The 57671-nt window shown below is 51.4% G+C and carries 55 protein-coding genes; 21 read left to right on the top strand and 34 right to left on the bottom strand.

Going from position 1 to position 57671, the window contains the following annotated elements:
• Positions 1-178: 178 nt before the first annotated feature.
• The 9 genes from FCL42_RS14305 to rluE all read right to left on the bottom strand — a co-directional run bounded on the left by FCL42_RS14305 (position 179) and on the right by rluE (position 15412).
• The gene (locus FCL42_RS14305; RefSeq protein WP_136864110.1) at positions 179-2869 is read right to left on the bottom strand and encodes a collagenase; all 2691 of its coding nucleotides are present in this window, start codon (positions 2867-2869) and stop codon (positions 179-181) included.
• A gap of 105 nt (positions 2870-2974) precedes the next feature.
• Complete coding sequence (locus tag FCL42_RS14310) at positions 2975-4105, bottom strand: JmjC domain-containing protein (protein ID WP_136864111.1); 1131 nt, start codon at positions 4103-4105, stop codon at positions 2975-2977.
• A 41-nt stretch (positions 4106-4146) separates the two neighbouring features.
• Positions 4147-7194, bottom strand: a complete 3048-nt coding sequence (locus FCL42_RS14315) for an efflux RND transporter permease subunit (protein WP_136864112.1) — start codon at positions 7192-7194, stop codon at positions 4147-4149.
• A complete protein-coding gene (locus FCL42_RS14320; protein WP_136864113.1) occupies positions 7182-8219 on the bottom strand; it encodes an efflux RND transporter periplasmic adaptor subunit in 1038 nt (345 codons plus the stop codon). Before FCL42_RS14320 ends, FCL42_RS14315 begins: the two co-directional genes overlap by 13 nt.
• A gap of 150 nt (positions 8220-8369) precedes the next feature.
• The gene (locus FCL42_RS14325) at positions 8370-11102 is read right to left on the bottom strand and encodes a collagenase (protein ID WP_136864114.1); all 2733 of its coding nucleotides are present in this window, start codon (positions 11100-11102) and stop codon (positions 8370-8372) included.
• A gap of 247 nt (positions 11103-11349) precedes the next feature.
• Entirely contained in the window at positions 11350-12717 is a 1368-nt protein-coding gene (gene purB / locus FCL42_RS14330; protein ID WP_136864115.1) for an adenylosuccinate lyase, read from the bottom strand.
• Positions 12718-12821: 104 nt separating this feature from the next.
• Complete coding sequence (gene hflD, locus FCL42_RS14335; RefSeq protein ID WP_136864116.1) at positions 12822-13433, bottom strand: high frequency lysogenization protein HflD; 612 nt, start codon at positions 13431-13433, stop codon at positions 12822-12824.
• A gap of 11 nt (positions 13434-13444) precedes the next feature.
• Positions 13445-14548, bottom strand: a complete 1104-nt coding sequence (gene mnmA, locus FCL42_RS14340; protein WP_136864117.1) for a tRNA 2-thiouridine(34) synthase MnmA — start codon at positions 14546-14548, stop codon at positions 13445-13447.
• Between the two features lie 210 nt (positions 14549-14758).
• On the bottom strand, positions 14759-15412 hold the full coding sequence (rluE, locus tag FCL42_RS14345) for a 23S rRNA pseudouridine(2457) synthase RluE (RefSeq protein WP_136864118.1): 654 nt from the start codon (positions 15410-15412) through the stop codon (positions 14759-14761).
• 194 nt (positions 15413-15606) lie between these two features.
• Between rluE and icd the strand changes: the two genes are divergently transcribed.
• Positions 15607-16860, top strand: a complete 1254-nt coding sequence (gene icd / locus FCL42_RS14350; protein ID WP_136864119.1) for an NADP-dependent isocitrate dehydrogenase — start codon at positions 15607-15609, stop codon at positions 16858-16860.
• Between the two features lie 62 nt (positions 16861-16922).
• Here icd and cspD read toward each other — a convergent pair whose 3' ends face one another.
• Entirely contained in the window at positions 16923-17132 is a 210-nt protein-coding gene (gene cspD / locus FCL42_RS14355; protein WP_136864120.1) for a cold shock domain-containing protein CspD, read from the bottom strand.
• 196 nt (positions 17133-17328) lie between these two features.
• Between cspD and clpS the strand changes: the two genes are divergently transcribed.
• Both clpS and clpA read left to right on the top strand, forming a co-directional pair.
• Positions 17329-17643: an ATP-dependent Clp protease adapter ClpS gene (gene clpS, locus FCL42_RS14360; protein WP_136864121.1), complete on the top strand. Its 315-nt coding sequence runs from the start codon at positions 17329-17331 to the stop codon at positions 17641-17643.
• 33 nt (positions 17644-17676) lie between these two features.
• Positions 17677-19953 (top strand): ATP-dependent Clp protease ATP-binding subunit ClpA, encoded by a 2277-nt coding sequence (gene clpA, locus FCL42_RS14365; RefSeq protein WP_136864122.1) that lies wholly within the window; start codon positions 17677-17679, stop codon positions 19951-19953.
• Positions 19954-20056: 103 nt separating this feature from the next.
• Here the strand turns inward: clpA and infA are convergent, their stop codons facing one another.
• From infA to aat, 3 genes are all read right to left on the bottom strand, one after another.
• On the bottom strand, positions 20057-20275 hold the full coding sequence (gene infA / locus FCL42_RS14370) for a translation initiation factor IF-1 (protein ID WP_028108260.1): 219 nt from the start codon (positions 20273-20275) through the stop codon (positions 20057-20059).
• 123 nt (positions 20276-20398) lie between these two features.
• Positions 20399-21103, bottom strand: a complete 705-nt coding sequence (locus FCL42_RS14375) for an arginyltransferase (protein WP_136864123.1) — start codon at positions 21101-21103, stop codon at positions 20399-20401.
• On the bottom strand, positions 21096-21809 hold the full coding sequence (aat, locus tag FCL42_RS14380) for a leucyl/phenylalanyl-tRNA--protein transferase (protein WP_136864124.1): 714 nt from the start codon (positions 21807-21809) through the stop codon (positions 21096-21098). Before aat ends, FCL42_RS14375 begins: the two co-directional genes overlap by 8 nt.
• A gap of 43 nt (positions 21810-21852) precedes the next feature.
• Between aat and FCL42_RS14385 the strand changes: the two genes are divergently transcribed.
• A complete protein-coding gene (locus FCL42_RS14385) occupies positions 21853-22323 on the top strand; it encodes an outer membrane lipoprotein (protein WP_136864125.1) in 471 nt (156 codons plus the stop codon).
• A 29-nt stretch (positions 22324-22352) separates the two neighbouring features.
• On the opposite strand, the gene cydC is transcribed toward FCL42_RS14385, so the two are convergent.
• The 4 genes from cydC to ald form a co-directional block, all read right to left on the bottom strand.
• Entirely contained in the window at positions 22353-23999 is a 1647-nt protein-coding gene (cydC, locus tag FCL42_RS14390; RefSeq protein WP_136864126.1) for a heme ABC transporter ATP-binding protein/permease CydC, read from the bottom strand.
• Positions 23992-25683, bottom strand: coding sequence for a heme ABC transporter permease/ATP-binding protein CydD (gene cydD / locus FCL42_RS14395; protein ID WP_136864127.1), 1692 nt, complete (start codon positions 25681-25683; stop codon positions 23992-23994). The genes cydC and cydD overlap by 8 nt, the downstream gene beginning before the upstream one ends.
• Before the next feature lie 113 nt (positions 25684-25796).
• Positions 25797-26747: a thioredoxin-disulfide reductase gene (gene trxB / locus FCL42_RS14400; RefSeq protein ID WP_136864128.1), complete on the bottom strand. Its 951-nt coding sequence runs from the start codon at positions 26745-26747 to the stop codon at positions 25797-25799.
• A gap of 119 nt (positions 26748-26866) precedes the next feature.
• Positions 26867-27982, bottom strand: coding sequence for an alanine dehydrogenase (gene ald / locus FCL42_RS14405; RefSeq protein WP_136864129.1), 1116 nt, complete (start codon positions 27980-27982; stop codon positions 26867-26869).
• 184 nt (positions 27983-28166) lie between these two features.
• Between ald and lrp the strand changes: the two genes are divergently transcribed.
• From lrp to gltS, 7 genes are all read left to right on the top strand, one after another.
• Complete coding sequence (gene lrp / locus FCL42_RS14410) at positions 28167-28673, top strand: leucine-responsive transcriptional regulator Lrp (RefSeq protein WP_136864130.1); 507 nt, start codon at positions 28167-28169, stop codon at positions 28671-28673.
• Between the two features lie 215 nt (positions 28674-28888).
• Positions 28889-31486, top strand: coding sequence for a DNA translocase FtsK (locus tag FCL42_RS14415; RefSeq protein ID WP_229359872.1), 2598 nt, complete (start codon positions 28889-28891; stop codon positions 31484-31486).
• Positions 31487-31505: 19 nt separating this feature from the next.
• A complete protein-coding gene (lolA, locus tag FCL42_RS14420) occupies positions 31506-32105 on the top strand; it encodes an outer membrane lipoprotein chaperone LolA (protein ID WP_169308401.1) in 600 nt (199 codons plus the stop codon).
• A complete protein-coding gene (locus FCL42_RS14425; RefSeq protein ID WP_136864132.1) occupies positions 32102-33430 on the top strand; it encodes a replication-associated recombination protein A in 1329 nt (442 codons plus the stop codon). The genes lolA and FCL42_RS14425 overlap by 4 nt, the downstream gene beginning before the upstream one ends.
• On the top strand, positions 33423-33797 hold the full coding sequence (gene crcB, locus FCL42_RS14430) for a fluoride efflux transporter CrcB (protein WP_136864133.1): 375 nt from the start codon (positions 33423-33425) through the stop codon (positions 33795-33797). Before FCL42_RS14425 ends, crcB begins: the two co-directional genes overlap by 8 nt.
• 12 nt (positions 33798-33809) lie before the next feature.
• Positions 33810-35099: a serine--tRNA ligase gene (gene serS / locus FCL42_RS14435; protein ID WP_136864134.1), complete on the top strand. Its 1290-nt coding sequence runs from the start codon at positions 33810-33812 to the stop codon at positions 35097-35099.
• A gap of 345 nt (positions 35100-35444) precedes the next feature.
• Positions 35445-36668: a sodium/glutamate symporter gene (gene gltS, locus FCL42_RS14440; RefSeq protein WP_136864135.1), complete on the top strand. Its 1224-nt coding sequence runs from the start codon at positions 35445-35447 to the stop codon at positions 36666-36668.
• A gap of 50 nt (positions 36669-36718) precedes the next feature.
• Here the strand turns inward: gltS and FCL42_RS14445 are convergent, their stop codons facing one another.
• The 15 genes from FCL42_RS14445 to FCL42_RS14515 all read right to left on the bottom strand — a co-directional run bounded on the left by FCL42_RS14445 (position 36719) and on the right by FCL42_RS14515 (position 50880).
• A complete protein-coding gene (locus tag FCL42_RS14445; RefSeq protein ID WP_136864136.1) occupies positions 36719-37210 on the bottom strand; it encodes a DUF6702 family protein in 492 nt (163 codons plus the stop codon).
• Entirely contained in the window at positions 37207-39528 is a 2322-nt protein-coding gene (locus tag FCL42_RS14450) for a M1 family metallopeptidase (RefSeq protein WP_136864236.1), read from the bottom strand. Before FCL42_RS14450 ends, FCL42_RS14445 begins: the two co-directional genes overlap by 4 nt.
• A 599-nt stretch (positions 39529-40127) precedes the next feature.
• Positions 40128-43619 carry a zinc-dependent metalloprotease gene (locus FCL42_RS14455; protein ID WP_136864137.1) on the bottom strand — a complete coding sequence of 1164 codons (3492 nt, stop codon included), beginning with the start codon at positions 43617-43619 and terminating at the stop codon, positions 40128-40130.
• Between the two features lie 23 nt (positions 43620-43642).
• Positions 43643-44491 (bottom strand): hypothetical protein, encoded by an 849-nt coding sequence (locus FCL42_RS14460; RefSeq protein WP_136864138.1) that lies wholly within the window; start codon positions 44489-44491, stop codon positions 43643-43645.
• A gap of 1030 nt (positions 44492-45521) precedes the next feature.
• Positions 45522-46664, bottom strand: a complete 1143-nt coding sequence (locus tag FCL42_RS14465; RefSeq protein WP_136864139.1) for a phage integrase Arm DNA-binding domain-containing protein — start codon at positions 46662-46664, stop codon at positions 45522-45524.
• On the bottom strand, positions 46648-46890 hold the full coding sequence (locus tag FCL42_RS14470; RefSeq protein ID WP_136864140.1) for an excisionase: 243 nt from the start codon (positions 46888-46890) through the stop codon (positions 46648-46650). Before FCL42_RS14470 ends, FCL42_RS14465 begins: the two co-directional genes overlap by 17 nt.
• Positions 46874-47308 (bottom strand): hypothetical protein, encoded by a 435-nt coding sequence (locus FCL42_RS14475; RefSeq protein ID WP_136864141.1) that lies wholly within the window; start codon positions 47306-47308, stop codon positions 46874-46876. The genes FCL42_RS14470 and FCL42_RS14475 overlap by 17 nt, the downstream gene beginning before the upstream one ends.
• A gap of 9 nt (positions 47309-47317) precedes the next feature.
• Positions 47318-47881, bottom strand: coding sequence for a single-stranded DNA-binding protein (gene ssb, locus FCL42_RS14480; RefSeq protein ID WP_136864142.1), 564 nt, complete (start codon positions 47879-47881; stop codon positions 47318-47320).
• Positions 47882-47891: 10 nt separating this feature from the next.
• Positions 47892-48113: a hypothetical protein gene (locus FCL42_RS14485; protein WP_136864143.1), complete on the bottom strand. Its 222-nt coding sequence runs from the start codon at positions 48111-48113 to the stop codon at positions 47892-47894.
• 92 nt (positions 48114-48205) lie between these two features.
• Positions 48206-48556: a hypothetical protein gene (locus FCL42_RS14490; RefSeq protein ID WP_136864144.1), complete on the bottom strand. Its 351-nt coding sequence runs from the start codon at positions 48554-48556 to the stop codon at positions 48206-48208.
• 27 nt (positions 48557-48583) lie between these two features.
• On the bottom strand, positions 48584-49030 hold the full coding sequence (locus tag FCL42_RS14495; protein WP_136864145.1) for a hypothetical protein: 447 nt from the start codon (positions 49028-49030) through the stop codon (positions 48584-48586).
• Positions 49027-49287 (bottom strand): hypothetical protein, encoded by a 261-nt coding sequence (locus FCL42_RS14500; RefSeq protein WP_136864146.1) that lies wholly within the window; start codon positions 49285-49287, stop codon positions 49027-49029. Before FCL42_RS14500 ends, FCL42_RS14495 begins: the two co-directional genes overlap by 4 nt.
• Entirely contained in the window at positions 49284-49589 is a 306-nt protein-coding gene (locus tag FCL42_RS14505) for a hypothetical protein (RefSeq protein ID WP_136864147.1), read from the bottom strand. The genes FCL42_RS14500 and FCL42_RS14505 overlap by 4 nt, the downstream gene beginning before the upstream one ends.
• Complete coding sequence (locus tag FCL42_RS14510) at positions 49586-50293, bottom strand: MT-A70 family methyltransferase (protein WP_136864148.1); 708 nt, start codon at positions 50291-50293, stop codon at positions 49586-49588. Before FCL42_RS14510 ends, FCL42_RS14505 begins: the two co-directional genes overlap by 4 nt.
• Positions 50290-50880, bottom strand: coding sequence for a hypothetical protein (locus tag FCL42_RS14515; protein ID WP_136864149.1), 591 nt, complete (start codon positions 50878-50880; stop codon positions 50290-50292). The genes FCL42_RS14510 and FCL42_RS14515 overlap by 4 nt, the downstream gene beginning before the upstream one ends.
• 633 nt (positions 50881-51513) lie before the next feature.
• On the opposite strand from FCL42_RS14515, the gene FCL42_RS22000 reads away from it, so the two are divergent.
• Positions 51514-51636, top strand: a complete 123-nt coding sequence (locus FCL42_RS22000) for a hypothetical protein (protein WP_267873237.1) — start codon at positions 51514-51516, stop codon at positions 51634-51636.
• On the opposite strand, the gene FCL42_RS14520 is transcribed toward FCL42_RS22000, so the two are convergent.
• Positions 51633-52292: a S24 family peptidase gene (locus FCL42_RS14520; protein ID WP_136864150.1), complete on the bottom strand. Its 660-nt coding sequence runs from the start codon at positions 52290-52292 to the stop codon at positions 51633-51635. The genes FCL42_RS22000 and FCL42_RS14520 overlap by 4 nt on opposite strands.
• A gap of 377 nt (positions 52293-52669) precedes the next feature.
• Here FCL42_RS14520 and FCL42_RS14525 point away from each other — a divergent pair, with 377 nt between their 5' ends.
• A complete protein-coding gene (locus tag FCL42_RS14525) occupies positions 52670-53119 on the top strand; it encodes a phage regulatory CII family protein (protein ID WP_136864151.1) in 450 nt (149 codons plus the stop codon).
• A gap of 118 nt (positions 53120-53237) precedes the next feature.
• Here FCL42_RS14525 and FCL42_RS14530 read toward each other — a convergent pair whose 3' ends face one another.
• Complete coding sequence (locus FCL42_RS14530) at positions 53238-53465, bottom strand: hypothetical protein (protein ID WP_136864152.1); 228 nt, start codon at positions 53463-53465, stop codon at positions 53238-53240.
• A gap of 352 nt (positions 53466-53817) precedes the next feature.
• Here FCL42_RS14530 and FCL42_RS14535 point away from each other — a divergent pair, with 352 nt between their 5' ends.
• From FCL42_RS14535 to FCL42_RS14570, 8 genes are all read left to right on the top strand, one after another.
• The gene (locus FCL42_RS14535) at positions 53818-54819 is read left to right on the top strand and encodes a replication protein (protein ID WP_136864153.1); all 1002 of its coding nucleotides are present in this window, start codon (positions 53818-53820) and stop codon (positions 54817-54819) included.
• Positions 54812-55087, top strand: coding sequence for a hypothetical protein (locus FCL42_RS14540; RefSeq protein ID WP_136864154.1), 276 nt, complete (start codon positions 54812-54814; stop codon positions 55085-55087). The genes FCL42_RS14535 and FCL42_RS14540 overlap by 8 nt, the downstream gene beginning before the upstream one ends.
• A gap of 272 nt (positions 55088-55359) precedes the next feature.
• On the top strand, positions 55360-55665 hold the full coding sequence (locus FCL42_RS14545) for a hypothetical protein (RefSeq protein WP_136864155.1): 306 nt from the start codon (positions 55360-55362) through the stop codon (positions 55663-55665).
• Positions 55656-56456, top strand: coding sequence for a DUF968 domain-containing protein (locus FCL42_RS14550; RefSeq protein ID WP_136864156.1), 801 nt, complete (start codon positions 55656-55658; stop codon positions 56454-56456). The genes FCL42_RS14545 and FCL42_RS14550 overlap by 10 nt, the downstream gene beginning before the upstream one ends.
• Positions 56453-56770 carry a DUF1064 domain-containing protein gene (locus FCL42_RS14555; protein ID WP_136864157.1) on the top strand — a complete coding sequence of 106 codons (318 nt, stop codon included), beginning with the start codon at positions 56453-56455 and terminating at the stop codon, positions 56768-56770. Before FCL42_RS14550 ends, FCL42_RS14555 begins: the two co-directional genes overlap by 4 nt.
• The gene (locus FCL42_RS14560) at positions 56770-57063 is read left to right on the top strand and encodes a hypothetical protein (protein ID WP_136864158.1); all 294 of its coding nucleotides are present in this window, start codon (positions 56770-56772) and stop codon (positions 57061-57063) included. Before FCL42_RS14555 ends, FCL42_RS14560 begins: the two co-directional genes overlap by 1 nt.
• Positions 57045-57278: a helix-turn-helix domain-containing protein gene (locus FCL42_RS22095; RefSeq protein ID WP_136864159.1), complete on the top strand. Its 234-nt coding sequence runs from the start codon at positions 57045-57047 to the stop codon at positions 57276-57278. The genes FCL42_RS14560 and FCL42_RS22095 overlap by 19 nt, the downstream gene beginning before the upstream one ends.
• The gene (locus FCL42_RS14570) at positions 57244-57636 is read left to right on the top strand and encodes a hypothetical protein (protein ID WP_136864160.1); all 393 of its coding nucleotides are present in this window, start codon (positions 57244-57246) and stop codon (positions 57634-57636) included. The genes FCL42_RS22095 and FCL42_RS14570 overlap by 35 nt, the downstream gene beginning before the upstream one ends.
• The last annotated feature ends 35 nt before the right edge of the window (positions 57637-57671 follow it).

Below are 57671 nucleotides of genomic sequence, written 5' to 3' on the forward strand. Positions count from 1 at the left end.
TTCTACCTGTTCAACCACAGATAATTTAAAGGCCATTGGGTAATCACGCTGCGAGCGTCTGCGTCGCTTGGGCTCTACCTTTTCCATAATAGGTCTCCAATGTGTAAACCTATTTCAGGACGGGTCAGCTCAATAAAAAAAGCCCCCATCTGATTCAGTGGGGGCTTTTTGTTTCTTTCTACTGAATGGCTGGCCGTTTGCCCCGCTGTGGTTTGGATGGTGCGCTCACAGTGGAGTGAACTTTGCCATTGATCGCTGCTGGGGCAAGGTTGGATAACCACTGCTGCCATTTTTGCTCATGGCTATCGGCAAGCGCCGCAAGCTGCACTTGATAGGCAGCCCAGTCACCAACACGAAGATCCGCGGCAAGGGAGAGCAGTGCCGGCTTGTCCTGCTCATACAGGAAGCGTATGCCCAGATAGCCCCAACGATACACCTGGGTTGAGCCTGAATCATAGGTGGTGGCAAACAGTTGACTCAATGTCAGAGTGTCACCGGAGGCCAGCGCCACGGCGTCAGGGTTGTTGTTGAGCAGTGAGATGTACTCAGCTAACCCTTCTGCCCAGAACACAAACCCTTCACCGCTGCGAAAACCACCATATTTGATGAAGCGACCGTCGAGGTAGTGCACGTACTCGTGGCTGAGATTCCAGATCAGGATGTCGTCGGTCCAAGTGGCTTCGTGCGCATAGAAACTGGCCTGATTGTCCATGTCACTTGGGTCGCCTTCAATATAGATGCCGCCGTTATCGGTATTGATGTTAAACAGCACGCCGCCCCATTGGTCGTAGTCATCGTAGCTGTCAAATACCACGACTCTGAGCGCATCGTTGTAATCGTCGGCAACCGGCTCCTCATCCGTTTCCATCATGGTGTGGAAGCGAGTCTCCTCTTCGGCCAACTCGCCGCAAGCCGAGGCCAATTCGTCATCGGTCAGTTGCTGGGCGCGAATGACAACGCTGTCTGAGCAGGCGTGTTGGATGGGCAATATGTCTTCCACCGTTGGCGGTAGGGCACACACCTCGGCAAATTCGCTGGTACATAGGGCATCGCCTCGGCCACCGCTATTTTGCAGATACTCGTAGAAGTAGCCTTTGACCACCTCGCTGTAGCTGTGGTCTAAGTGTGCTTGGACAATCTCAACCGCGCTTTGATCCAGAGACGCTTGGGCTTCGGTATCGGTGTCGTCGATGCCATCGGCACCGCCGTTGTAGAGCCAGTATTGCTTGCGCAGGACGTTCAGCCCATGCCAGACCGGCCATGGCTCGCCACCTTCAACCGCAGCGTTGCTGGCGGCAAAGCTCAGCATGGTTTGTTGCAATGCACTGTCTTGTAGAACGTCTTCACGGAGGGTGGCCGACCACCAGCCATCGTTACTGGACTCGGTATAGCTGCGCATGACGCTGTAGATGCTGTAGCCGTAGTTGGCATAGGCGTAGGGGTCTTGCAGTTGAGTAAAGTGATCAAATAGGGCGCTCAGTACCAGATTGTGAGGAGGAAGCATGCCGCGCTTTCCCAGCTCCCAAGTGTAGTGATAGAGGGCATTGGAGTAGCCTTCCTGAATGGTACCGGCGGGGGCGAATCGGCTTAGGAAATCGCTCATCTGAGCCACGGCCAGCAGCGCGTGGTGGGCCGACAGCAACTCAGCCTCGCTAAGCGCGTTGTAGCGCTCGGTAAAAGTGATGTAATACAGCAGCTTATCAAGGCGAGGATCGCCAATGTCATCCTGCTGCGCTAGGTAGTGGATGGCATCAAAAACGCCCTGCATGCGGCCGTTTTGATTCAAGCTGCCCCATTGACTGCTGTCAGACTCTAGGACTTCTAGGGTTCCGACAACAAAGTCGCTGTCGCTGCCATAGGCCGCCTCTGGCAGTAGCGGCATCTGCGGCACTTCTGCGTTGCTGGTTGGGTTGAAACAGACGTCGGTAAACGTGGTAAAACACAGCTGTCCTCGACCACCGGTATTGGCCAGATACTCGCGGACGATCTTGGCTGTCGCCTGTTCAAAATCGCTGCCTTGATGGGCTGTTACAACCGCACTCATGTCGGCGTCCAGCTGAGCTTGGGCGTCGGCGTTGGTCTCCTCAATGCCTGCTGAGCCCTGATAATGAAGCCAATACTGTTTGCGAAGGGTGTCGATAACCCACCAGGCCGGCCAGGTATCGCCCTCAATGATGGCGTTACTGTGACTTCCGAAGGTCAGCATGGCTTGATGGAGGTCTGCATCAGCCAGCAGCGCCTCTCGCAGCTGTGCGTCGAAGTACGCGTCGTGACCAACCTGGTTCAGGGTCTGCAGTAGTCGATACACGACGTAATCGTATCGCTCATTGGTATAGAGCTGATCCAGCTCGACAAATTGATTGAGCATCTTTTCCAAGACCGCTGCGTGCAGGCTAAAGTCTTGACTCATCGTCGTGGTGGTGAGATAGCTTTTAAGGGCATCTAAGTAGGCTTCTTGGACCGAACCGGCGGGCGCATCAGGGCCGTGGAAGTTGTCCATGGCCGTGATCGCCAACAGTGCTTGGCTGAGCGCCTTAGTTGATGGTTCGCTGCGTTCGGCCTGTGGGGCATAGGTGAGGTATTGCAGCAGCGGCAGCAGGCGCTCATCGTCAATATCGCTCAGCTCAGCGATCTGAGCCAGCCCGTCGCTTACGGCATCAATGCGGCCGCTATGCTCAAAGTCATCACTTTGCCACTGTTCGCTGTCGGTATCGACAACGCCTTGGGCCAACTCCGTTAAGGTAACACTTGGGGTAACCACCGCCGGAGGCGGCGTGCTGCCGCTGCTGTCATCGCTGCCACAGCCGCCAAGTAACAGCGCTAAGGCAACGGGCAGGGCTGCTCGCTGAAAACGATTGCATGTTGTCATGAAACTTCCTTGTTGATTGTGTTGTTGTTTTATTCGTCAAACAACTTCTCATAACAAAAATGCAACATCAATACTTTATACAATATTCATTTTGTGTTTTGAGCCTCATTCAAGATACCAGTACCCCAGGTTTACGTATTCCGTCAGCCACTCGCGCAGCTCTGGGTTGGCGAACACCAACAGGGCTTGCTCTGGGGTGATCTCGCGCTGTTTAGCAAGGAGCTCAGCCCCGTCTCGTGATGCTTTGGACAGTTTATGCATATCTCCATCCACAAACAGGGCGTCGGCGGCGGGACTCAGCAGGCATTTAAGCCCGCCGATTCGATGCAGATGATGACCTTCATCAAATAACCTCAGCAGGTCGTCAGTTTGATAGGGGAGCTCAGGTGGCTGCAGTGCCAGTTCGAAGCGATTCTGGCTAAGCTGTTGGCCCATCAGGCTGCTCATCATCTGCTCATTATCCATGGCCGCTTGCATCAGTTCACGCATCTGCGCGAGGTGATCCTTTGAGAGTTGATGTGCTTCGGTGCCCAGCTGATGACGAGTTTCTAGTCGCTGCTGCCCAAGATTATGCTCCAGTAGGTGATCGGCGAGATGGCTTAAGAGCTCTTGCTGGCTAGGGCTGCGAAAGCCCACCGAATAAGACTGAGACTCGGTAAGGGTTTGGCCGCAGTGAGGGTAGCCTTTGGGAATGTAGAGCAGATCTCCAGGGCTCATCTCCACATCGATGATCGGGGTGAAGTCATTAACCAGATCCAAACCGGATTCGGTGTTACGGCTTTGGTTACTGAGCTTATCGCCCACTTGCCAGCGACGCCTGCCACTGCCCTGAATAATGAATACGTCGTAATTGTCGATGTGAGGGCCGACGCCACCGCCGATGGTGGCGAAACTTGCCATCAGATCATCAAATCGCCACTGGGGCAGAAAGTCAAAGCAATCCGCCAGTGCTTGAGCGTCAGGGACGAAGTGGTTGCAGGCTTGAAGCAGCAGCTGCCAGTTTTGGTCACCGAAAGGCTCAAAGTCTGAGACCGGGCCGGGAACGACTCGCCAATCGCCGTTTTCACTGACAATCACTCGGCTGCTGGCTTCGGGTTCCAGCGCCAGGCCTGCCAGTTCATCTGGGGTAATGGGGTCGATAAAATCGCTGAATGCGTTTGCCACAAACAGCGGCTGTTGCTGCCAATGCTGTTTTAGGAATTGTTGGCTATCGAGATTGAGATGGTAGTGGGCCATGAAACACTCCGGAGTCCGTTCGGGCTCCGGAGTGTATCGGTTTACGCCTTAATTTTGAAGAACGCGGCGTACAGGACCGGCACCATCACCAGCGTCAGCAGGGTAGCGAAGCTCAAGCCTCCCACCAGCACCACCGCCATGGAGCGGAAGAAGGCATCAAAGTAGAGCGGAATCACCCCAAGAACGGTGGTCAGCGCTCCCATCATTACTGGGCGAACTCGGCTGGCGGAGGCGTCGACTACGGCATTGAACGGCGGTTTGCCGTCGGCTATCTCAAGATCAATCTGATCCACCAATACAATGGCGTTTTTGATCAGCAGGCCGGAGAGGGACAGCAGCCCCAAGATCCCCATGAACTCCATTGGCGTCCGTGTTAACAGCAAGCCTGCGACCACACCAATCAGTGCCAGTGGCACCACCAACCAGATGATCACCGGCTGACGAACCTGACCAAACAGGATAAATACCACCAAAACCATGGCTAAGATGCCAAGAGGAATGGTCGAGGCCAGATCGTCATTAGACTCTTTGGCGTTGCCGTACTCCCCGTCCCACTCAAGGGTGTAACCGTCAGGTAGTTCGATGGCTTCGACGCCAGGACGAATCCGCGCCAGTAGCTCAGAAGCAAGCTCCGTTGGCAGCGGATCGCTTTGGGCTTTGATGGTCCAAAGGCGATCTTCTCGACGTAGCTGGCCATCGCGCCAGATGGTTCGAAAACCATCGGTGATCTGGGTGATGGGGACGGTCTTGCCACTGGCAGAACTCAGCACCTGAATGTTGCGGATCTCATCGATACCAACTCGCTCGGCGGCGGGAGCTCGGGCGATGATTGGCAGCAGGTCGTCCCGCTCTCGATAGACACCAATTTGTCGGCCGGAGTAGTTGGTCTGCAGCGCGGCTGCCAGATCCTCTCGGTTGATGCCTGCTCGGCGAGCTTCCGATTCGGAATAGATAGGTTCGATTACGCTCACCGGTTGGCGCCAGTCATCTTGAATTGAGATGGCTCGGCCATCGGCAATCATCACCGCTTTGGCTTTGTCAGCCAGTACTCGGAGTACCTGTGGGTCTGGCCCTTTGAAGGTGGCTTCAATTTTGGAACCGCCTCCGGGGCCTAACATAAAGCGCCACACCTTAGCCTGCGCATTGGGGAAGGTCTGATCGATGTGGTTCTGAATCAGCGGGATTAAGGCATCCGATTGACGATAATCCTCTAGCCGGATAAGCAGCTGGCCATAGGCACTGTTGGCTGACTCCGGGGCGTACACCAACATGTAGCGTTGCCCCCCAGCGCCAATGGTGGCGTTAACGTGTTTTACCCCTTGCTGCTGCAGGACAAATTTCTCCAGCTGAACTAGGTCGCTGTAGGTACGTTCGATGTCTGTCCCTTGAGGCAGCCAGTAATCCACCACCATCTGCGGCGTGGTGGAAGCGGGGAAAAAGCCCGATTGCACAAAGCGAAACCCCCAAACCGACAGCGCAAACAGACCAACAACCCCGGCCAATACCAAGGTTCGCATCGAGAGCGCCTTGGTTAACATGCCGCGATAAGCGCGAATCAGGGGTGAGGGTTTGGTGTCATCCTCGGTAGAGGCTTGCTCTTTAAACAGCCAATGGCAAAACAGTGGCGTTAGGGTGAGGGCGAATAGCCAACTGTAAAGCAAGGAGATCAAAATTACCCAGAACAGGTGACCGGTGTACTCGGCGGTGTCCCCTGGGGCAAAGCCGATGGGAGCAAAGGCGATGATGCCTACCAAGGTGCCACCGAGCAGAGGCCATTGAGTTTGCGAAACCACTTGCTTCGCGATAGCCAGCTTGCCAAGGCCGCGTTTAACACCGACCAGAATGCCCTCGGTGACCACGATGGCGTTGTCCACCATCATCCCAAGGGCGATGATCAGCGCGCCTAAGGAGATGCGGTGCATGGGGATGTCACTGATCTGCATGGTGGCCAGCGTGGCCGCAATGGTCAGCAGTAAGATGGCACCGATGACGCTGGCGGATTGAATGCCCATGAACAGCAGCAGCGTCACGACAACAATGACCAGAGCGGCCACTACATTAGCGACAAAGTTCTGAACGGAGAGTTCCACCTCTTGGCCTTGATGGTAGTACTGGTTGACGCTAATGCCCCATGGGCGGCGGCTTTCTGACTCGGCCAGTTTGGCGTCTATGCCTTTGCCCACCTTGACGATGTTACTGCCTTGAACCCCGGAAACGCCCAAAGCGATGGCAGCTTGACCATCGAATCGGTAGCTGTGTTCTCGGGGCTCTTGGTAGCCACGCCATACATTGGCGATGTCTTTTAAGTAGATAACTCGGCCATCACCACTGCTGGATACCTGCAGGTTTTTGATGCTATCGACACTGCCTAAGCCGCCACTGGGATTGATGGTGACTCGTAAGTCGCCGATGAGCACGTCACCGGCACTGGCAACGGTATTTTGGCTCTTTAGAATGCTGTAGATGTTATTGATTGACACCCCTAACGCACTGGCGTGGGCGCGAGAGATCTCAACGTAGATCGCTTCAGTTTGTTCGCCATCGAGCTCGACCTTGCCAACGCCGTCTACTTGCAGCAACTCATTTTGCAGGGTTTTTGCGTAGCGCCGCAGCTCCGCGGGAGAAAAACCAGGCCCGGTGATCAGATAATAAAGGCCATAAACGTCGCCAAAGTCATCGACCACGATGGAGGTCTGAGTGCCCGGTGGCAGCTGATACTGAGCGTCGGAGACCTTGTTTCTCAACTTGGTCCATACCAGTTGCAGGTCGCCTTTGGTTTTGGAAAACTCGTATTTGATCTTAACGCTAATTTCCGATTTGCCATCGGAGGAGATCGACTCCAGTTCATCCACCTCCTGCATGCCCTGAATGGCTCGCTCTAGGGGCTCGGTTACCTCCTCGGCCACTTCCATCGGACTGGCACCAGGATAGTAAGTGATCACCGGCGCTTCGCGAATGGTAAAGTCCGGATCTTCGAGCCGCGGCATGCCCTGATAGGCGTTCCAGCCGCCAAATAGCATTAGGGCGATGGCGATGATGCTCAGCAGTTGGTTCTTAATGCTGAACTCCGCGAGATTTACTCCTGCCATGGGCGAACCTCCAGCCCTTCACTGAGGTAGGCACCGCCGGCAGCGACGATGACGTCACCACTGTTCAGCCCCGATTCCACTGAAAGCTGGTCGCCGATGCCATCCTTCACCACTACATCTCGACGGCTGACGGTATTGCTCTGGGGATCAAATAACCAGACAAACCGCTGGTCTCCCTGACTTTGAATGGCCGCTAGAGGCACCTGAAGCAGAGATTGCTCCCCTGGTAGCGGCGTCACCTCAATGGTGGCCAACATCCCCGGCAGAATGATCTTGTCCTCTGGCGGAGTAAACACCATGGTAATGGGATAGGTTTGGGAGCTGAGATCGGCAATCAACTCCAGCTCTTTGAAGGTGGTTGGCAGGCGAACGCCGGGGTCATTATTTAGGATAAGTTCCACCAGCGGCTCCTGATCGCTGCGAATTAGACGTGATGGCACATCAAAGGTCACTTCCAGCTCGTCGGTGGCGATGATGGTGGTGATCGCTTGTCCGGCGGTGATGCTTTGCAATCGGGTTACCGGCACCTGGGCCACCATGGCATCAAAGGGGGAGGTGAGAACGCTGTCTGAAAGGGCTTTTTCCGCGATGCCCAACTGGGCTTTGGCGATGTCGCGGGCTGATCGTTGTTTGGTAAGGTCGCTCTGGGAGATCAGCCCCTTATCGGCTACCTTTGCGAGGCGCTGGTATTCCCGTTCGGCGTTTTCATATTCGGCTTTGGCGGATGCCAACTGGTTGGAGAAATCGCGCTGATCCAGTTTCGCCAGCACGTCGCCCTGTTTGATCTCCTGCGCGGTTTTTATGTTGAGCTCCTGCAGCAATCCACTGACCTGAAAGCTCAGTTCGGCCTCTTTGGATGCGGCAATAACCGCGGGGTAGCGATGGGTTTGTTCGCTGGATTCATTGCTGACAGTGAACAGCTTTACCGGCCGGATGGCGTTGCTGCTCTCCGGCTCTAAAGGGGCATCACAGCCAAAGAGAGTAAAGGCCAAAGGCAGTAGCCAGGCGAGGCGACGGACAGACATAACAACGCATCCTTAAGTTGAATTATAAGGTTAACTTGAAGTGTTTTTATCGTAAAAACAACAGTGTATGCATCTAGTCTGAAAAAAATGTCAAAAAAAGGGCTGCATAACGCAGCCCATTAGTTCTGTGCCTATTATTTATTATCTTTGTTAGTGAGTTATTGGTGCCCGTGGCGAATCATAAAAGGCTTTAAGAACGGCTTGATTTTGGTTTTTCTGCTCAAGTACTTGTAGCCAGCTTTGCCAATGGGACTCTTTGGTAGACTCTATTTGTTTTCGCTGCGACTCAAATGCGGCGTCATCACCGCTGCGGTAGTGATTCAGCAGAGATAGCAGTGCCGCTTTATCCTCCTCGTACAAAAACCTCACTAACAGATAGGCATTGTTATAATCGCGCTCGTAACCACAATCACATGGCTCAGAAAATGCACCAGCAAGAGTTAGTTTGTCATCACTGGGTGGTAGTCTTAGTTCGAAAGGAAAGTTATTTTCCCACGTAATGTAGTATTCAATACCGGTAGAAAGCGCCGTTACTCCATCAGGAAAAGTTCTTCGCTGATGGCCAGCATTCATATCAAATTTCCAAATGTTAGCCACGTACCCTTGAGCTGCAAAGGGAACTTTGCCAGAGCTCTGATCAAGATCGACCGCTATCTCTAAGCTGCCATCTTCTAAAGTTCGGTTGCTGTAGGGATAAAATAGCGTAGGTGCGAAACAGCCGTCATAAACCGCACCATTGCAGCTCTGTTCTAATCGCCAATCGTTGTAGGTATCAGGAAAATTAAAAACTAATATTTGTGTTTTCTGAGGAGCATTTAGAGGGCTACTCGGTTGTTTGCCGGTTTCGAGCATAGAGTGGTATCGATATTCCACTTGAGCAATGTCATTGCAGGTATCTATTGTCTGCTGAGCCGACAGTTTTTGACTTCGAAGCGTAACATTAGATGAGCATTTCATATATTGGGGTAGGGCTTCTTTCGCAGTACGCGCTTGCATCGGGGCACAAATAACGCTATTAGCGTCATTACATTCTGCTGATGCAAAGTCATATTCGGCAAAAGAATTGGAGAAAATACCTTTCACGATCCTAGAACTTGGGTGTGTCGAGAAGTGATTGGTGACTTCGATGAGTTGCTTTTCTAGCTTCTCTTTTTCTTCAGTAAGTAATTGTGAACTTGTCGTAGCCGCGACAACTGTATCGTACATATTTTCGTAAATTTGATACAGCCAATAGATGGTACTGTTATTTGGAGTAAGCTCAAGAGAAAGCGCGTGTCCTAGATTTAGGAGAGAATTTCTAAACTCTGTTGCATTGTAGTCTGTATAACCTTGAATTGGGAAATAGTGGGTCAAAGCGTTTTGCAGTTCCCAAATGGTGCTTTGTTGTTGAAGAGTCGAACCCTGCTCTGAAATTCGATTGATTATTGATGCCATCACTTGAAAATGAGGCGTCCAGTCCATCTGTTTGAGAGCTATTAGTTTTAGCTCTCTATATTGCTCTTCTTGTTCGAATGCGTCTGGGTGGGTTTCAGCTAGTGATGACCAAGCATGGAGATACAATTCGAAGAGCTCGGTTTGAGTTAGAAACATATCTAACTGACTAAGCTCTAGCATTGCATTGCTGATAACAACAAATTGCTCATTGGTTGAAGCCCATTGAGCAGCGTAATTAAAGCAACTTGCTAATCGTGTGATTTTTGTGTGATCCGTCGAGGGGGAGTGTGCCAAAAATTGCATCGCATGGCCAATCTCTTCGACGTGATGCTCTTTCAGGTCGTTGCAGTGGGCTTGCCCTGCAAGAATAGCTTGAGTAAAAGAGCTGAGTTGTGTGTCATCAGTGTAGATTGGCTCTGGAATCGTAAGTTGTGGAACAGCTGCCTTGCTTTGCGTACAAAAACCGGAAAAGGTGGTATCGCAGAGCTGCAGTCTTTTTCCAGTATTGGTTAAATAGTCTTCGGTAATGCGATTAAAATCTCGCTCTATTAATGGATTTTGATTGATATGAACTTCGGCAAGCTCTCTTATTTGTTGATCAATAGTTGATGTTTCTGAATCACTGCCTAGCAATAGAAACCTTTTTGCAAGAGTGTCTGCCACCCAACGCACTGGCCATGTTTGCTGATCGATAATCGCATTTTTATGCTCTCCGAAGTTTAGTAAAGACTGATGCAACGCGATATCTTCAAGTAGTTGTTCTCGCAAAGTATTGTTATTGGTTGCGTAATCAGTAAAGAGATTGATGGCCTGAAGAGATCTATATACTAGATAGTGATAACGAGTTAAATTTTGACTTTCATCAGTCGTCAGTGACTCAAAAAGGAGTCGCAAGTTTTTTTTATGTTGAGAAAAATGGTTCTGAAGCCCCTCTGCAGAGGCATAGCTGCGAAGTACGTTTAGGTAGGCCTCCTGAGCTTTCGCTGTTTCATTGTTTACAACAAAAAACTCTTCTAACTGAGAAATTTTTTCCAGTGTAGCGCTAAGCTCTTCGATGGCTTTGTTGTATCGATCTGCTGGTGGAATGAAAACCAAGTAATCGAGTAATGTTATTAAATAGGGGTGTGATAAATCTGCTTTAGTGGCAATTTGTGACAAGCCATCGTTAACGCTTGCTAAACGACAATCATGGGTGAAATCCGGACTTTGCCATTGCTCAGGTGTCGACTCTACGATCTCTTGGGCTAGAGTATCTAGATTAACTTGCTCTGAAGTATCTGGAAGAACAGCTTTACAGTGACTCCCTAATTCGGGGATTTCTAACGAGGGCGGTGTCGGTGTGGGAATAGGTGGTTTTTCAACGGAGCTATCACTGCTTGAACTTCCGCCACCGCAGCCAAACAATGCAAAGGCAATTGAAATAACCAAAGAGTTAGTAAAGCACCGCATACCCGACTTCCCTGAACAAAAAATGACAGCCTATCGTGGATCATTTGTTTCAATATTACAATCACTTAAGTCTTTATTTTGATAGGGTACGACCTAATTTGAGATGAACATGAATTCTATTGCATGACTTTGACTTGAAAGGTGCTGATAGGACTTTAGGGAATTATTATTCGAATGCTTGATGAGAGGAGATTCGAATTTTAAAAGGCGCCACCCAGATAGGTGGCGCTGATTCGAGATATAGGGTTTAGATCTGTTCTAAAAACAGCTGGGCCCGGCCTAGGTAGTTGGCTGGGGTCAGAGTTTTAAGTTCCGCTTTAACACTGTCTGGTAGCGCTAGGCCATCGATGAACTCAGCCATGATCTGCTGGTTAACACGCTTACCACGGGTTAACTCTTTCAGTTTCTCGTACGGTTTTTCAATGCCGTAGCGGCGCATCACGGTCTGAATTGGCTCCGCCAGCAGTTCCCAGTTGCTGTCCAGCTCATCCAGTAGGCTCTGCTCGTTTACTTCCAGTTTGCTGATCCCTTTCAGGGAGGCCTGATAAGCGATGACGCTGTAGCCGACGCCGACACCCAGGTTACGCAGAACGGTGGAGTCGGTTAGGTCACGCTGCCAACGAGAAACTGGCAGTTTGGCGGCCAGGTGGGAGAACAAGGCGTTGGCCAATCCCAGGTTGCCTTCGGAGTTTTCGAAGTCGATTGGGTTAACCTTGTGCGGCATGGTGGACGAACCGATCTCACCGGCAACGGTTTTCTGCTTGAAGTGACCCAGAGCGATGTAACCCCAGATGTCACGGTCGAAGTCCAGCAAAATGGTGTTGAAGCGACCGATGGCATCAAACAGTTCGGCGATGTAATCGTGAGGCTCAATCTGAGTGGTCCACGGGTTCCAGGTCAGGCCCAGTCCGGTGACGAAGCGCTCGGACAGGTTGTGCCAGTCAACGCTTGGGTAGGCAGACAGGTGGGCGTTGTAGTTACCTACGGCGCCGTTGATCTTACCTAGAATCTCCACCTGCTTGATCTGCTTAACCTGACGCTCCAGACGAATGGCAACGTTGGCCATCTCTTTACCCATGGTGGTTGGGCTGGCCGGTTGGCCGTGGGTGCGAGCCATCATCGGCACGTTGGCATAACGGCGAGCCAGATCTTTAATGGCATCAACCAACTGCTGACAGTAAGGCAGAATTACCTGCTCACGGGCCTCGGTTAGCATCAGGCCGTGGGACAGGTTGTTGATGTCTTCACTGGTGCAGGCAAAGTGCACGAACTCATTGATGGCGTGTAATTCAGCATTGCCTTCAATGCGCTCTTTGATGAAGTATTCCACGGCTTTTACGTCGTGGTTGGTGGTGCGCTCGATCTCTTTGATGCGGGCGGCATCGGTTTCACTGAAGTTCTCGGCGATGCTGTCCAGCAGTTTCAAGGCGGCTTCTGAGAAGCAAGGAACCTCTTCAATCTCTGGGCAGGCGGCCAGCAGTTTCAGCCAGCTGATCTCCACTTGAACTCGGTATTTGATCAGGCCGAACTCACTGAAAATGGTGCGTAGGGGTAGGGTTTTGCTTCCGTAGCGGCCATCAACAGGTGAGACGGCGGTTAAGCTGGAAAGCTCCATGACAAACTCCTTGGGTCAGAGGTAGTGATTCTGGATCGAGCCAGAATTCGTTGTTGTTTAATTGGTAAAACAAACGGCGCAGGGTAAACCTGCGCCGTAACTATCTATCGTAATGCTTGGGTGGCGGTCTTCACCATGGCACTGCGCGAGAACATCAATTGCCTGCGCTTACCACCCAGCTGGCGCCACAATACCGCCGCGCGAACGGCGGCCAGTAGTAGGGCTCGTATGCGGTTCTGGTTGCTGCTTTGCTGCAGCTGATCTGGGCTTCCCACCACTTGGATTTTGGCACCCAAAGGGCTGATCACGTCGCTGTAGATTGACGACAGATTGGCCAGAACTTGCGAGTCGGTGATTTCAAAATGATGTAACTGGCGCTTCACTTGAGAAATTCGCTCACCAAGCATGCCCAGTGCCGACTTGTTGGCAGAGAGTTTGCGCTCCAGTGCCAATACGCCAACGATGTAGCGAGTCATGTCGACGTCTTTGCGACTGCCATCGCCAATCTGGTCGATCAGGGTGCGATATCCAGGGGCCAGCTTGTGCGGATCGTAGATGTCTTCCACTTTATCTGGGTCGGTCACCATAATGGCGCCAAGGCTGTCGGCGATCTGCTGTTCATCAAGACGGCCATAGCGAGCCAGCTGCTGTACCTGAGAGATGGCATGGCAGATGGCGGCAAAGGCCAAGGTGCGAGCGTGTAAATCCTGTTGCATCAATTTTTCCGTTATCGAATCACTGAGTCGATGATACCGCCGCCAAGGCACACTTCGCTGTCGTAGAATACGGCAGATTGGCCTGGTGTTACCGAAGAGACAGGCTCATCAAACATCACCTGCAGGTCACCATTATCCAACACCTTGAGAGTACAAGGAATATCTTGTTGACGATAACGGGTCTTAACGGTGATTTTACTGCCATCGGCAGGACCTTGTCGGTCAACCCAGTGCAGCTGATTGGCCACCAGACCGTTTGAGAATAGGCGAGGGTGCTTGGCGCCCTGACCCACGATCAATACGTTGCGCTCAAGATCTTTGTCCACCACGTACCATGGCTCATCACCGGATTCTTTCATGCCGCCGATGCCAAGGCCTTTACGTTGGCCTAGGGTGTGGTACATCAAACCTTGGTGGGTGCCAATGACGTCACCTTCGGTGGTTTCGATGTCACCTGGCTGAGCGGGCAGGTATTTGCTCAGAAAATCGGTAAACTTTCGTTCGCCGATAAAGCAGATGCCGGTGGAGTCTTTCTTATCGGCGGTGATAAGGCCTTGCTCTTCGGCGATGCGGCGAACTTCCGGCTTCTCAAGCTCACCCACAGGGAATAGGGTTTGGCCTACGTGCTCGCTGCCGAGGGTGTAGAGGAAGTAGCTTTGGTCTTTGTTGTTGTCCAGACCACGCAGCATCTCAAATTGACCGTTCCCCACTTCGCGGCGGCGCACGTAGTGGCCGGTAGCGATGTAATCGGCTCCCAGCGCTTCAGCGGCGAACTCTAGGAAAGCCTTAAATTTGATCTCTTTGTTGCACATGATATCTGGGTTCGGAGTGCGACCGGCTTTGTACTCTTCGAGGAAGTACTCGAATACGTTATCCCAGTACTCGGCAGCAAAGTTCACGCTGTGCAACTCAATTCCGAGTTTGTCGCACACAGCTTGGGCGTCGGCCAGATCCTGAGCGGCCGCGCAGTACTCCTCTGTGTCGTCCTCTTCCCAGTTCTTCATGAACAGACCTTCCACTTGATAACCCTGTTGCATCAACAAGTAAGCAGAAACTGAGGAGTCCACACCGCCGGACATGCCGACGATCACCTTTTTGGTACTGTTATCTGACATAGACAGCGAGTTCCGAATATCTAAATGCTAAACAAAAAACGCCCAGCAATGGGCGGGCGCAGATTTTATCACGAAAAGCGGATATGGGGCTAATTGGATCACAGTTCAAGGGCGATAGGCAAGAATTTATTTCGAATAATATCGAAATTTTAGTTCTAACGCCTTCGCTATGATGTCGTTGAACTCGGCCATGTAGCCAATAGAGACCCATTAGGGCTTTGCTATTACTCGGTACTCGCCGTTGGCCAATCCATCGATGGTCCACTGTCCCATGCGATAGCGAATCAGCCTTAGGGTTGGGTAACCAATATGGGCGGTCATTCGCCGCACTTGGCGGTTTCGTCCTTCGATAATGGTGATCGCCAGCCAAGTGGTGGGGATGGCTTTGCGCTCTCGAATGGGAGGATTTCGAGGCCAAAGCTGGGCTGGCTCCTCCATGCGTTCAACCTTTGCGGGCAGGGTTGGCCCATCTTTGAGGGTAACGCCGGTGCGCAGGGCGTCGAGATCGGCCTCGCTGGGATCGCCCTCTACCTGAACCCAGTAGGTCTTGCTGGTTTTCTTGCCCGGTTGGGTCAACTTGGCCTGCAATTTACCGTCGTTGGTAAGCACCAACAGGCCTTCGCTGTCTCTGTCGAGACGGCCGGCGGCATAGATGCCGGGAATGTCGATGAACTGCTTCAGAGTGGTTCGATTGGCGTCATCGGTAAATTGCGTCAGCACGTCAAAAGGCTTGTTAAACAGCACCAGTTTTTGAGGTTCGTTATTGGCCTTGTGGGTGGGTTTTCGAACGGGGCGGCGCTGGGGCCGTTGACCTGCCTTGGCGCTGGGGCGTCGAGACGATTTTTGGGGGCGTTTATTTTGCATCCCCTCAGTTTACTTGGTTTTTTGTATGGGTACTAGACCAAGGTTGAATTGTTGCGTTACGAGAAAGGGCGGACACTGAGTCTGGCATTTCTAAATTGGGTGGAATGTTTTATGATGGCGGCGATTTGTGACCAAGTTCAAATTCCGGTGGTCACCTAAGATCGCCGGTCCGCGCAAGGAAAAAGGAGAATAACATGGAGTCTAAGATTGTCGTCCCTACCGCAGGTCAGAAGATCACGGTTGCCGACAACGGCGCACTGCAAGTCCCAAATGAGCCGATCATCCCATTCATTGAGGGTGACGGCATTGGTGTTGATGTAACCCCGCCGATGCGCAAGGTTTTGGATGCGGCCGTTGAGAAGTGCTACGGCGGCGAGCGCAAGATCCACTGGATGGAAGTGTACTGCGGTGAGAAATCCACTCAGGTATACGGTGCCGATACCTGGCTACCTCAGGAAACCCTTGAGGCGGTTAAAGACTACGCGGTCGCCATTAAAGGCCCACTGACTACCCCTGTTGGCGGCGGCATTCGCTCTTTGAACGTGGCCCTGCGTCAGGAGCTGGATCTCTACGTCTGCCTACGTCCGGTTCGCTACTACCAAGGTACTCCAAGCCCGCTGAAGCAGCCTGAACTGACTGACATGGTGATCTTCCGTGAAAACAGTGAAGACATCTACGCCGGCGTAGAGTGGCAAGCTGGTACCGCTGACGCCGATAAGGTGATCAAGTTCCTGACCGAGGAGATGGGTGCCACTAAGATCCGCTTTGAAGAGAATTGCGGCATCGGCATCAAGCCAATCTCCAAAGAGGGTACTGAGCGTCTGGTTCGCGCCTCCATCCAGTACGCCATCGACAACGACCGTGATTCTGTGACCTTGGTGCACAAGGGCAACATCATGAAGTTCACCGAAGGTGCGTTTAAAGACTTCGGTTATGAGCTGGCCCAGCGTGAATTTGGTGCCGAGCTGCTGGACGGCGGCCCATGGTGCAAGATGACCAACCCGAACACCGGCAAAGAGATCATCATCAAAGACGTGATCGCCGATGCCTTCCTGCAGCAGATTCTACTTCGCCCTGCGGAGTACGATGTGATTGCCACCATGAACCTGAACGGTGATTACATCTCTGATGCACTGGCGGCTCAGGTTGGTGGTATTGGTATTGCTCCTGGTGCCAACATCGGTGATGGTGTGGCGCTGTTCGAAGCGACTCACGGCACCGCCCCTAAATACGCTGGCCAAGATAAGGTGAACCCAGGTTCATTGATTCTATCCGGTGAGATGATGCTGCGTCACCTAGGTTGGACCGAAGCCGCCGATCTGGTTGTGAAGGGCATGGAAGGCGCAATCGCTGCCAAGACCGTGACTTACGATTTCGATCGCCTGATGGATGATGCCACGTTGCTGAGCTGCTCTGAGTTCGGTGATGCCATTATCAACAACATGTAAGCCATCGGTTTACAGGCAATAAAAAAGCAGGCCAGATGGCCTGCTTTTTTTATCTGAGTGATTTACTTGTTCGCTGGAGTGATGTTGGAAGCGTGCATGCCCTTAGGGCCTTGCTCCATTTCAAACTCCACAAGTTGGCCAGCCTTTAACGTGCGATACCCCTCCATCTGAATAGTGGAGTAGTGTGCAAACACGTCCTCACCACCAGTCTCTGGGCAGATAAATCCGAATCCTTTGGCGTTGTTAAACCACTTAACTGTTCCGTTAGCCATACCTCGACTTCCTTCCATTAGTCTTGAATCGTCTTGTAATCGTTAGATTTCCCCCATATAACAGAGGTACGGGGGAAACATAGCGGCCAACTTTTGCTGTTGACCCTTAATCATTAACAAAGTGATAACGTATGAGTCAAGGCTTAATTACGTCATTATCTACAACAAACCCATTTAGAGTGACTACGCTTTTATTATGAGCAGAGAGACCAACACGGATTTTGTTGTTGAACGGGAAGAGCAACAACAAGCGGTAGAGCCGCCTCGTCAGTACAAGGTGATACTGAACAACGACGACTACACGCCAATGGATTTTGTGGTTGAAGTACTGCAGAAATATTTTTCAAAAACCGTCGAACAAGCCACCGAAATTATGTTGTCGGTGCATTATCAGGGTAAGGGGGTGTGCGGCCTCTATTCCATGGACATTGCTGAAACCAAGTCCATGCAGGTAAATCGATATGCGAGAGAGAACGGCCATCCTCTGTTGTGTTCAACAGAGCAGGTCTGATGTGAAGTTTTACGTAACTCAGGGGAAATCCATATGCTGAATAAAGACCTCGAATTGACCTTGAATAACGCATTTCAAAAAGCGAAAAGCAGTCGACACGAGTTCATGACCGTCGAGCACCTGTTGCTGGCGCTATTGGAAAACCCTGCGGCCAAAGAGGCCCTTGAAGCCTGTGGCGCAAAACTGGTGAACCTCAAACAGGATATTGAAGGGTTCATTGAGCAAACCACCCCACTGATCCCCGCCGATGACGAAGAGCGGGAGACTCAGCCCACCCTAGGGTTCCAGCGCGTGTTGCAGCGGGCGGTATTCCACGTACAGAGCAGCGGCCGCAATGAGGTGTCCGGTGCCAACGTATTGGTGGCCATTTTCAGCGAGCAGGAGTCCCAAGCGGTCTACCTGCTGCGCAAATCCGATGTGACCCGTTTGGATGTGGTTAACTTCATCGCCCATGGCGTCGTGAAGGGTGACGGCAGCGAAGGTAGCATCGAAGACAACAGCGTCAATGATGACGCACAAGCGGATGACAACGCCGACAGCAGCGATAAGCTGGAAAACTTCGCTACCAACTTGAATGAGCAAGCGCAATCGGGCTTGATTGACCCATTGATTGGTCGTGATTCTGAGCTGGAACGCACCATTCAGGTGTTGTGTCGCCGCCGCAAAAACAACCCGCTGTTGGTGGGTGAGGCCGGTGTGGGTAAAACCGCCATCGCCGAAGGCCTAGCTTATCGAATCGTTAACGAGCAGGTTCCTGAGGTGATGAAAGACTGCATCATCTTCAGCTTGGACATGGGCTCGTTGCTGGCGGGGACCAAGTATCGAGGCGATTTCGAAAAACGGTTTAAATCCGTGTTGCGCCAGTTGCAGCGCCGCAAAAACGCCGTGCTGTTTATCGATGAGATTCACACCATCATTGGTGCCGGTGCTGCCAGCGGCGGCATGATGGATGCGTCGAACTTGCTTAAGCCGATGCTCTCTAGCGGCAAATTGCGCTGTGTGGGCTCCACTACCTACCAAGAGTTCCAGGGCATTTTCGAGAAAGATCGCGCTTTGGCACGACGTTTCCAGAAGATCGACGTGGTCGAGCCCAGTGTTGAGGACACCACTCGAATTTTGCAGGGGCTGAAAGAGCGCTATGAGGCGCACCACGGGGTGCGTTATACCCAATCAGCGCTGTCAGCAGCCTCTGAGCTGGCCGCTAAGCACATCAACGAGCGTCACCTGCCTGATAAGGCCATTGACGTTATCGATGAAGCAGGAGCCCGTATGGCGCTGCTGCCGCCGTCTAAGCGTAAGAAGACGGTATCTGTGACCGACATCGAAGCGATCATCGCTAAGATTGCTCGCATTCCAGAGAAATCGGTATCGGCGTCTGATAAAGATCTGCTGAAGAATCTGGATCGCAATCTGAAAATGGTGGTGTTTGGCCAAGATCAGGCCATCGACTCCTTAACGGCGGCCATTCGTCTGTCCCGTAGTGGTCTGGGCAGTGAAGATAAGCCCGTGGGTAACTTCATGTTGGCAGGCCCAACCGGTGTGGGTAAAACCGAGATTACCCAGCAGCTGGCCCGCTTATTGGGTGTGGAGCTTATCCGTTTCGACATGTCTGAGTACATGGAGCGCCACAGCGTTAGCCGTTTGGTGGGCGCGCCTCCAGGCTATGTGGGCTACGACCAAGGCGGTCTGCTGACCGATGCGGTGATCAAGCAGCCTCACAGTGTGGTATTGCTCGATGAGATTGAAAAAGCCCACTCTGATGTCTACAACTTGCTGCTGCAGGTGATGGACCACGGTACGTTGACTGATAACAATGGCCGTAAGGCAGACTTTAGAAATGTGATTCTGGTGATGACCACCAACGCCGGTGTTCAGGAGACCATTCGTAAGTCCATCGGCTTCCAGCAGCAGGATCACAGCCTAGATGCGATGACGGAGATCAACCGAGTGTTCACACCGGAATTCCGTAACCGTTTGGATTCCATTGTCTGGTTTAACCATCTGGATATGCAGGTTATCGCCAAAGTGGTCGATAAGTTCTTAGTTGAGCTGCAAGCCCAACTGGATGACAAAGGCGTGGTGATGCATGTGGATGACGACGCTCGCACCTGGATGGCTGAGAAGGGTTACGATCAGAACATGGGGGCACGGCCAATGAGTCGTTTGGTTCAGGAGCAGCTGAAGAAGCCTCTGGCCAATGAGATCCTGTTTGGTCGTCTGCAGAAGGGCGGTGACGTTACCATTACCGTGGTGGACGATGCTCTGTCATTCGAGTATTCCAGCGAAGACAAAGCGGTGGTTGCTGATTAACTGCAACTGAGAAGCATTAATACCAAAAAGCCCAGCATTCGCTGGGCTTTCTTATAATCGATTTACGAAACAGCCGCCGTGGTCACTGCTCCGGTAACAGCGATTAACGAGAGCGGAAGACGATGCGACCTTTGGACAGATCGTATGGAGTCAGAGCTACAGTTACGGTATCGCCGGTAAGGATACGGATGTAGTTCTTACGCATTTTTCCAGAGATGTGGGCAGTTACAACGTGACCATTTTCCAACTCAACACGGAACATTGTGTTAGGAAGGGTTTCCAAAATGGTCCCCTGCATCTCAATACTGTCTTCTTTTGCCATTAAAAGGTTATCCTGTTACGAAACGAAAATCGGGCGTATCATGCCGCAAAAGCACGCCACTGTAAAGGCGTAGGCCATTTGAGCGGCAAATGCGCTTCATCAAGCCCTTGTTGACCGATGAAATTACACCATCTCCAAGGTTTTCCAGCCCTTGTGGGTTAGGGTTTGGCAGGGGCGATACTGGGTTTTATAGGACATTTTACTGCATTGGTCTATTTGATAGCCCAGATAGAGAAAATGCTTACCCATCCGCTTGGCAAATTCTATTTGCATTAAGATGCCGCAACGTCCGAGGGAGCGTTTATCTAAACCGGGGTCAAAGAAGGTGTACACCGCAGACAGCGAGTGCTCCAACACGTCGGTCACGGCCACCATCACCAGTTTCCCATCCAGCCGTGCTTCGAGATAGGTCTGTGGTAACCACTGGCACTGAAGAAAGCGTTGGTACTGCTCCTGAGTTGGCGGATACATGGGGCCATCGTTGTGACGTTCTCGAATGTAACGCATATACAGCGCCTGCTGCTCTTCAGTGACCTCTTCTACCGCGCGCCAGACAAGATCCCGGTTTTTGGCCAGTACCCGCTTTTGAGAGCGACTGGGAGTAAAGGTTTTAACCGGCACACGAATTGGCTGACAGGCGCGACAGGAAGGGCAGTGCGGCCGATAGACGTCATCGCCACTGCGACGAAACCCCATGGCCATCAATGACTCAAAATGCTCAGGCGTCATCTTACTTTGCACGATCAGCAGCTGCTCCTGCTGGTCAGGACGATAACTGCAGGCAAAGGGTTGGCTAATGCCGACAGGTAAACGGCTTGCTTCAGACATTCAATGTAATCCTCTGTGGCAGCCACAGCTTCATATCTATCAGTTTACCGCCATGGGCCGCTAACAGCTCAAGAAACTCGCTACGAGGCATCGCTTTTGCCCCTAGAGAGCTCAGGTGATCATTGGGCACCTGAGCATCAACCCAATCAACGCCGCAGCGTTTTAGGTGCTCGATGAGCGCCCAAAAGGCGATTTTTGAGGCATCGGTTTGGCGGTGAAACATCGACTCGCCACAAAATACGCCGCCAATCAGCAGCCCATATAAGCCGCCAACGAGTGTGTCTTCATCCCACACCTCAACGGAATGACCAATCCCTTGACGATGCAGCTCAAGGTAGCTTTGTTGCATGGACTGGGTGATCCAGGTGCCGCCCTGCTGATCTCGTGGCGCAGCGCAGGCCTGCATCACTGAGAGAAATTGGTGGTTGAGGGTGATGCGCCATGGGTGTTTTCGGCCTCGTTTCTTCAAACTTTTTGATGGCACAAACTCCGAGACTCGAAACACCGCTCTGGGGTCTGGAGACCACCAAAGAATGGGTTCATCGGGATTAAACCAAGGGAAAATACCTTGTTGATAGGCCGCATGTATTCGTGCCGGGCTTAAATCGCCGCCAATGGCCAGCAGGCCATTGGGCTCATCCAGCGCATTATCTGGCTTAGGGAACCAATGGCTTTCGTCATGCAGGTAGCGGACAACTTGGGTCATAGTGGGTATTATCTAACTAAGCCTATCGACAAAGAGAACGATGATGCGGATGAAAACTTTTGCCCTGTGGGCACTCTTACTGGCCTCATTTAGCTTATGGGCCTCTCCCTATAATCGTAACACAGCGGTACCGGTGCAGAAGGTTGAATATGCAACAGTCGAGTCGGTGCGACAGGTTCATCAGCAAGAGTTGGTGGAAGATAAAAATCGGGGTTGGAAAACCTTCGGCGGTGCTCTGGCCGGTGGTTTGATTGGCAATCAGTTTGGTGACGGCTCCGGCCGCGATGTGGCCACGGTGCTGGGCGCATTACTTGGAGCCGGAATGGTGCAAAATCGCAGCCCGGCGTATCAGGTTCGCGAATTGGTGCTGGTTGAACTGATGGTGATGACCGATGCCGGTGAGCGATTGATGGTGCTGCAGGATCAAGACCCGAGAATGCACTTTAATGCTGGCGATGAGGTGCGTTTGGTGTACCTATCTGAAGGCAGCGTTCGAGTCGATAAAGCGATGTAGCGAAGGGCTACATCGCTTAACACGATGAGTTAACCAAACTGCCCTTGGTGCATGGTCAGTACCCTGTCCATGCGCTCAAGGCCCGCTTGCTTGTGAGTGACGTAGATGACGCTGCGGTCGCTGTCGAGCAGTTCATCCAATACCTTCTGTTCTGTATCGTTATCCAATCCTTCGGTGGGTTCATCCATCAGTAGCCATTTTCCTGGGTGGAGTAGGGCTCGTGCTAACCCGATACGGCGGGCTTCACCTCCGGATAGAGGGCGGCCGCCATCACCAAGCCACAACGACAGGCCTTTCGTCTCTAACAGATGATCCAGACCAACGCGGGAAAGTACGGTAACCAGCTCAGCCTCGCTGGCACCCGTCGCGGCGATACGAAGGTTATCTGCCAAAGTGGCGTTGAAGATGTGTACCTTCTGCTCGATAACGCATAGGTTCGCTCTAAGGGATGCTTCGCTTATTGTATTCAGTGGCGTATCCGCCAGTGTGATGCGCCCTGAATTGGGTTGCCACTCTCGGCTTATCAGTTGCAACAGGGTGGACTTACCACAACCTGTCTTGCCGACGATGGCGATCTTCTCTCCTGGGTGCAGCTCTAGCTGGCAGTCGCTCAGGGCGGGGTTAATGGCGCCGGGATAACTGAAATTAAGTGCTTCCATACGAAGCACCCCTTCGGTCCACGGTTGGTCTCCGAATGTTTGCGTTGGCGCATGATTGAGTATCGGGTTGAGCCGACGGGCGGCACTCAAGGTATGGCTTAAGTGCTGGAAGGCGCCGGCAACCGGAATAATTGCCTCAAAGCTGGCTAGAGTTAAAAAGCCAACCAGTGCCAATAATGGCCCAGGAGGAGCTAGGGCACCAATTTGATCGGCTCCCAGATAGAGCATCAGCACCAGTGTCCAACCGTTGAGCAGTTGCAACAGGAACTGCGACAGCGCCGTCAGCCCATTCAGCCGTTTTTGAGCATCCAGCAGTTGCTGTTCAGATTCGGCAACTTTGTGGCGCTGCTCATCCATTGCGCCATAAACACTGAGCTCAGTATGGGCACTGAGGGTATCGTTAAGATCTTGGCGAAGAGATTGCGTAGCATCCCCCAGTTTCTCGCCCGGGCGTTTACCAAGCTTATAAAACAGCATTGGCAGGGTCAGCAGTAACCCCACTAGCACCGCTCCCAGCACCAAGGCCAATTCAATGTCGAACCAGCTTAAAAACAGCACGCAGCCAGCAATGGCAACCACTGCCGCAATCAGCGGTGAGATGAGGCGCAGATAGATGTGATCCAAAGTATCTACGTCGCTGACCATGCGGTTGAGGAGGTCGCCACTGCGCAGCGACTGACGATCTTTGGCTGGCAGCGGCAGTAAGGCTTCAAAGAAGCGGCCTCGCAGCAGAGTCAGGATACGGAAGGTGGCATCGTGGCTCACCACTCGCTCAGCCCAGCGAGCAACGGTTCTGAGTAGGGAAAAACCGCGAACCCCTGCGGACGGGTACAGATAATTAAATTGGCCCCGAGTTGCTATCACTAGCCCAGCGCTGGCGGACGCGGCCAAGAACCAGCCGGACAGGGTTAACAGACCAATGCTGGCGATAAGGGTGATGATGGCCAGTAACACCCCAAACAGCATCGGCCATTTGTGACGGGCAAACAGACGGATAAAGGGCCATAAATCAGACATTGGTTTTGCCCTCTCTTGGTGTCAGTTGTACGCAGTGATCCATGGTGTCCAGACTGTCTTGTCTGTGGGTCACCATAATGACGGTTTTGTCTTGCCAGTGGGTTTTGAGACCGTCCATAACATAGGCTTCACTTTGAGCATCGAGACTGGCCGTCGGTTCATCCAAAAGCAGCAGTGGTGCGTTTTTGAGTAGAGCACGGGCCAAGGCCAACCGCTGGGCCTGACCGACGGAAAGGCCGCCATTATTTTCATGGATTGGGTGATTGATTCCTTGGGGAAGCTGAGACACCACCTCATCAAAATGTGCTTGCTGGCAGGCCTGAGCAATCTCTTCCTGAACGAGCTGTTTTTGGCCTAATTTCAGGTTGTCTTCGACGCTGCCGTAGATGAGTGCAGGGTTTTGCCCAAGCCAGCTGTATTGGCGTAGCCAATCGCTACGCAGCAGCTCACGCAACTCCTGGCCGTTAACTTTGACGCTGCCGGTGTAGGGAAGCAGCCCCATTAGCACCTGCAAAATGGAGGTCTTTCCGGCGCCGGACTGTCCAATCAGTGCCAATTTTTGGCCGTGCTCTAGGTGAAAGCTGACCGGATTGGTGAGCTCGGTACCCTCAATGCTCATGGCCACCAGATTGTTGGCCTCAATGGCAATCTGACTCGCATCGGCAAAAGGGGTTTGTCCAAGCTCTTGCTCTGGCCGTTCCAAAAATTCGATGATCGACTCTGCGGCGCCTAAAGCCTGCGCCTTGGCGTGATAGTAACTGCCAAGATCTCGAAGCGGCTGGTAGAACTCCGGTGCCAACAGCAGTACCAAAAAGCCGGTAAATAGGGAAATGCCCAGCCCGTAATGGCCAAAGTTAAGGTGGCCTAGGTAGCTAAAGCCGAAGTAGACCGCAATCAAGGCGATGGAGATGGCGGCGAAAAATTCCAGCACTGCGGAGGAGAGAAACGCCATCCGCAACACTTCCATAGTGCGATGACGAAAGTCCTCTGACGCTTCGTTGAGCTGATTGAGCTCCCGATCGGCGGCGGCAAATTGACGAATGGTGCTAAGCCCTTTCAGGTGATCTAAGAACACCGTTGATAATCGACCTAGAGCTTTGAAGTTGCGCTTGTTAGCATCGGCCGCGCCCATGCCAATGATGGCCATGAACAGCACCGTCAGAGGTGCGGTGGCCAGCAGAATGATGCCAGCTATCCAATTGATGGGGAACAGCAGTACCAGAATCATGGTTGGAATGAGGGCCGCCAGTACCATCTGTGGCAGGTATTTACAGTAGAAGTCGTTCAACTGCTCAACTTGATCCAGAAGGGTAGTGGACCAACTGCCTGCACTTCGAGTTTGGGTAAACGCGGAGCCTAAGCGATCCAACTTGTCCAGTATCGCCTGGCGAGTTTGCTGACGAACCATGGCACCGACATGAAACCCAAAGCGCTCTTTGGCGCCATTGGCCGCCGCACGCAGTAAAATGAGCCCAGCTAACATTAAGAAAGCGTCGGTGAGTTTATTTGCAGGCGTTGATTCGATGATCAATTGGTGAAGCAGGTTTGCCAGCACCCAAGCTTGGCCAAGCGTGGCAAGGCCGGCGACGGTACCGCATAACAGGGTGAGAATGAGCCAAGATTTGGCAGGCTTAACGGCGCCTTTGAGCCACAGTGACAAACGTCGCTGCTGCACTTTATCCATAGATTTCTACTATAAAAGTGGGTAATACCAAGAAGATAAAATAGACTCGCTATTGAATCTGTGCGGTATAAAAAGGGGAGATGATTCTCCCCTTAGTATTTACTGTGTTGCGGTTATTGGGCGTCGAGGAAGCGCTCGGCATCCAAGGCCGCCATACAACCACTGCCAGCGGAGGTGATCGCTTGGCGGTAGTTGTGATCCATCACGTCACCGGCGGCGAATACGCCTTCAATGCTGGTGGCGGTGGCGTTACCTTCTAAGCCGCTTTGTACTTTGATGTAGCCATTTTCCATCGCCAACTGCCCTTCGAACATAGCGGTGTTCGGCTGGTGACCGATGGCGATAAAGGCGCCGGCTACCTCAACCACTTCCGTGGCATCGGATTGGGTGTCTTTGATACGAATGGCGTTGACGCCCATGTCATCGCCCAGCACCTCATCCAAAGTGCGGTCGGTGTGCAGGATGATGTTGCCGTTTTCAACCTTATCCATCAGGCGCTTGATCAGAATCTTCTCGGCGCGGAAGCTATCACGGCGGTGTACCAAGTGAACCTCTGACGCGATGTTCGACAGGTACAGAGCCTCTTCAACGGCGGTGTTACCACCACCGACCACGGCAACCTTCTGGCCACGGTAGAAGAAGCCATCACAGGTTGCGCATGCAGACACGCCGCGACCTTTGAACGCTTCTTCTGATTCCAAGCCTAGGTATTTGGCTGAAGCACCAGTTGAGATGATCAGTGCGTCACAGGTGTATTCGCCGCTGTCGCCTTTAAGACGGAATGGGCGGTTTTTCAGATCCACTTCATTAATGTGGTCGAACAAAATCTCGGTCTCAAACTTCTCCGCGTGTTCCTGCATCCGTTGCATGAGTCCGGGACCGGTCAGATCGTTGGCGTCGCCAGGCCAGTTTTCCACTTCGGTAGTGGTGGTCAACTGACCCCCTTGCTGCATACCGGTGATCAGAACTGGGTTTAGGTTGGCTCGGGCAGCGTAAACCGCTGCGGTGTAGCCGGCTGGGCCGGATCCCAAAATTAGTAGGCCACAGTGTTTTACTTGGCTCATTAGACTCTCCATCCTTATGTGCGGAATTGTCAGAATTCTATGGGGCTGCGCCGCAAAAGAAAAGGGGCCTTTGGGCCCCTTTTTTCGATTGCGTTGTCCGCTTTTAGTTCCAGCTGGATTTAGTTCAGCAGTGGACGCGGGTCTACGTACTCGAAGTTCAGTGCTTCGGCGACCTCAGCACAGGTGATCTTGCCATCCATCACGTTTAGGCCGTTGAGCAGGTGCTGATCATCCAGCAACGCTTGCTTGTATCCTTTCTCTGCTAGGGCAATGATGTACGGCAGGGTGGCGTTGTTCAGGGCGAACGTGGAGGTGCGTGGCACCGCGCCTGGCATGTTGGCAACACAGTAGTGCACAACATCGTCGACGATGAACACAGGATCCTGGTGAGTGGTCGCCTTAGAGGTTTCCACACAACCACCTTGGTCGATGGCCACGTCAACAATGGCAGAGCCAGGCTTCATCTTGCTGATGTGCTCGCGAGTGACCAGCTTAGGCGCTGCGGCGCCAGGGATCAGAACGCCACCAATGACCAGATCCGCTTCCAAAACGTGACGCTCAAGGGCTTCTTCGGTGGAGTACACCACTTTCGCGCGGTTTTCGAATTGGTTGTTAAGGCTACGCAGTACGTCAACATTGCGATCAAGGATGGTGACGTCAGCGCCCATGCCGACGGCCATCAGGGCTGCGTTACGGCCAACCATGCCACCGCCGATAACCACAACTTTCGCTGGCTCTACACCTGGTACGCCGCCCAGCAGCATGCCGCGGCCTTGATTGGATTTCTCAAGGGCCTGTGCACCGGCTTGGATAGACATGCGACCCGCCACTTCTGACATCGGAGCCAGCAGCGGCAGACCACCGCGATTATCTGTTACGGTTTCGTAAGCAATGCAGATGGATCCACTATTGATGAGATCTTCAGTTTGCGGGAGATCTGGGGCCAAATGCAGGTAGGTAAATAGGATTTGACCTTTGCGCAGCATGGCGCGCTCAACGGCTTGTGGTTCTTTGACCTTTACGATCATCTCGGCTTTAGCAAACACCTCCTCAGCGCTGCCAACTACTTCCGCACCAGCTTGGATGTAGTCCTGATCTTCAAAACCGATACCACTTCCTGCAAGGGTCTGCACCAATACTTGGTGGCCGCGACGGGTAAGCTCGCGTACGCTTGCAGGCACCATGCCTACACGATATTCATGATTTTTAATTTCCTTGGGTACACCGATGATCATAAGGTCCTCTTTATTATTTTCTATTAATCCGTAGGCGGAACTGGTGAATTTGTCTGTCTGAACATGATTTTTTCATGGCTATCGAGTGCGAATCAGTATATTATTCAGTCGGAAGTTTTTCTTCCGATATATTTGGGCATTATTAGGATAAAATCCCAACCATAAAGGGAAAAGGAAGCACAAAATGGCATATAATAAGAAAAAGCCACTCAAAGAGTTGGATAGAATCGACCGTAACATTCTGAATGAACTGCAGAAGGACGGCCGTATCTCCAATGTTGAACTCTCCAAGCGCGTAGGTTTGAGTCCTACTCCTTGTTTGGAACGAGTGAAACGTCTTGAAAGACAAGGCTTTATTCAAGGCTACACTGCGCTAGTCAACCCCCATTATCTCGGCGCCTCATTGTTGGTTTATGTCGAGATTACCCTTAACCGTGACTCCCCAGAAGTGTTCGATAAGTTCAATCAATCGGTAATGGAACTGGAAGACATCCAAGAGTGCCACTTGGTATCCGGTGACTTCGATTACCTATTGAAGACTCGAGTTAGCGATATGTCCGCCTATCGCCAACTCCTGTCCGAGACGCTGTTGAAACTTCCAGGAGTGAAAGACACTCGTACTTACGTAGTGATGGAAGAGGTTAAACAAACCAGCCGCGTACAGATTTCGCAAAACGTTCCTGCCGTATAGGCTTCGTTAAATCTTTAAGGTTGAATCTAAAGCGCTGCGATTATCGCGGCGCTTTTTTATGCCTGATGGAAAATAGACCGCTAAAGATTGACCTAAGCCTTTATTTCCGCAGCTAAGCTGTATAGATAACCATGCATTGGCCTTCAGAGTTTGGTAAGGTTGATGCTTATATTTACTATTGAGATCAAAAGGTAATTAGCTTGAGTGAGCAAGCGGTGCAACCACGTACGCTTAATGGGGTTCAGCGGTTGTTAGAAGGTGGCCTGATTCTGTGTACCATGCTGGCGCTGTATGTGTTGGCAGCCCTTGGAGAGTTTCACCCAGGAGACCCAGGTTGGAGCCAAACGTCTTGGAGCGGTGAGGTCAATAATCAGTTGGGGCCGGTCGGTGCTTGGCTGGCTGATCTGCTCTATTTTGCGTTTGGTATCAGTGCATGGTTCATACCGGTGCTGATTGCATCCACCGGCTGGTTGATGTTCCGCCGCCGCTATCGCTTGCAAGAGGTTGATTACTTCTCGGTAGCTCTGCGCATTGTCGGTTTGCTGTTGGTGCTGCTCGGGTGCTCTACGTTAGCCTCAATCAATGCCGACGATATTTACAACTTCTCTGCGGGTGGTGTCATTGGTGATGTTATCCGTGATGCGATGTTGCCCTATTTCAATCTGCTCGGCACCACCATGCTGTTGCTGTGTTTCCTTGGTGCGGGCTTTACTCTGTTTACTGGCATTAGCTGGGCTACGGTCGCGGAAACGGTGGGCTGGGGGGTTAACTCCAGTGCACTGTGGCTGTGGAGACTGCCAAAACGCTTCAAAACTAAGAGCGACGAACCCGCAACACAGGCTACTAAGCCGTCCAAGGCCACAACGCCATCGAAAGCCAAACCTGAGATGGCCGAAGTGGGCGGCGCTAGCAATACCGATCCGCTGGCGGAATACGACGTGGCTGAAGAGCAGCCTTCTGACTGGATTGATCGCGTTCCTTTCCTGTACCGCTTCGAGTGGTTCAATAAGTTTGTGGCGTGGTATGACGAGCGCCGCTACGGCCCCGAGTCAGAAGACAGCGGCCTAGAGGTCGATACCGAGCTATCCGATGAGCTTAAACAGGCGGTGGATGGTCGAGCTGAGCCGGTGCTGCAAACCTTAGCGCCGGAGCCAAGCATCGGCGCGCCTAAGGTGGCGACAGACTATCAAGAGCCGGTAATGACGACTCCTGTGGTTGAAGCGCCCATCAGCGAGCCTCAACCTGAGATTCAAGCACCAGTAGCTCAGGCTCCTAAGGCGCCTTTGGCTCCTGCACAAACCGAGATTACGCCGTCTGAAGCGCAAACCTTGATGCCAACCTTGGAGTTATTGGACAGACCCAATAAAGCCAAGAACCCCATCAGCCAAGAGGAGCTGGATCAGATAGCTCGCCTAGTGGAGCTAAAACTGGCCGACTTTAACGTCGATGCCAAGGTGGTTGATGTGCATCCAGGACCGGTGATTACCCGCTTTGAGCTCGATCTAGCTCCTGGAGTAAAAGTATCTAAAATCAGTAATCTAGCTAAAGATTTGGCCCGAGCGCTGTCGGCGGTTAGTGTGCGAGTGGTTGAGGTCATCCCAGGCAAATCGGTGATCGGTCTAGAGCTGCCGAATAAACACCGAGAAGTGGTGTACCTGCGTGACGTATTGGGCTGCGAGCAGTTTGAACAATCCAAATCGAATCTCGCCATGGTGTTGGGTCAGGATATTTCCGGCTTCCCTGTGGTCGTAGACTTAGGCAAGATGCCTCACCTACTGGTGGCGGGTACCACTGGCTCTGGTAAATCCGTGGGCGTAAACGTGATGATTGTGAGCTTGTTGTACAAGTCCACACCGGAAGACGTTCGCCTTATCATGATCGATCCAAAGATGTTGGAGCTGTCGGTATACGAAGGCATTCCGCATCTGCTTTGCGAAGTGGTAACCGACATGAAAGAGGCCTCCAATGCCCTGCGCTGGTGCGTGGGGGAGATGGAGCGTCGTTATAAGTTGATGTCGGCCCTAGGAGTGCGAAACCTCAAGGGCTACAACGCCAAGATTTTGGAAGCGAAACAGGCTGGTGAGCCGATTTTGGATCCACTTTGGAGCGCCACCGACTCCATGGACGTGCAGCCTCCGGAGCTGGAGAAGCTGCCCTCCATCGTAGTGGTGGTGGATGAGTTTGCCGACATGATGATGATTGTTGGTAAGAAGGTGGAAGAGCTGATCGCCCGTATTGCCCAGAAGGCGCGTGCGGCTGGCATTCACTTGATTCTGGCGACTCAGCGGCCATCGGTGGATGTCATCACCGGTTTGATTAAGGCCAACATTCCAACTCGGATTGCGTTCCAAGTATCCAGCCGTGTGGATTCTCGCACCATTTTGGACCAGCAAGGTGCAGAACAGCTGCTGGGCCAAGGTGACATGCTGTACTTGCCACCGGGTACCGGTGTGCCTAATCGAGTTCATGGCGCCTTTGTGGACGATCATGAAGTGCACCGAGTGGTCGCCGATTGGCGAGCTCGTGGCAAGCCTAATTATATTGAAGAGATTTTGGCTGGCGAAAGTGGTGGCGAACAGGTGTTACTCCCTGGTGAAGCCGCCGAGGGCGATGCCGAGAAAGATGCCCTTTACGATGAAGCCGTGGCCTTTGTGATTGAATCACGCCGCGCGTCTATCTCCAGCGTGCAACGTAAGCTGAAAATTGGCTACAACCGCGCGGCACGCATGGTCGAAGAGATGGAAGCCGCCGGCGTGGTCAGTGCACCAGGGCACAATGGCAACCGTGAAGTGCTGGTGCCTAACCGCCAGTAACCTAGACAGAAGAGACGCTATGAAGCCGATGTTAATTTTGGCAGTGATGCTGCCTTTCGTGGCCCATGGGGCGGCGGACGACAATTTAAAACAGAAACTGGCGCAGCTAGAGCAGTTCTCTGCCCAGTTTAATCAACAGGTCTATGATGAGGCGGGGCAGCTAACCAGCACCGCGTCTGGCGAGCTGTCGATGCAGGCCCCGGATCGGATGCGTTGGCAGCAGCAGATCCCCGATGACTACCTGATTATTGCTGACGGTCAAGCGGTGTGGGTGTATGAGCCCTTTATGGAAGCCGCCACGGTTTACCGTCAAGACGATGCGGTGGCCCAAACGCCGGTCACCATTTTGACTCAAAGCCAATCCGATGCGTGGCAGCAGTATGACGTTAGCCAGCAGGGCGATTGCTATACGCTTGCGGCAAAAGAAGAAGACAGCCAAATCAGTGCCATGAAGGTTTGCTTCGATGGCCAAATCATCAAATCGTTGACCATGAACTACAGCTATGGTGGTCACAGCGACCTTACACTTACCGGCTTTACCACAGAAGCTCAGGCAGCAAGTTTATTTGAATTTGTGGCCCCAGAAGGCACCGAAATTGACGATCAGCGTGGTCAATGAGCAGTTTATCCCTAGATTTTAGCCCTGACTTTCGGCCGTTGGCTGCCCGCATGCGGCCAACTAAGCTGGAGCACTACATCGGTCAGGAGCATCTGTTTGCCAAAGGCAAACCCCTTCGCCAAGCCCTTGAGGCTGGCCGTGCCCACTCCATGATCTTGTGGGGGCCACCGGGAACCGGTAAAACCACATTGGCCGAGCTGGTGGCGGAGTACTCCAACGCTCACGTCGAGCGCATCTCAGCGGTTACCTCTGGAGTAAAAGAGATTCGTGAAGCCATCGCCAAAGCCAAAGACGTGGCTCAGGCTCATGGCCGCAGAACCTTGCTATTCGTTGACGAAGTCCATCGCTTTAATAAGAGCCAACAAGACGCTTTTTTGCCCTTCATTGAAGATGGCACGGTGATCTTCATCGGTGCCACCACAGAGAACCCATCGTTTGAGGTCAACAGTGCATTGCTGTCTCGGGCTCGAGTGTATGTGATTAAAAAGCTGTCCTCTGAAGCCATCGAAACCATCCTGCGAGATGCGGTAAACGATGTTGAGCGCGGCTTAGGTAAGCGCCAGCTTACCTTACCCGATGAGGTGGCCAGCGCCTTAGCTACGTTGGTTGATGGCGATGCCCGGCGAGCGCTGAACCTACTTGAACTGATGGCCGACATGAGTGATGACGGCCTGCTAACACTGGAACACCTCAGTGAAGTGGGCGGCGAGCCCATCGCTCGTTATGACAACAAAGGCGATCAGTTTTACGATCTTATCTCGGCGGTGCATAAGTCCGTTCGTGGCTCTAACCCGGATGGAGCCCTATATTGGTTCTGCCGCATCTTAGAGGGCGGCGGCGATCCCCTGTATGTGGCTCGCCGGCTGTTGGCCATCGCCTCAGAAGATATCGGTAACGCCGACCCGAGAGCCATGGACGTGGCACTAAATGCCTGGGATTGTTTTCACCGAGTCGGGCCTGCGGAAGGGGAGCGAGCCATCGCTCAAGCTATTTTGTACCTGGCGGCAGCGCCAAAGAGCAATGCCACTTATACCGCCTTTAAAGCGGCGCGGCGTCTGGCAAAAGAGACGCCGTATCTTGAGGTGCCAGTTCACTTACGTAATGCCCCAACCAAGTTGATGGCAGAGCTGGGGTATGGCGCCGAATATCGATATGCCCACGACGAACTGGGGGCCTATGCCAGTGGCGAGGTATATCTGCCACCGGAGATCATGGATGCGACTTTCTATCAACCCAGCGAACGCGGCATGGAGAAACGCATCAAGGAAAAGCTGGATTATTTGGCGGAACTTGACCGCCTAAGTGAGCAAAAACGCTATGAATAATCTAATTGCGGTGGCCTTAGGTGGCGCAGTGGGAGCAAGCGCACGGTATGGTTTGTCATTATTAGCGATAAAGCTATTCGGAACTGGCTTTCCCTTTGGTACACTGATGGTCAACTGCATTGGCTCATTGATGATGGGCGCATTATATGCCTGGGGTGATGTGTCAGACTTGCCTCCCGCCTTAAAGGCATTTGTGGGGGTTGGCATGTTAGGGGCTTTGACCACCTTTTCCACCTTTTCCAATGAAACCCTTCTGCTCATGCAGGAAGGGGATATCGTCAAGGCGATGTTGAATGTTTTGCTGAACGTCGGGCTCTGTCTTGTGATGGTGTACGTCGGTCAGCAGTTGGTTTACGCACGAATTTAGAAAAAGAGCGATATGTTAGACAGCAAATACCTAAGAGCTGACCTCGAGCAAACTGCCGAGCGTCTAGCTACTCGTGGTTACATCCTAGATGTGGCCCGTTTGACCAAATTGGATGAACAGCGTAAGGCGCTGCAGGTCGAGACTCAGGAACTGCAAGCTGAACGTAACAGTCGCTCCAAAGCCATTGGTAAAGCCAAGGCTCAGGGCGAAGACATTGCACCGCTGCTGGCCGAAGTTGCCTCCATGGGTGACAAGCTGGCCGCCACCAAGGCAGAACAAGATAAGCTGTTGGCCGAGTGGGACGACATCGTTGCAGGCATTCCTAACCTGCCACACGAGTCCTGCCCAATTGGCGCCGACGAAGATGAAAACGTTGAAGTGAGCGTATGGGGTGAACCTCGTAAGTTCGATTTCGAAGTGAAAGACCACGTGGATGTGGGCGAAGGCGTAGATGGCCTAGATTTCGCTGCTGCCGCAAAACTGTCCGGCGCACGTTTCATCGTGATGAAAGGTCAGGTCGCCAAAATGCACCGTGCCCTAGCGCAGTACATGCTTGACCTGCACACCAGCGAGCACGGCTACACCGAGATGTACGTGCCTTATCTGGTGAACCCAGATAGCCTGCGAGGCACCGGCCAGCTGCCTAAGTTTGGTGAAGATCTGTTCCACACCGAGCAGCTATCTGAGGACACTGACCGTCGCCTAAGCCTTATTCCAACGGCCGAAGTGCCGCTGACCAATACGGCTCGCGACGAGATCTTCGAAGCTAAGGATCTGCCACTGAAGCTAACCGCTCACACGCCGTGTTTCCGCAGCGAAGCGGGCGCATCTGGCCGTGATACCCGTGGTCTTATCCGTCAGCACCAGTTTGACAAAGTCGAGCTGGTACAGCTGGCCAAGCCTTCTGAGTCCATGGCGGCCCTAGAAGAGCTGACCGGTCACGCTGAAAAAGTACTGCAGAACCTGAACCTGCCGTACCGTAAAGTGGTTCTGTGTACTGGCGACATGGGCTTTGGTTCTACCAAAACTTACGATCTGGAAGTGTGGGTACCTAGCCAAGACAAGTACCGCGAGATCTCCTCTTGCTCCAACATGGGTGACTTCCAAGCTCGCCGCATGCAGGCTCGCTGGCGTAACCCAGAGAGCAAGAAGCCTGAGCTTCTGCACACCCTAAATGGCTCAGGCCTGGCAGTTGGCCGTACCTTGGTCGCTATTTTGGAAAACTACCAGCAAGCTGACGGTCGCATTGAGATCCCAGAAGCGCTGCGTCCATACATGGGTGGCTTGACTCACATCGGTTAATCGGTGAGTTAGCGACCAATATTTGAAAATCCCCTCAGGGTTTCCTGAGGGGATTTTTTTATGACTTGATTTCGACAAATTAACTTTTAAATTCGGGCCAAATTAGCCAGTTTAATCGATTGATAACGGGCTTAGACGGTGACCACCTGTGGCGGTTATGGTGCTGATTAAATAAACCTCACTCAGTCAAAAACGCCCCTTTTTGGGCGTCAAATTCCCTTGGTGAACTTTGGGTTTTGGAATAATTTCAGATCAGCGGTTTTCGGCTAGGTCGTACCTTTCCGGACCACTCAGAGGAAGCAGATATTCAAGGAGGAGTAATAACAATAAGAGTATCGAGGTCATATGAGTCACGTTATATCCGTTGGCCCACTGGAGTCGTTTCTAGTTGCCATCAGTGTGCTGTTTTTAGGCCACAGCATTAATGCCAAATTTCCTATCTTAAAGCGTTTCAATATCCCCGAGCCCATTGTTGGAGGCTTGGTGGTGGCAGCTTTCATTACGGCTTTGCACTTCAATCAGGTGGAGCTGAAGTTTGACCTGCCGCTGCAAAACACCTTCATGTTGATGTTCTTCGCCACCGTTGGCTTATCGGCAAACTACACCCAGCTGTTAAAGGGTGGGGCGAAGGTGTTTCTGTTTTTGGCCATCGCCTCGGTGTTCATTGTCTTGCAAAACGCCGTTGGTATTTCATTGGCAACCCTGCTGGGGCTTGACCCACTAATGGGCTTGATTGCCGGCTCCATAACCCTAACCGGCGGTCATGGAACCGGTGCGGCTTGGGCGCAGACGCTTGAGCAAAACTACGGCTTGAGCAATACCTTGGAGATCGCCATGGCGTCGGCTACTTTTGGCCTGATCATGGGCGGCATCATCGGCAGTCCAGTAGCGCAGCGGCTCATCAACAAGCGAAAGCTCAGCTCTCAATATGGCTGTGGCGATAAAATTAGGCCCCACCCTGAAGTGGCGACGTTTCAAGATAACGATCAAGAAAAGGTAACCGCTAATAAGATCATTGAGATGCTGTTTATCATGGCGCTGTGTGTTACCGGTGCTAAGTATCTGGAAACCTGGGTCAGTGGTTTTGATATTGCGTGGTTAACCATACCGGATTTCGTGTATGCGCTGTTTATTGGCGTGGTGGTCACCAACCTGCTGGAAGTCACCAAGGTGCGCCACATCGATACCGAAACCATCGACATCTTAGGTACGGTGTCGTTGTCGCTGTTTTTGGCGATGGCGTTGATGAGCCTGAAGCTGTGGAACGTGTTTGATCTGGCCATTCCGTTTCTAATCATCCTGACGGTGCAGTCGCTGATCATCGGCCTGTTTACCTATTGGGTGACCTTTAGGCTGATGGGCAGCAATTACGACGCGGCAGTGATCGCCAGCGGCCATTGTGGTTTTGGTTTGGGCGCTACCCCAACGGCGGTGATGAACATGGGGTCCGTGGTGAACCGATTCGGCCCGTCGCCTCAGGCGTTTATGGTGGTGCCCATTGTGGGGGCCTTCTTTATCGACATTGTGAACCTGATGATTTTGCAGGCCTACCTAGCAATTATTGGGTGAACAAAAAAAGCGCCTCGTCTGAGGCGCTTTGTGAATGGCCAAAACGGCAGTTACAGCCGAATCTTGCCTTGTCCCTGACGAATTTGCATGCTGTCAGGGGCGGTGAGCTTAAGGGCGGTTTTGAGCTTGCCGCCGAGGTTGATGGTGTTGACCTGGGACGGCTCAAGCTCCATTAAGACTTGATTGGACACGCACAGTTGGCTGCCAAGCTGTGAGCGCTCAACCTCCTGATAGATCCACACATCACGCACTTCCGCTTCCACGCCAACCCAGTCTAGGGAAGTGGCGTTTTCGCAGCCGAGGCCAAAGTTGGCGTTCAAATAGCGCTCAAGGCGGCCTTCGGCGCTGCTGAAATCCTCGGCGCCCTGAAGGTTTAGAGCGCGAGCCAGATCATTGGCGCTGTAGCGGTGCACAATTTCGATGCGTTCGCCGTCTTGGCTTAAGCTGAGGTCGGTCATGCCAAAGTGATATTGATGGGCGCTGCTGGCCGAACTCCATAGAGACAGCAGCAGAGACAATGTCAGTAAGCTAAGCGGCTTCATTGGTCACCCTCAGTGCTGTTGGCGTCTTCGGTTTTTAGCGGCTCGGCGTATTTCTGCATCAGGTTTTTCTTTTTCTTCTGCTTAAACAGCTGCAAACGAGACTGACTGATCTGCCTTGGGTAGTGGTTGTTCTGGGTATCGACATCCGCCGTTTGCCAGTATGGGTCAACCTCAACTTGGGTCAGGAGCTTATGAGGAGGACGCAGCAGCATCTTAGTAACTTGCTTGCTGTTTTTAACCCAGATCTCCGCCGGCAGATACAGCTCTTCAAAGCTGCCGTCGTCATAGCTGAGCTTCAATAGAATCGGCATCACCAAGCCGCCGAGGTTACTGAAGTCGAGCAGGTAGACGTTGTGCTTCTCTTTCAGCAGCTCTTGCTCGAACGGCTCCAGCTTTGCGAGGTCTTTGTGATACTTGTTGCGATCCGCATTGGTGGCGGTGAACTGGTCGTGTTCGTTATAAAAGTCGTGCAGCTCCGGCTTGCCGTCGATAAAGCGTGCCACTTCCGAGTTGCGCTGGCTGGTGATGCTCTCGGGCTTGTCGTGATGCTGTTGGCGCTTCCATTGCGACTCCACATCGGGATCTTGAGTGTTAACCGTGTAGTGGCGCACGTCATCGATGCTGATGTCCACGTGGTCGGTGCTGTAGAACCAGCCACGCCAGAACCAGTCCAGATCGGTGCCTGAAGCGTCCTCCATGGTGCGGAAGAAATCGGCGGGCATGGGCCGCTTGTACTTCCAGCGCTGGGCGTATTCACGGAAGGCAAAGTCAAACAGTTCGCGGCCTAAGATGGTTTCCCGCAAAATGTTCAAAGCGGTTGCTGGCTTGGAGTACGCATTGGGACCAAACTGCAAAATCGACTCAGAATTGGTCATGATCGGCACTTGATTGCTGCTCTTCATGTAACTGGTGATGTGCCGAGGTTCGCCGCCACGAGAGGGGTAATCTTCCTCCCAGCGCTGCTCTGCCAGATATTGCACGAAGGTGTTCAGGCCTTCGTCCATCCACGCCCACTGACGTTCGTCGGAGTTGACGATCATCGGGTAATAGATATGGCCAATCTCATGGATGATCACCGTGATAAGACCGTATTTGGTGCGGCGAGACCAAGTGCGGTCGCTGCGATCTTCTTCATTGATCTCTGGGCGAGGGCCATTGAAGGTGATCATCGGGTATTCCATGCCGCCTACCGGACCGTTTACCGAAATCGCCACCGGGTAGGGGTAATCGAAGCTGTAGTCGTTGTAGACGTCGATGGTGTGAATGATGGAGGCGGTGGAGTACTTATCCCACAGCGGCGTGGCTTCCTCTGGGTAGAAAGACATCGCCAAGGTGTCGGTGGCGCCTTTCTGATAACCCTGAGCGTCCCACAGGAACTTACGGGAGCCCGCCCAAGCGAAGTCGCGCACCTTATCGGCCTTAAATTTCCAGGTTTTGGTGCCTTTACCTCGGCGCTTTTCGTTCTCGAGCGCCTCTTCCAGGGTGATGATGTAAACCGGTTTGTCGGCGTCTTTGGCTTGCTCGAGGCGTTTGCGCTGGGCTTTGGTTAGGACCTGTTTGGGGTTCTCCAAGGTGCCGGTAGCGGCAACCACAAAGTCCTCCGGTACGGTAATGGCCACCTCATAATCGCCAAACTCTAGGGTGAATTCACCGTGGCGCAGGAATGGCTTGTTGTGCCAGCCGTTGGCATCACTGTAGGCGGCCATACGGGGGAACCACTGGGCCACTTCATAGAGGCGGTTTTCGTCACGCTCGAAGTACTCGTAACCACTGCGACCGCCAAGAACCTTCTGCTCATGGATTTGATAATTCCAGTGGATATCAAACTCCACATCGTCTCCGGATTTCAGTGGCGTTGGTAGGTCAATACGCATCAGGGTATCGACTACTGTGTAGTTCAGGGCTTTGCCATTGGCTAGCGCGACCTTAGTCAGCTCAATGCCACCGGGGTGACGCTGCCCCTCTACCGAAGATCGGAAGCTGCGCATATCGATGCGATTGGCTTTGTCGCCCTCTCTAGGAACGCTGGTGGTCTTCATTCGGTTGGCCATGGAGTCCTGACGGAACTTATTGGCGTCCAATAGTAGCCACAGGTAACGCAGGGTGTCTGGTGAGTTGTTCTGGTAGCGGATGCGCTCTTGGCCACTTAGGCGCTGGGTCGCATCATCGAGGCTGACTTTGATGTTGTAGTCTGCCTGCTGCTGCCAATACTGATGGCCTGGTGCACCGGAGGCGGTTCGGTAGGTGTTGGGCGTTGGCAGTTCGGCGTCTAGCTGGCGAAACTTATCGCCGGTGAGGGTAAGCGGATCCGCCGCCATCACTGCCGCGCTAAATAGGGCGCTGGCTAGAAGTAGGGTTCGAGTAAGCACGGGTGTTCCAATTGTTAGTATTATACCAATCACATTAATGTTCTGTGCAGTTCAGAAGCCCTCACAAGTTCTGAATCAAGGCAGCGTTGCGAAGGAATGTAGGTACCTTTTGAACAACGCTAACGCAGAGTCAGGGTTTGTGAGGGCTTCCCGGAGGGCTGATTTAATCGGCCCTCATACTGCGTTAGTAAATCTCACTTTAGATCCACTAGAGCTTCGCTTTACTGCCTTGTCTGAGAACCGATTAACTTCAGCTGAATGATCAGACCATTAGTGTGATTGGTATTGTTAGCTTTAAGGAGTGACACTGTAACACAGAGGTAAACCGATTGATTAATCGGATAAAAGTACTCGCTAGTCACTGTTTGGTGACCATTGGGAATTGCCGACAGAAGCTGGTGTGGCCGTTTATTGGGCAGTGCGAAGATCTAGCGATGGCGGCAAAGTCCAGTGTGAAAAACTGTGTAAATGAATGTGAAACGCCCTAGGTTTATTCAACCTAGGGCGTTGATTAATCAGACAACCGTGATTCGGTTAGTCATGATGCTTTATAGCACTGGAAGGTAGGTCAAAACACGGTAGTCGCGCTCTAACTGTTTATCCAGAATTTCACCAACGGTGCCGTTTGACAGTTTGGTGGCCAACGTAGCGGCATCGGCACTGGCTTTGAAGGCTTCAACTTCGCCAATGCGAGCAATCAACTGCAGGGCCAACACGTTTTCGCTGGTAGCTACGTAGATGCGCCCGTTATGGGCAATCTCCGCTTTCTTCTCCAAAGCGACGTCGTTCATGTGGATGCCCACATGTTCACGCCATTTACGTGCTTTTTCGAAGCCTTGGTAGTCACTGTCTTGAGAAGCCAGATCCACTTGACGCAGAACCATCTGCAATAGGTTGCTCTTACCTTTCGGGTAACCGCTGCGGTCGGTGTCAAAACCAAAGTAGCGGGCAACACTGCGAGCATAGTTTGGCAGAGGCTCAATGCTCTGATCTGCAAAATCTACGAAGTTTGGCATGTACTGTTGCAGCTCACCACTGGCACCGCAGTACTGGGTGAACAGAGGCTTGTCGCCCAGGCTCAGCCCGGTACCATCGGCCATGGCGATCTTACACAGCATGTCTTCGAAAACCGGTTCGATTTGTGGCAGATCAACCAGAGCTTTATAACCACGACTGCTGGTGCTACGAGGGGTTGTGCGGGAAACAAGAGCACGCACTGCCAGCAGTTTGTCTGGCCATACGCCCAGAACGTCACGCTCATTGACGTAAGGGTGGTTTGGAGAAGACTCAGGAGCTTTGATGCCGTTAAGCAAGCGACCGGAGAACTTCACGTCACCAACGTACAGTTGTCCTTGATAGTTGCTGTTGATCTTGGATTTAAAGATCAGCTCTTTTAACGCTTCTGGTGAATCGGAGTACTTGCTGATCACCTCGCCTGGCTGCAGTTTGTATTCCAGATCATCAGAATGGAATCGATAGCTTTCCAGAACATCGGCAAAATTGTAGCTTTGACGCAGTGCTGGGGTGTCGTCTGAGATCCAGTTGTAAGTTACTTCAACGGCAGCATCGCTCTCTCCCATCAGGGTTAAGAACAGCTTACCGGCATGATCAACAGGGCGCTGATAGCGGCAATACCATGCGTCTTCACCGGCGGCTGACTTTTGAGCGCAATCGCTGGCGATGAAGTTGTCTGGCGTGCCATACAGGCTGGTAAACACCTCTTCCATGGAGCTGATGTCTTCGACAAACTGGCGGATGTCATCAAACAAGCGCTTACGGCGCACGGTGTAGTTTAGTGAATGATCCTCGTACAGTGACTGACGGTTGTGGCGCAAGTTGCTGGTTTCATAACTGTCTTCATAACGTTCGATGTAGAAGTCAGCAATCTCTTCCAGTGTGCCACCGGCGTCGCTGCGGTTGCAGTTTGAGTTTAGGGTAACGTGACCGTCGGTACAGAAGTTGTAACGGCGTAGCTCATGGTTTTGCTCGACATTGAACAGCGCACCAAAGCGAGTCTCGCCATTAACGATGCCTTTGCGCAGCTCTTCACGACGTTTGGCATCTTCCTCTTTGAGAGAGACAAACTCCCCATCCTTCTTCTCCACTTCACGGGCATACGCAAAGCGTAAAGCCGCAAGGTCGTAGGGTTCGAAGGTTGTGGCAAAGCGGTTAACGTTGTAATCCATTTGGCTAGAGAATTCAGCGTTTACCGTTAGGTCCGGATAACCGGCGTCGGTGAAGGCTTTGTCCATCATCGCCATCTGTTCTTCGGTGAACAGATTGTCTTTGTCAGTGCTGCCTGAGAAGTTGTGACGTAAGCCAAAGTTGTGGCCCAATTCGTGGGTCAGCGTGCCGGCGAATGCTTGCGCAGCCAGCTTGGTGGTGAGCTCATCTTGCAGGTCAACAGGCAGGGTTTCAAAAGCAACCAGCTTGCTGCCAATCTCTTGGTTTTCCCAAAGTTCTGGGCGCTTCCAGTCGATCTTGTGATCTTTGATACCGGCAGGCAATTGGCGAGCCGAGCCACCTTCAGCGTAGACGTTGTCTAGGTGCATCATGGTGTTTTCAGACCAGTAGCTTCGAGTGTCTCGATCGTAGTCGACAAGCTCATCGAACTCTTGATTGTCTTTCACCAGTGCTGGAAGGGTGATCGCTTGTGCAGCTAAGGTTTGTTTGCCTTGTGCGGGCTGCTCAATGGTCGAAGTATCAACCTTGTTGACAGGTTGAGGCTGTTCAAGATCAAGGTTATTGCTCTTGCCGTAGTCCACTCCTGTCAATGCGGTTGTGGTGTCCGCATCCAGTCGGCCACGGTTGTAGTCCAGTCGAACTTGGCGGTAGTAGCGAACGGCGCCCTGTTTCAGGTTCGAGCTGTACTGGTTCACTCGACCGCTAATGATTTCACCGGTCAGTGGGTTAGCTGCTGATGGACCATAGCCCGCCAGACCGTTATCCAGTGGTTGGTCAAACAGAGTGATGTTGCTGTAACGAAGATCGCCATGACGTTTTTCGTTGGCTTGCTCTAGTTTGATCTCTGGGAAACCGGTGTTGAACAGCTTATTTTGAATGTTGATGGCAGTAACACTTTCGTTTGCCGCATCCAAGTATGCCTTGTTCTTCGCTTCGAAGAAGTTATTGCTCAAGTAGTAGGTAATACTATCTTTAGCTGGGTTGAAGCGATTCATGTAGGTGCGAACGTAGCCATCAACACCGTCGCTGTCGGTGGCATCACGGTACTGGTGACTGGAGGTAAAGTAGCCGTAGGTACCTTTTTCGTTTTCGCTGTACGGGATCTCCTCATAACCTTCGCTCGCCAACTGGTCCAGCGCCACGATGGAGATGTACTCAGTGGTGGTAAAGGAGAGGTTATCTAAACTGCCGTTATAGAACTGATTGATGCAGGACATGGTGGCTTGATAGGTGTGCTCAATCTCAAAGTTGATCACACCGGTTTCGAGATCCATCTCGTAACCTTTCCAGTCGTCGGCGCGAACCAGTCGAGGCGCTTCAGTCTCGGTAACGCATTCGCCAAACGTGAACAAGTCTTCGATGTTCAGTTCTGAGACTTTGGCATCTTCAAACTCAGGAATGAAGTAGCGCTTTTTGTCCCACGTTAGATCGCGGTCGTTATTCTCTTGCTCTTCATTGATGCACTCACGCCATTTGTCTTCGGTACACTTGAAGTCGATGTACGTGCCTGGAATGGTGAGAACGGGAGCCTGGTTGATGTCGGTCTGCCAGCGGCTGTCATGATCCAAACCGATGGTGTCGCGGTCAATTTGGCGAACTTGAATGCCGTTTTCAGTTTTTGCAAGGCTTACCAGTTTTGGATCACCTTGAGTAAAGCCTCGAATGGCGGCAGCGTAACGGGGCGCTTGGCCGACACTGCGGATATACAGATATTGGCGCTCGCCAGCTTTTTCAATGGCTGCGGTCGTTATCTGCTTTTCATCTTTTGGAAGCTCTTTGTAAGGCTCCTCGCCCGCTCCACAACCGGTCAGTGCAAGGGCACTGGTAATGGAGAGGCACAAAAGCGATTTATTCATCGGATCCTCTTAGCGTGATTGCTTTAGAAATATTGCGTAATAGAAAATGTGAAAGTTGAGCTTCGTTTATCGAAGATCTCAAAATCTTGAGAAGGCCCTTTCTCTGGATTGTAAAAACGGCCACTGTTGTTGTGAGCAATCGCAACAATCAGGTTTTTACTGACTTCCCAGCCCAACTCCTGAGCGAAGAAGAACCGATCATCCAATTGTCGTCCGTAATAGTTTTCACTCCAGATATGTTGGTAGGTCATCTCTAAATACCAATCTGGGTGGAATTGCCAAAGTGCATCAGCAACCACATCATAACGATGCTCAGTTAATACTCTTTGACCGGAAGTTTTATATTTGTAGTCGTTGTATCTATAGCGTGGTGATACATAAAGATACCAATCCTTACTAGGATTCCAATATAAGTAGCCACCAATTCTGAATGCATATTCAAAATGATCGAGCTTGGAATAATGATTTCCTGGAAGAATGGCGGCAACGCTTGCGGTTAATGACCAGTCATCGTTAATTAAATATTTATTTGTTCTAAACTCAAACATCGGGTCGTAGAACGTTGACTCTTGACCGTGCAAGGTTTCTTGCTCGCCACCAACGGTTAGGCGATATTGACCATAGTCGGTTCGATAGCCTAGTCGAGCATTCATGTAGAAGGATTCATATGCATTATATGAGTCTGAACTATAAACATTTCTTGTGTAGCCTCCGCCTATGTACCCAGACCAACGTGATGGTTCATCCTGGGGAAGGTCATAATCGATTGCGGCGGAAGCTGAGCAGCTGCAAAGCAGTATTACGGTTGCTAATACTCCTTGGCATACAGAGTCGCTCATGCCAGAAGAGGCTCGCGTTTGTGTTGATTGCATTACTCAACCTATCAATGTGGATATGTGTTTATTTAAATATTAAAAACTATGGCGATTCATTGAAAAATGAGATGCCAAATTTTAAGCGTAGATATACGTAACCTTTCCAGGTGGGAAGGCCAAAAAAGTTAATTATATTTTCAAGAGCAAACAAATAAGAAATAATCACGTGAGCCTTAAAAGGCTATTTGGTTTGCAACTTAGGATGTTTATATATTAGCGAGTCATAATTTAAACCGAGCATTTATTTCGAATGTCATTCTTGGAGAAGTGTTTCGAAAATATTTTCACTGCAACGAGATTGAATTCCTGTTGTTATTAATTAATCTTTTCTAATTTTTTTTGATGTTAAAAAAACAACGATTTCCGATTGTAGTTGGCGTGATAACAAACCGTCAAGGGAGTTAACCCGTAACTGACTATAATCCATAAAGAGTTATAAATAATGTGACATTACACACAACACTAGGGGGTGGGATTTAACACTGGCTTGGCATTCATTTTCAAGAAGGAAACCATTTCTATACTTAATTTAAACATCTCTGTTGGGGGCATTTGTTTTGAACTTCATGGAGGTATTGGATTAAGTAACTGAAAAACCGCCATATTGTTATGTTGTAACGCGTTTTTGTGCTATTCGATAGGGCTTCCTTACAGGCGATTAAGGATAGGAGGGCTGGTCTAATGAGTGGCGAAGAGCTGGTCCATCCTCAATGTAGAGGCCATACGAAAGAGTATGGTTTAGGGCAGCGAGTTGGGGAGTTAACTTACTTTGTGGGGGAGTTGGTTTACGGAAGAGAGAAGAAACGAAAACACAGCGCGATTTCGAAAATAGAAACAAAAAAGCCACTCGGGAGAACGAGTGGCTTTTGAATCAATGAGTGCAGGGGAGCTAACTGCGCACAGTGTGCAGGAAGTATATGCGGGTTGTTTTTAAGCTTATGTTTTTAAAGCCTAAATATTCCCCTCCAAAATCCCTCCAAAATTTTTCCCCAAAACGCTACGCTCCTGAAATGACTTTGGGTGGGCGTTAGCCCGCATCTATCAACAGGTATTCAGATCCACGCTGATCGTGGTATTTGTCGGTGGTTTGTCGGTTTTTATGACCCAGCAACTTTTGCGTGTCATAGCCTGCATCAGCATAAGTTCGCTCTGCTAATGAACGGATCTCATGAAATGTGGGAGGGGTGCCATCCCATTTTAAGCCGGTCGCATCTCTGGCGATCTTGAACTGTTTTGACAGCCGGTCCCCATCTACTTTTGAACCAGCTTTTGAGCGAGAGACCTGCTTGACGTCGTGAATGATGTACTGAGAAACTACGCCGCTGTTCCGGCAACGTTTGATGATCTCTCCGAGCGATATACCGACCAGAGGATTGGTAAGCGCCAGGCTAAAACCTAGCTTGGTTTTACCTTTGGATTTATTGGTAGCTACGAGCAGGTAGCCATCTTGCACATCTTTGAATTTGAGTTGGCTAATATCAACTCGGCGCAGTCCAGTGGTGAGCCCAATAAGCATCGCATTCAGGGCATTGGGCGTGCAATGCTCTTCGGCTTTGCTGATAATTGCCATCCATGACTTTTCGGTTAAACGCTCTCGAGTAACTGTGACCCTAGGCGCTTTGGTTGCGGCCGCTGGATTATATCCGGGATCCACCTCGCCAAGATGTTGTGCTTCCTTAAACATGTCGATCCATACCGAGCGAAGTGATTGTGCCATTCGCACTTTGCCATCACGCTTATATTCATCGAGGATGATTGCTAGTGTTTTGGTGTCGAGTTCCTTGAGACCGATGCTCTTGCAACGCTTGGCTAACACTCCAATCGCTGACTTTCGCGCAACCACTGTGCTTTTGACTATCTCACCATGATCCATCCGCTCCTGCTGAATTGTCATGTAAGTCTTGCAAAATGCGCCTGTACTAATTCCACGCTGGCGGGTTTTGGTCGGATTCGCATCGAGGATGCGCGCATACTGTTCAACCATCTCCGCAGCTATACGCCTATTGAGCTCAGCGGCCACTATCTGTGCACGCTTTTTATCTGTTCCAAGCCCGTGAAACTTACCTGTGCGTTGGTCGCGGTACTGGTAATAGGTTTTACCAGTTCGCTTATCAAGCTTTTGATACAGATTATCAATGGTGATCTTGTGAGTTCTAGGTCGAGCTGCCATCGTTCAGGATCCTGTCGATAAGTGGATCGCCGGTCGGTTCGTGCTGATGGCAGCGACCAACGAATTTGGCGTTACGTTGGCACATCCATCTGCGAGCGAACTTGACCGGAGCGGGGGAGATCTGTTTTGTCTTAGCGTAGGCCGACAAGGTGGCAGCTGCTGGAGTAAACCCGAAGGTTTTCAGTGCCCAGTCCTTCAACGGTACAAAATCACTTTGCGATTTCATCCTTAGCTCCAAACTTGGGTTGGTGATTAGCTTTGGCCTCAAGTGTGCGGATGTATTCCAGCAGGGCCTCACTCACCAGTTCATCGGATTTCAGTTCACGACCAGCACCGTGTTCTACGATGCCTTTTATGAACTCTATTTCACCTAAAACTGAGCGGCTTGGAAGTAGGCCAAGCACATTCTCGAGCCTTTCTCGCTCTTTCTGTGCATCATCTTTAAGTGGCTTAAAGGCGTGAATGACCACTCTAGATAACGCCCCTTCCATTTCGAACTCACCTAGTCCATCAATGTATGCATACAAACGATAGGTTGGTGTGGCTTCATCGTTGTTAACCAACTCGAGCGTAAAGGATGATGATTGACGAGCGATGGTATTAACCATGGCGCCAACATCGAAACCGCAATAAACAAGGCTCATGATTACCTCCTACACGTTGAACGCTAAGCGTTTGTCGAACGCCAGTTTGATGCGGAATGGAATATCGTCGTCCCAACCATCGTCTAGATCAGGTGAGTAATTCTGCTGCGCTGGGGTGGCTTGTTGTTGGGCCGGTGCTGCTTGCTGCTGTGCTGGCGGTTGGCTTTGTTGGCCGGTACTTGATTGATGCCCAGCACTGCCTGGCTGCTGGTAACCACCGTTGCCATATTGCTGGCGGGTGTCGAGCATCTGCATGTCGTTGACTAAGATCTCGGTGGTGTAGCGGTCTTGGCCGTTGTTGTCTTGCCATTTGCGAGTTTGCAGACGACCTTCCAAGTAAACCTTGGAGCCTTTACGCAGGTACTCACCGGCTATCTCTGCCATACGGCGATACATGGTGATCCGGTGCCACTCGGTCCGTTCTTTCTGCTCGCCGGTGTTCTTATCCTTCCATGTTTCACTGGTGGCCACGGTGAAGTTGGCCACGGCGTTGCCGTTAGGTAGGTAGCGAACCTCGGGATCTTGTCCCAAGTTCCCCACAATAATTACTTTGTTGATGCCTCTGCTGGCCATGATATTTCCTCTATTGGTTAATCTGGGTTTCTGAGCGTTCAACCTTGCTGTTCAGGTGAAGATCCAGCAGGAAGTTACCGAGCGCATTGGCGTAGTAAAGAAAACCGCCACCACACACCAGCGCCGCAATCAGATCGCCATGGTGCGGGAACGGCTCTCCCCAAAAAGCCACCTCCACTTGGTAACTAATGATCTGCTCCCAGATGAGCAGGGAAAAAAAGAATAAAGCCAATCTCCAAACGCTAAGCCCGCACAAAGCAAACAGCTTAGCTTTCACCTTCCCTGATCGGTGATTCACGCAAATAGTCAGCACCTTGTTTCCTCTTATGGCTGGTTAACGAAAGTGAACACCTGGCGCGGCACTGGCGCACCACCTGTAGACATGTGATTGAGGCGTGCCAGCGGGCAACCATCGCGCCACGTCATCCGATCAAAGCCATCAAACACGATGGCATCGAGCTGACGTATCGTTAGTGCAGTCATCACTCTATCGAACTGGCGCGTACTCATAACCTGTCCGGTATTGATGCGGTATTTTCTGGCGAACTCGGCCTCGTGTTCCGTGGGCATTACCAGCAGTGCCTTAAACCCCTGCAGGTGCAGCCCCTCCACAATGGCACAGGCAACGGTGGTTGAGCCGCTGCCTTGCTTTCCAGTGAGTTGATGAATTTGCATACTTAGTCGTTCCCCTATTGGTTGTGGCTAGTCAAAGACAAGCTCAGAAATAAATTGTGGAGCGCCTAGCTTGAGCTGGCCATTAACCGTGTCTGGTGCAGAAGGTGATCGCTCGGGGTAGGCTCCCAAAGCCACGTTGGCCGTTTGCTGGCCTACCTTTGCATGCCAAGCTTGACTGCGCTTACGAGCCAAATAGGATTGAAATGCCATATCACGATCAGGGTGGGCGAAGCTGCGTAATGCCCCTTTGATGACACGTTTTTGGGGGCGACCAAACCAGTTGTTGCCTACATTCAGCATTCGCTTGGAATGCTCATCAACTAGGTAGTAGCAGCACTCCGTCTCTCGAACTGGATACCATTTGGATTCGACTAAATACAGGCCGTCAGAACGGACTGAATCTGTGAATCGATAATGAACAGGGAGGTCATGTTCTGACAGCGAGTCAATTTTCATATCAGTTAACTGATTCATGCGATCCGCCTTTGGTAAGAAGGCCAGTCGAGTTCCTTAATCGCTTCCACCGTTGCCGCAACCGCATTAAGCTGGGTTACTGCTCGGTTTAGGTTGCTTTGAGTGGTGCCATTGATGATTGCGGCGTCTGTCTCGGACATGCCTTTGCATAAATGGTCGATCACGGCGCTGATAATCACTTCACTAGTGATTCGAGTCAGGCTAAGCAGCAACTCGATGCGCGTAGGGTTTTCTTGCCCAGGTAGTAGGTATTTCATACCGTGATCTCCTCCCACATGTTTTCCAGTTCATCAAAGGCGATGAGTTCGTCAAAAAGTGCGTGAGGGATAGAGATTCGAGCATTGCAAAGTTCAATCCACGCTTTGGCTCTGTCTCCATCAATGGTGGCGTTGAGCTTTAGGTCTGCTCGCTTTCCACTCACTTCCATGGCGCCATAACTGATTCGAGCTTCATCACTTCGCTTTGGCAAGCTCAGGCTAACGGCGGTGTCCCCGACATAAAACCCCAGTACGCAACTGGCAGGGTGATCTCGATGGTGCACTTTTGGGAAGGTACTCATGCGGCCTCCTTGCCTGCAGTGGGAATAGTGATGCTGTTGGGAGCCTGATTTCCGAAGAGATCCCAGCCTTCTGATTCTCGGCGCGCAAACATCTCCAGTCGTGGCACGTCACCCCATAGGCGCTCAATGCGCTTGATGGCCTCATCTGGCTTCACTGAGTGATCACCGACTGGCGCGTCGATTATCTGCTGAACACCCTTGTCTAACCGCGGTAGCTTCTTACCGCGATAGCCGACCAATACAAACTCGGAATTAGAACGAGTGGTATGCCCCATACCGATGTACCAGCGAGCTTCCATTAATTCACGTAGGCGCTTGGCAGTAACTAGCTCCCGCCAACCCTTAGGGGTTAGCAACGCTTTTGTTAAATCGGTGAACGACATATCAGCCACCTGCGCGCATAGCTCTTTAGCCAGTTCGCGCACTAGATTGGTCCAACAATTCTTTGAGCGCTTAACCCAGACAAACAGGACTGTGTTGTATTTAAAGCCCCAGGCGTCCATTAACTCCCTTGCCTCATCAAGCTGCGGCCATGTTGCCCACATCGCCAGAACTGCGTTATCAGCTGCGATACTGGAAACGTCCATCGCCTTGAGTTCTTCAAGGTCGGTGGTGCTGTAGTGGCGGGCTGCGCCACCCCGATTAGCTGATTTGTCGTTGTAATCCCATGGAGGATCGGCATAGATGACTTGGTACTTGTTCATGCGGCCTCCGACTCTACTTTCAAATCAAACTGTTCAATGGCCCAAGGAATTGCGAAACAGGCCCATAAGAAGCGATAACTCCAAACTTTGCCGTCAGGAATGCACCCCCAATCATCTGTAAGACTAAGGTTTACTTCGTTGTCATCGTCAAAGTTACGGAGGAACTCAACTGCCCCATACTCGTCTTGATCTGCGCCGCTTAACTCTTCAGATAGCCAAGCTTTTTGTTCAAGTGAGTCACATAGCTCAAGCAGATCTCGTTCAAAAACTTCCCATTCAAAGTCTTTACAGTCGCCGGAGCGCTTACCTGACGACGAACTATCAACAGCCTCTAGTTTTTCAGACCAATATCTCGGATTAGGTTCGTCACCTCGGAAGAATGTGAACATGTCTTGAACTCGGGTAAATACGTAACTCCCCATATCTCCGCAAAACACCAGGTAGCCAGGGTAGGTGACGATATCGAAGTACATATTTGAGCAGCCTGGTTCCATCAAGCGAATATGGCGATAGACTCCGTTATTCAGGAGAACGGTTAGCTGATGGTTAGTGACGTCTTTCAAAAAAGACTCTTTAGTTGGGTTCATGCGTTGGCACCTCCGATGTGCGAAGTAAATTGGCCGTTCCAGGGGGAGCGAGTTAGAGCTGCAATCAAAGTGGCTGTTGGCGGAATTCGATACTGAATGACTCCAGATACCTCTTGCACCTCCAGTTGTCCGTTTGCGTGTAAAAGGTTGAGCTGATTCCGAGTAGCGCAGGTGCTTCGGTTGATACGCTGTGCGACCTTTTTCACGGTCATCCAGCCTTGGCCTTTGAGGCCTGAATAAACGAGGTGTCTAACTTTCGATTGCATCACTACCTCCCTATGCCGCTTTCGCTTTTGTGGATTGATTTTGTTTGCTTGAGTGCACGTGAGAAATGCACTTAAGCAGTGATTTGCTGCCTGCGGTGCGTATCACTTCGCATCGCGGGCACTCTGTACGCCAGCGCCCGGGGTAAACCTCGCTTACTGCGTTAGTGCGGTGGCATGTGGGGCAAATTGTTCGGTCCATGATGGTTGCCTTTGATTCTGTAACCTTTAAACCCAATATTAACCTCAGGAGTTAACTTGTCAACTTGAGTGTGTTGATTTTTTTATGTGTTTAATTTGAAATTGATCGAGGTTTTACGGTACAAACGCAAATAGCATGTATGGATATACAGTGGTTGAGGATGGAAATTTGATTGTTGTAACTATTCTTGGGGATGGCGGTGAGATCGCAGAGCGGGTTGAAATTGATGATTCAACCCGTCTGAACAGTGAGGAAGGAGAGGAGGTAGATCTTGAGAATGCTGGTGTTTAATAGCTGAATTGTTTTACCGCAATTAGCACCTTACCAATGATTTCGTAATCCTCAGTTTCGTATTGAACTGGGGATGTATCGATAGAAATAAGTGCCTTGCTTGATGAGGATCTGAAATACCTAGCGAGCATAGGTAGGTCGTTTTCAACCTTAACAAGAACATAGTCACCAATAGAAACACTTGCTTCCGGATCAATACCAACTAGGTCACCGGGAGAGGCAATTGTGGAAATGTTATTGTTTTGAACTTCAAGCACAAAGGCCTTGTCCGATGCCTTGCCTGGTATTGGATACGCCTTTTTATCTTCTAGGGCGATCCCTTCCAAATGTGAGTTGATGTCTGACCATCGAATGAGTGGCCTAACAACAAAATCACTGAAGTACTGCTTTAATGCCGCACTGGTTCGGTCAAGGTTGTCATCTATTGACTCTGTAGAATCTAGGCATCCATCTGGCAGGTCGAGTTCCTTTTCTATGTGCCGAGCCAACTCTCCACCAAGCTTGGTTTTGCCTTTGATATATCGACTTATCTGCTGAGGCTTTCTGTTAATCGCCTCGCAGAACCTAACTTGCACACCGTCAAATCGTTCTTCAATGATCTTTTTGACGTTTGCCAAGCGAATCTGCTCAATACGCATTTTTTTATTCATCAACATCAGTTAACTCGTCGCTATTATTATCCACGCAAAAACGGCTTGATCACATTGGCCTATAAAGCTTATTATCAACCTGTAAGGTTAACTCGATAGGCTTGAGAGGCATATGTCATTCAAAGAACTGTACCAATCGTTACCATCCACAGCTCGAGATGAGCTGGCGGACAAAGCTGTTTGTTCTCGGAAATACATTGAGAATAAGCTCTTGCCGCCATCCTCAGTTAGTCAGCCCAGCCTAAATCTGTGTAAAAGACTCGCAAGCGCCTGCCTATCTATGGGATATGAACTTCCTGCTAACGATATTGCCGCCGAGTTTCTCATCAAAACACCCTCATTAACCAATAAGGTTAATAGTAACTCATAAGGATAAGTTTCAAATGTTAAATAGCAAGGAAGTTTTACAGGTACTGAATGCGGCTCACGGTTTGGCGATTGATGTAGGAGCCAAGACTTTGTCTGAAGCTCTTGATATGCGACCAGCCATGGTTAGCAATCGTTTTAACCCTTCTACAGAAACCCATCTATTGGGGTTGGGGCATGCGATAGTTGCGACGCTCGATACCGGAGACACACGAATTCTAGCGGCGTTCGCCAAAGTGGCAGGTTTTCGCCTTGAACCAATCGATGCAACGCCCGTTGATCGCAACGAGTTACTAGCCGCGGTTCTGGAGCTGGATTCAGCGAAGGGTGAGTTAGCCAGGCAGTTAAGTGAAGCCATTGAAGATGGCGTTATCTCCCCTCGTGAGGAACAGGAGCTGGCGGCGCGAGCAACAGAGCTTCGAGAGCTAATCGATCGCCTGCAGTTGAAGCAGGGAACGGTTAAGTGAATCAGTTAACTGATATGAATTTTGAATCACTTGGTGGTGAATATGAATAAGCAGGTTCCAAAAGAAGGTACTTGGCTGCTGGGTGCTGGGGAGCGGATTTGCTCCCCAAATAAAGCCGCTAATCAATCGAAATACGAACGGATTCAAAAATGCTCTCAGCAAACTCAGAGCGTTCAGAACCACCCTTTGCATCAAAGTGAGCTTTTAGATTGCTGAGTGTAGCGTGTTTGTCGGCGCTGTCTTTTAAGGCAACGGTCATTGCTTGGGCGAGCATGTACTGAAGCACCTCTGTGCGGTGCTTTAAGACTTTAATGTCGTGCTCGAGTTCTGACATGGATACAGACATGTGAGATTCCTTTCGGATGGTTGAGTGGAAACTCCATCCTAACCCAGTTTGGTGCTCTGGGCTAAAAAAGCACCGTTCATTAGAGGTTTAAGGAACCCGCCTGCGCAAACAGGCGGGCAAACGAAAACGCCACCCAAGACCGGCAAGTCAACTAGGTGGCGTTCACATCAGGAGGAATCATGACAACAAATCGATGTGGAATCAAGTTAACGGACGTCAATGGTGTTAAACGGAACCACGGTGAGGTCATTTCGGACCATGCCTTTTCTGTGCTGTTTGAGCGTCGTAAGCGTGAACTAACTGGACGAACGTGGCAGCGTGATCGCCGACCGTGCCGGAGTGGGGTAATGGTATGAGTGCCCAATTACTCGAGTTCCCGTCTCCCAGTCCTAAGGACGAGGTTAAGACTGTGGCTGATTGTGATAACGGTTATACCAGAATAGCGAATGAACTCCTCAGCGCCATGGCTATGGCTGATTTAACTCAGCGGCAGTTCAAGGTGCTTCTGGCAGTCGTTCGCAAAACCTATGGGTTTAATAAGCCTATGGACTGGTGCGGTAACAAGCAGTTGGCTGAGGCAACTGGCCTACCAGAAACTCGGTGCTCAACTATCAAAAATGAGTTGGTGCAGAGAGACATCTTAATCCAGAAAGGGCGTTCTATTGGGCCTAATCCGGTGATCACCGATTGGAAGAAATCGGAGGTTACCTGTTCCGGTAAAACCTTTACCAAAAGAGGTAAGGAAACATTACCCGATTTGGTAAAAGAGCTTTTACCAAAAGAGGTAAACACAAAAGACACTTACTCAAAAGACAAGAAAGACAAAGATCATTGTCGGGCTGACGCCCGCCGCCGGAATGCTGAATTTGTTTCTCAGGCTAAGCAGGTGATCGAACATTTGAACGCCGTGTGTGGCCGCCAGTATCCAACCGCCGGGAAGTGCAACACGATTAAGGGCGTGGTGACTCGTTTGAAAGCTGGCGCGACCGTTGAGCAGCTTAAGGCCGTCATCGATCATAAGAACGCAGAGTGGGGTACTAGTGCGAAGATGGTTAAATACCTGCAGCCCTCCACGCTGTTCAAGCCATCCAAAATCGAAGAGAACATCACTGATGCCCAAGCATGGCTGGCCAGCGGCAAAGGTTCACAGCCAGCGGCGCCTAGCTCAGCCGCTCCAATTTCGGCTCGTGATGTGATGACCAATCCCCAAGCGGCTCAGTACCTGCACTCAGGCGGTTTGTTTAAGGAGCTGTCGGAAGCAGTTAAGCACCGCATCAGAGAAGCTTTTAGGGCTAACCAACTACCTTCCCAGCTTGTATCGATTCTTGATGAACAGGAGGCCTTCCATGACTAAGTTTCAGAAACAGTTGCTGGCGGCGTTGGATGGTGATTGGCGTAATCCGAAACAGATCCGCCAACGAATGATAGAGCAGGGCGCCAGCATCATGCCTAATCACCCACTAAGTGACATTGAGACGGTGTTGATTGCTATCGCAAAGACCGCGCCAGGTGTTAGCCGCCGTCAGGTTCGTAATCAACATGGCCGTATCCGCTCAAATCTGTTTCGTTTGGCATCGGTTGATGAAGTGTCAGCTATGGAGATGCGGAGGGTGGCTGGATGAGGTCATCAAGAGATACGACAGCTGAAATTAAGCATCCGAAAACAACTAGCTGCAAAGGTCGCATTATCGCGATCTTTGCAAAAGAGCACCGCACCTTATCGCTACCGATGATTGCAAAGCTGATCCATGAGCGGTTCGGAGTGACGGACCTTGAAACGTCAATCAGCATGCGGCTGCGGGAGATCCGCAAAATGCCAGGGTATGGCGTCAGGAAGGTAAAGCTGTCTCAGAATACGTTTGTTTACGAGGTTGTATGGGGGCATCAGCTGAAGATGACTGAGCTCTTAGGCGGCTTCGATGTGGATCATACTAAGCCAGCACCGTTACCAGGCAAGCCCTGTTCAACCGGAGCGCCAAACAATCCCAGCTTATGGGTGGCCAAACAAACGATTGCTTGCCGAGAGGGCAGTACCACGCCTGAAGCGGTTAAAGAGCAGATTGCTACGTTTCCGCCTTACGTTCAGACGGCCATCGCCAAAGCCAAGCCCCATATCAACGCGCAGATTAAGCAGCAGGGTTACGACAAATGGGCTGAGTTCCACAAAAAGCACTTTGAGGAGTCTGAGCAATGCAGTTAGGGGATACGCTGGCAAGGTTATCTGTATTGCCTGTTGTTCAGGGTTCGATGGCTGAGGGGCGGCAAAGTCAGTCGATGAGGCATGGTAAATGCGCGGTCAATAACTCGGATTGTGCTGGTGAGTTGGTGTGGTCTGAGCGCCACCAATTGCCCTTGTGTTGGCATCATGACAATCACGATTCTGATGATGAGGTGATGGCCGCCGCCAAGCTTTGGGGTCATAAGTGGATGAGCAATACGGTTGGCCGACTGGATCCTATGGCTTGCCAAACCATCGTGTGGCTGTTGAGCATTGGTTGCGCTGAGCTGATTAGGCCTGATTTGATTTCGGTGGCAACGGGTGTGGTTAATGCGCCTGTGAGTCGGGTAAATGGTTTACGCGGCCAAATGGATACTGATGATCGTTACCGTGTTGGTGAGTTGGACCGATTGGTGATGCGTATTGGTGAGCAACGGCAGCTAGTTGAGTTTGAGGTTGAGCCAGAGACGCCGAACGCGTTGATGTTAAGGCCAAAGTACCTGACTTGGGAAAATGACAAGTACCGCCGCTGGGTTAAGCAGCTGCCTTGCGTGGTATGCGATCAACAGGCTGATGACCCTCATCACATCATCGATGTTGGTCTGGGCTGCATGGGCGGTAAGCCGCATGACCTTCTGACCATTCCTTTGTGCCGTGTTCATCATAACGAGCTACACGACAACCGTAAGCGCTGGGAGCAGCAGCACGGCAGCCAGATTGAGCATGTGCTGGCGACGATTAACAATGCGATGGCGCTGGGGGTGATTGGATGAGGCATAACCTTAGACCAAAGAGTAAGTATGGCGCCAAACCAACGGTAGTAGATGGCATTCGTTTCGATAGTAAGAAAGAAGCTAATTACTACCTACAACTCAAAGCCCGAGTGAAGGCCGGTGAGGTGCTGACGTTCTTAAGGCAGGTTCCATTTCATCTACCTGGTAAAACTAAGTATGCGGTGGATTTTCTGGAGTTCCATGCTGATGGCTCTGTGCACTTCGTCGATGTGAAAGGGATGATCACCCCGACGTACAAGATTAAGAAGCGGCAGGTGGAAGAACTCTATCCGGTTACCATCGAGGAGGTGTGATGATTCTAACTACCTTTATCTGCCAGTTCTTGGTGGTCTACTTGCTTGGTGTCCAGTCGCTGATGGTACGAGACGGCAATTGCATCGGTGCGGCCATGGGCAGTATTGCCATTGGTGTAACGCAGTACTTGGTGATCGGCATTATTAGCCATATCGGCGTTGACGGGCTTTTCTCTCTAACAGGTGCAGCGTTTTTGCTGGCGGGCCCAATTGCTATTGTGTGCAGTATTAAGAGCCATCCCAAGCTGGCGGAGTGGCTTAAGGGGAAAGGTCGATGGATGCTCAGATTTTAAAGGTTGCCCGCGAAAAGAGAGGGGTAACACAGGAGGATTTGGCTGAGCTGGCGGGCTGTTCGGATCGCCAAGTGAGGCGTTGGGAGAGTGGCGATAGCGAAATTACTTATAACAGGTTGCGCTCTCTTTGTATCTATACGCTTGGCTTGGAATGGCTGGAGCTGTTGCGGGAGGTTGAGGGTGATAACTCTAAAGCAAACTCGGCAAGCGCTTAGCGGTTGGGGGAAAGTGGCTTTTGAGCAACGCATTGGGGATGGTTTTAGTTCGAAAAGTCCAACAGAAAGGCTAAGGGAGTCCATGCTGTTGGGTTACTGCATTTCCGGTACCGAGCATCAAATTAATCATACTTCAGATGGGGTTTTTATGCCGGAGTGGGCGCAACTGGTTGAGTTGGCGATCCAGCGCCTTTGGCATCCAGAGGAGAGAGTTGTACTTGTTAAGCGCTATTGTCATAACGCCTTTAATGACCGAAAGGAAAAAATGAAGGGTTTGAACCTCGAACATAAGGGGCTTTTATTGAGGGCTGAGGTTGGAGTGATGCGAGAATTAGAGGCGTTGAATTATCAGCCATGAACCGGACATTTTTCTGTCCTGTTCTTACCCTCTTG

Source organism: Ferrimonas aestuarii (assembly GCF_005116665.1).
In the GTDB taxonomy this organism is placed as follows: Bacteria; Pseudomonadota; Gammaproteobacteria; order Enterobacterales; family Shewanellaceae; genus Ferrimonas; species Ferrimonas aestuarii.

What these genes read in the sequence shown, in the direction of transcription:
- cydC (WP_136864126.1), bottom strand. Translation starts at nt 23,999, where the DNA reads ATGTCTGATTTATGGCCCTTTATCCGTCTGTTTGCCCGTCACAAATGG.
- FCL42_RS14470 (WP_136864140.1), bottom strand. Translation starts at nt 46,890, where the DNA reads ATGAAATCGCAAAGTGATTTTGTACCGTTGAAGGACTGGGCACTGAAA.
- FCL42_RS14515 (WP_136864149.1), bottom strand. Translation starts at nt 50,880, where the DNA reads ATGAACCCAACTAAAGAGTCTTTTTTGAAAGACGTCACTAACCATCAG.
- rluE (WP_136864118.1), bottom strand. Translation starts at nt 15,412, where the DNA reads ATGCAAAATAAACGCCCCCAAAAATCGTCTCGACGCCCCAGCGCCAAG.
- hflD (WP_136864116.1), bottom strand. Translation starts at nt 13,433, where the DNA reads ATGCAACAGGATTTACACGCTCGCACCTTGGCCTTTGCCGCCATCTGC.
- FCL42_RS14425 (WP_136864132.1), top strand. Translation starts at nt 32,102, where the DNA reads ATGAGCAGTTTATCCCTAGATTTTAGCCCTGACTTTCGGCCGTTGGCT.
- FCL42_RS14495 (WP_136864145.1), bottom strand. Translation starts at nt 49,030, where the DNA reads ATGAATCAGTTAACTGATATGAAAATTGACTCGCTGTCAGAACATGAC.
- FCL42_RS14540 (WP_136864154.1), top strand. Translation starts at nt 54,812, where the DNA reads ATGACTAAGTTTCAGAAACAGTTGCTGGCGGCGTTGGATGGTGATTGG.
- purB (WP_136864115.1), bottom strand. Translation starts at nt 12,717, where the DNA reads ATGGAGCTTTCCAGCTTAACCGCCGTCTCACCTGTTGATGGCCGCTAC.
- FCL42_RS22095 (WP_136864159.1), top strand. Translation starts at nt 57,045, where the DNA reads ATGGATGCTCAGATTTTAAAGGTTGCCCGCGAAAAGAGAGGGGTAACA.
- FCL42_RS14460 (WP_136864138.1), bottom strand. Translation starts at nt 44,491, where the DNA reads ATGCAATCAACACAAACGCGAGCCTCTTCTGGCATGAGCGACTCTGTA.
- FCL42_RS14385 (WP_136864125.1), top strand. Translation starts at nt 21,853, where the DNA reads ATGCGGATGAAAACTTTTGCCCTGTGGGCACTCTTACTGGCCTCATTT.
- FCL42_RS14450 (WP_136864236.1), bottom strand. Translation starts at nt 39,528, where the DNA reads ATGGCGGCGGATCCGCTTACCCTCACCGGCGATAAGTTTCGCCAGCTA.
- FCL42_RS14555 (WP_136864157.1), top strand. Translation starts at nt 56,453, where the DNA reads ATGAGGCATAACCTTAGACCAAAGAGTAAGTATGGCGCCAAACCAACG.
- FCL42_RS14490 (WP_136864144.1), bottom strand. Translation starts at nt 48,556, where the DNA reads ATGCAAATTCATCAACTCACTGGAAAGCAAGGCAGCGGCTCAACCACC.
- FCL42_RS14465 (WP_136864139.1), bottom strand. Translation starts at nt 46,664, where the DNA reads ATGGCAGCTCGACCTAGAACTCACAAGATCACCATTGATAATCTGTAT.
- mnmA (WP_136864117.1), bottom strand. Translation starts at nt 14,548, where the DNA reads ATGTCAGATAACAGTACCAAAAAGGTGATCGTCGGCATGTCCGGCGGT.
- clpA (WP_136864122.1), top strand. Translation starts at nt 17,677, where the DNA reads ATGCTGAATAAAGACCTCGAATTGACCTTGAATAACGCATTTCAAAAA.
- FCL42_RS14520 (WP_136864150.1), bottom strand. Translation starts at nt 52,292, where the DNA reads ATGTTGATGAATAAAAAAATGCGTATTGAGCAGATTCGCTTGGCAAAC.
- FCL42_RS14550 (WP_136864156.1), top strand. Translation starts at nt 55,656, where the DNA reads ATGCAGTTAGGGGATACGCTGGCAAGGTTATCTGTATTGCCTGTTGTT.
- FCL42_RS14500 (WP_136864146.1), bottom strand. Translation starts at nt 49,287, where the DNA reads ATGAAATACCTACTACCTGGGCAAGAAAACCCTACGCGCATCGAGTTG.
- aat (WP_136864124.1), bottom strand. Translation starts at nt 21,809, where the DNA reads ATGACCCAAGTTGTCCGCTACCTGCATGACGAAAGCCATTGGTTCCCT.
- crcB (WP_136864133.1), top strand. Translation starts at nt 33,423, where the DNA reads ATGAATAATCTAATTGCGGTGGCCTTAGGTGGCGCAGTGGGAGCAAGC.
- trxB (WP_136864128.1), bottom strand. Translation starts at nt 26,747, where the DNA reads ATGAGCCAAGTAAAACACTGTGGCCTACTAATTTTGGGATCCGGCCCA.
- FCL42_RS14320 (WP_136864113.1), bottom strand. Translation starts at nt 8,219, where the DNA reads ATGTCTGTCCGTCGCCTCGCCTGGCTACTGCCTTTGGCCTTTACTCTC.
- FCL42_RS14505 (WP_136864147.1), bottom strand. Translation starts at nt 49,589, where the DNA reads ATGAGTACCTTCCCAAAAGTGCACCATCGAGATCACCCTGCCAGTTGC.
- lrp (WP_136864130.1), top strand. Translation starts at nt 28,167, where the DNA reads ATGGCATATAATAAGAAAAAGCCACTCAAAGAGTTGGATAGAATCGAC.
- FCL42_RS14375 (WP_136864123.1), bottom strand. Translation starts at nt 21,103, where the DNA reads ATGTCTGAAGCAAGCCGTTTACCTGTCGGCATTAGCCAACCCTTTGCC.
- clpS (WP_136864121.1), top strand. Translation starts at nt 17,329, where the DNA reads ATGAGCAGAGAGACCAACACGGATTTTGTTGTTGAACGGGAAGAGCAA.
- ssb (WP_136864142.1), bottom strand. Translation starts at nt 47,881, where the DNA reads ATGGCCAGCAGAGGCATCAACAAAGTAATTATTGTGGGGAACTTGGGA.
- FCL42_RS14310 (WP_136864111.1), bottom strand. Translation starts at nt 4,105, where the DNA reads ATGGCCCACTACCATCTCAATCTCGATAGCCAACAATTCCTAAAACAG.
- icd (WP_136864119.1), top strand. Translation starts at nt 15,607, where the DNA reads ATGGAGTCTAAGATTGTCGTCCCTACCGCAGGTCAGAAGATCACGGTT.
- FCL42_RS14530 (WP_136864152.1), bottom strand. Translation starts at nt 53,465, where the DNA reads ATGTCTGTATCCATGTCAGAACTCGAGCACGACATTAAAGTCTTAAAG.
- infA (WP_028108260.1), bottom strand. Translation starts at nt 20,275, where the DNA reads ATGGCAAAAGAAGACAGTATTGAGATGCAGGGGACCATTTTGGAAACC.
- cydD (WP_136864127.1), bottom strand. Translation starts at nt 25,683, where the DNA reads ATGGATAAAGTGCAGCAGCGACGTTTGTCACTGTGGCTCAAAGGCGCC.
- ald (WP_136864129.1), bottom strand. Translation starts at nt 27,982, where the DNA reads ATGATCATCGGTGTACCCAAGGAAATTAAAAATCATGAATATCGTGTA.
- FCL42_RS14305 (WP_136864110.1), bottom strand. Translation starts at nt 2,869, where the DNA reads ATGACAACATGCAATCGTTTTCAGCGAGCAGCCCTGCCCGTTGCCTTA.
- FCL42_RS14560 (WP_136864158.1), top strand. Translation starts at nt 56,770, where the DNA reads ATGATTCTAACTACCTTTATCTGCCAGTTCTTGGTGGTCTACTTGCTT.
- FCL42_RS14445 (WP_136864136.1), bottom strand. Translation starts at nt 37,210, where the DNA reads ATGAAGCCGCTTAGCTTACTGACATTGTCTCTGCTGCTGTCTCTATGG.
- FCL42_RS14510 (WP_136864148.1), bottom strand. Translation starts at nt 50,293, where the DNA reads ATGAACAAGTACCAAGTCATCTATGCCGATCCTCCATGGGATTACAAC.
- FCL42_RS14545 (WP_136864155.1), top strand. Translation starts at nt 55,360, where the DNA reads ATGACTGAGCTCTTAGGCGGCTTCGATGTGGATCATACTAAGCCAGCA.
- serS (WP_136864134.1), top strand. Translation starts at nt 33,810, where the DNA reads ATGTTAGACAGCAAATACCTAAGAGCTGACCTCGAGCAAACTGCCGAG.
- FCL42_RS14535 (WP_136864153.1), top strand. Translation starts at nt 53,818, where the DNA reads ATGAGTGCCCAATTACTCGAGTTCCCGTCTCCCAGTCCTAAGGACGAG.
- FCL42_RS14525 (WP_136864151.1), top strand. Translation starts at nt 52,670, where the DNA reads ATGTTAAATAGCAAGGAAGTTTTACAGGTACTGAATGCGGCTCACGGT.
- lolA (WP_169308401.1), top strand. Translation starts at nt 31,506, where the DNA reads ATGAAGCCGATGTTAATTTTGGCAGTGATGCTGCCTTTCGTGGCCCAT.
- FCL42_RS14455 (WP_136864137.1), bottom strand. Translation starts at nt 43,619, where the DNA reads ATGAATAAATCGCTTTTGTGCCTCTCCATTACCAGTGCCCTTGCACTG.
- FCL42_RS14325 (WP_136864114.1), bottom strand. Translation starts at nt 11,102, where the DNA reads ATGCGGTGCTTTACTAACTCTTTGGTTATTTCAATTGCCTTTGCATTG.
- cspD (WP_136864120.1), bottom strand. Translation starts at nt 17,132, where the DNA reads ATGGCTAACGGAACAGTTAAGTGGTTTAACAACGCCAAAGGATTCGGA.
- gltS (WP_136864135.1), top strand. Translation starts at nt 35,445, where the DNA reads ATGAGTCACGTTATATCCGTTGGCCCACTGGAGTCGTTTCTAGTTGCC.
- FCL42_RS14475 (WP_136864141.1), bottom strand. Translation starts at nt 47,308, where the DNA reads ATGAGCCTTGTTTATTGCGGTTTCGATGTTGGCGCCATGGTTAATACC.
- FCL42_RS14315 (WP_136864112.1), bottom strand. Translation starts at nt 7,194, where the DNA reads ATGGCAGGAGTAAATCTCGCGGAGTTCAGCATTAAGAACCAACTGCTG.